Below are 55,314 nucleotides of genomic sequence, written 5' to 3' on the forward strand. Positions count from 1 at the left end.
TGCCAGGGTATTCTGCGCCGACAGGACGATGACGGGCAATTCAGGGCGTCCGGCGAGCACCGCGCCAAGCGCTTCCAGCCCGTTGCCGTCCGGCAGCACGACGTCGGTGACGAGCACATCGGGCGTCTCGGCGTTCAGCCGGTCGTGCAGTTCGGCCAGGCTCTGCGCCAACACGACGCGGTGGCCGTCCCGTTTCAGCGCGGCCGCTACAACCGTCCGGACGGCGGCGTCATCATCGACGACCAGAACCGTCGCCATCATGCTGCCCGCGGCAGCAGCAGGCGGAACACCGTCATCGCGGGTTCCCGCTCGCTGGAATATTGCACGATACCCCCCATGTCCCGGGCCAGCTTGTCGACCAGGGGGAGCCCCAGCCCTTTGCCTTCCGGCTTGCTCGTCACGAACGGCTCAAACAGATGATCGATGATATCCTCCGGGGCGCCGGGGCCATTGTCCATCACCAGCAACTCGATGGGAAGCGGCTGGCGCGGACGTCCTGCGCCATTGCTCACCGACATGCCGTGGCGATAGGCGGTAGCAAGGATGATGCGCGGTTCGTCCACGCCCGCAAGCGCTTCGGAGGCGTTCTTCATCAGGTTCAGCAACACCTGAAGCAGCGCATCAGGATCGACCATCGCGGAAGGGAGCGACGGGTCGAAGCGTTCTTCAATTAATATGTCACGGGCGAAGCCCGCGGTCGCCACTCGCCGGGCATGATCCAGCAAGGGATAGATGTTGGTTGGCGCCAGCGCCAGGGGACGCGTGTCGGTGAAATCCTGCATGCGGTCGATCAGCGCGGCGATGCGGTCCACCTCGGTCGTGATCAGCGCGGTGAGCCCCGCATCCTCCTCCCCGGATTGGAGCAACTGCGCCGCTCCGCGGATGCCAGACAACGGGTTCTTGATCTCGTGCCCCAGCATGGCCGCGGCCCCGATCGCCGCCCGCGCGCCGGCCGCTCGATCCGCCCCCTGCGTCATGCGTCGCGACTGGGCCGCATGGTGCAGCGTCACGATCCGCCAGCCGCCATGCTCGCTTAGCGGCGCTTCCAGCCAATCGACGCGTACGCGCACGCCGCGGTTCGTTTCTACTTCAACGTCGAAGACAGCGAAGCCGTGGCCATCCTTGCGTTCGCTATAATCGTCAGGAGGCAGCAGCACGGCGGCGTAAGGCTGCCCTACCATGGCGGTTTCGCTTTGGTTCAGCAGCAACTCGCAGGCGGCATTGGCATGCGCAATCCGCCCTTCGGCATCCAGCACCAGTACCGCGACGGGGAGCGCCGCGAACAGGTCGGCATAGCTTGGTTCCGCAACAGCGGGAGGCGCAGGCGCGTGGCTCAAGCTGCTGCGAGGGCGCGCCATGGCGCGTAGAACTCGTCCAACATCTCCAGCACGCGCTTGGGATCGGACACCTGATTCACCTTGTTCCGGAACTCCGCCGAGCCGTGGATGCCTTTAGTGTACCAGCCGATATGCTTGCGCATCATGTTCACGCCGACTTCGTCGCCATAGTGCGCGAGCGTGTCGACATAATGCTCAACGATGACGCGGTACTGCTCTTCCAGGCTGGGCTCTGCCCGTTCGCCCTTGCCTGTAAGACCGTCCATGACTTGGCGCAGGACCCATGGCTTGCCATAGGCTCCTCGGCCGATCATCACCCCGTCGGCGCCCGATTGGCGGAGCGCCTCGCGGGCATCCTCAAGCGTGAGGATGTCGCCGTTGGCGATCACCGGAAGCGTCACCGCCTCCTTGACTTTGCGGATGAAAGCCCAGTCGGCCGAGCCCTTGTACATCTGGTTGCGCGTGCGCCCGTGGATGGTGATCAGCTGCGCACCCAGATCTTGCGCGATGCGGGCAAGCTCGGGCGCGTTGAGGCTGTCATGGTCCCAGCCCATCCGCATTTTGACTGTGACCGGAACCTTCACTGCCTTCACGCACGCCTCGATCAGCGCGCCGGCGAGCTTCAGGTCGCGCATCAATGCCGAGCCGGCCTCGCCGTTGGTCACCTTGCGCACCGGGCAGCCCATGTTGATGTCGATGATCGCCGCGCCGCGATCCTCGTTCAGCCTGGCGGCTTCGCCCATCTCATAGGGCGTGCAGCCGACCAGCTGCATCGACACGGGTTCCTCGATCGGGTCCCATGCCGCCTTCTGAATCGACTGCCGGGTCTCGCGGATCGCCGCCTGGCTGGCGATCATCTCGGTGACGTTCAAGCCGGAGCCATAGCGGCGCACCGCGCGGCGGAACGGCAAGTCCGTCACGCCGGTCATCGGCGCCAGCAGCACGGGCGCTTCGATCCGCACGGGACCGATCTGGATGGGGGCAAGTTCGCGCATCATCTGCCTGAAAACTAAGCACTGGCCGCTACGCGGACAAGGCGCGATTGGCAAGCGCCGCGTCCCGGGCTAGGCGGCGGCGCCATGGGGCATCCACATACCGTCGCGCTGATCGTCGCCGCTGGGCAAGGCACTCGCACCAGGGCTGCGTTGCCCAAGCAGTTCGCGTTGCTGGGTGGCAGGGCGGTTCTTGCGCATAGCTATGATGCGCTTGCTTCCCATCCGCAGATCGACCGGGTCGTGGTGGTGATCGGTGCGGGGCAGCAGGACTTGCTTGGCTCGGCATTGGGCGATGTCGAGTTCGTTGTGGGTGGCGCTACGCGGCGGGAGTCGGTTCTTCGGGGATTGAAATATCTGGAGAATGACGGAGTTTCGCGGGTTCTGGTGCATGATGCTGCGCGGCCTTTGCTGCCGCATTCGGTCGTGGATCGGTTGCTGGTTGCGCTGGAAAGCGATGTGGCTGCGCTGCCGGTTTTGGGGGTGGTGGACACTATCTTGTCCACGCGGAAAACACTGGCTGGGGAGGTGGTGCCTCGGGAAACGCTGGCGCGGGTGCAGACGCCGCAGGCCTTTGCTTTCACTACGTTATTAGCGGCGCACAAGGCGTGGCCGGCCGACCGTGAGGCGACGGACGACGCACAGATGGTTCGGGCCATGGGCGGCGAGGTTCGTCTGGTTCAAGGAGATCCGATGCTGGAAAAGATCACGGTTGCCAATGACTTCGCGGCAGCGGAGCAGCGGCTGGGCGGCGCGATGCAGGTCCGCAGCGCGCAAGGGTTCGACGTCCATCGCTTCGAAACGGGTCAGGAATTGTGGCTTGGCGGCATCCTGATCCCGCATGACAAGGGCCTTTCGGGGCATAGCGACGCCGATGTGGCGCTTCATGCGATCACCGACGCGCTGCTCGGCACGATCGCCGCGGGCGATATCGGCATGCATTTTCCGCCCAGCGATCCGAAGTGGCGCGGTGCCGCCTCGGCCCAGTTCCTGCGCCACGCGCTGAGCCTGCTTACCGAGCAGGGCGGCGTGCTCGACTTCGTCGACGTGACGGTGATGTGCGAGGCGCCGAAAATCGGGCCGCATCGCGACGCGATCCGCGCCAGCATTGCCGAGATCCTTGCGCTCCCCATCGCCTGCGTCAGCGTCAAGGCCACCACCACTGAGCGGCTGGGCTTCACCGGCCGCGGCGAAGGCATGGCCGCGCAGGCGATCGCGACCGTGCGCGTGCCGGTCAGCTGGCGGTAACCACCATGACTCGCCTCCCGCCGCGTAAGGTGGCAGAGGCGAGCGCCTGATGGACACGATTCTTCCCGCCGAACTCGTCGAATCCGCCCGCAAGGTGCTGGAGGCCAACCGCGCGCTGGGCCGCAAGATTGCGGTGGCGGAAAGCTGCACCGGCGGGTTGGTGTCGGCCGCGCTGACCGAACTGCCCGGATCTTCCGACGTATTCGAAGTCGGCTTCGTAACCTATTCCAACGAAGCCAAGACCGAGGCGCTGAAGGTCAGCACCGACGTGCTGGAAACCTTTGGCGCCGTCTCCATCGCGGTCGCCTGGAGCATGGCGCAGGGTGCGCTCAAGCGCTCCAACGCGGATGTCGCGGTGGCGATCACCGGGATCGCCGGCCCTGATGGCGGATCGGAAAAGAAGCCAGTGGGTACCGTGGTGTTCGCGCAGGCCGAACGCGGCGCCGACCCGCAGCATATCGTCGCCGACGCCCGCCATTTCGAGAATAGCGGGCGTGGCGGCATCCGCCTTCAGGCGGCGCTGTGTGCGCTGGAACTGCTGATGCCGGGAGCGCCAGGCGCCGACGCGTCGCCATAGAGGCGCGCGGCGCGTTCCTCGAACGCGTTGATCATTTTCCGCAGGGCACGGTCGAACACCTGGCCGGCGAGCATTTCGAACACGCGGCTCTTGAAAGCAAAGTCGACGCAGAAATCGACATGGCACCCGCCCTGCCCGTCCGACCGAAATTTCCAGTCGTTGTTCAGGTACTTTAGCGGCCCTTCGAGATAGTCGACGCGGATGTGGTCCGGACGCTGCTTCTCGACCTTGGACGTGAAGCTTTCGCGCAGCCCCTTGAACCCGACGATCAGGTCGGCGACCATCTGCGTGTCGCTGTTGGAGCGCACGCGTACCGCCGACACCCAGGGCAGGAACTCGCCATAGCGGCCGACATCCGCGACCAGATCGAACATCTGCTGCGGCGTGTAAGGCAGCGAGCGGGTTTCGGAATGCTTAGGCACGTGCGAGCTTGGCCTCTCGCGCGGCGCGCATCTTCGCGAAATCGTCGCCGGCATGGTAGCTCGAACGCGTCAGCGGGCTCGACGCGACCAGCAGGAAGCCCTTTGCCCGGGCGATCGCGCCATAGGAATTGAATGCCTGCGGCGTCACGAAGTCGATCACCTTGGCATGCTTGGGCGTGGGCTGAAGATACTGGCCCATGGTCAGGAAATCGATGTCGGCGCTGCGCATGTCGTCCATGACCTGGTGCACTTCCAGCCGCTCTTCGCCGAGACCGAGCATGATACCCGACTTGGTGAAGATCGACGGATCGAGCTTCTTCACCGTCTCCAGCAGGCGGATCGAGGCGTAATAGCGCGCACCCGGGCGGATCGTGGGGTAGAGGCGCGGGACGGTTTCGAGATTGTGGTTGTACACGTCGGGCCGCGCGGCGACGATCATCTCGACCGCCTGCTCATGCTTGTTGCGGAAGTCCGGCGTCAGGATCTCGATGGTGGTTACGGGATTGGATTTGCGGATCGCCTCGATCACCTTGACGAACTGCTTGGCGCCGCCGTCCGGCAGATCGTCGCGGTCGACCGAGGTGATGACGATGTGCTCCAGGCCCATCTGCGCGGCGGCATCCGCCACGTTGTTGGGCTCCATCGGATCGACGGCGCGCGGCATGCCGGTCTTGACGTTGCAGAAGGCGCAGGCGCGGGTGCAGGTGTCGCCCAGGATCATCACGGTGGCGTGCTTTTTCGACCAGCATTCCCCGATATTGGGGCACGCCGCCTCTTCGCAGACCGTCGTCAAACTCTTCGAGCGCATCAGCGCGCGGGTCTGGGCGAAGCCGGCGGAGGTCGGCGCCTTGACGCGGATCCAGTCCGGCTTGCGGACACGCTCGGGACGGGGAAGCGGCGACATCTCGTTCATGGAGGCGCAAATAGCGATCCGCCCGCCCGGGCACAACCAAGCGCTGTGCATCCTTGATTGCAGTGCACCGAAGTGGGTTCGCAAGCGTTTGGCGAGCCATTATGGAGGCACCATGACCTATTACACCGACCTGCTCGACGGCTATCAGCGCTTCCGCACCAGCGATTATCGGCGCCAGCGCGAGCGTTGGGCCGAATTATCGCAGGGGCAGGACCCCAAGGTGATGGTGATCGCCTGTTCCGACAGCCGAGTCGATCCGGCGCAGATCTTCGACACGCTGCCCGGCGAGATCTTCGTGGTGCGCAACGTCGCCAACCTGGTGCCGCCATTCGAAACCGGCGGCGGGCGCCACGGTGTGTCGGCCGCGCTCGAGTTCGCCGTGACGCAGCTGGAAGTGCCCGAGATCGTGGTGATGGGGCATGGCGCGTGCGGCGGCGTGCATGCCGCGCTGACCAAGCGCTTCGCCGATGCCGAGCCCGGTGCCGGTGGGTTCATCGCGCACTGGGTCGACATGCTGGACGAGGCGCGCGACCGGATCGTGGCGGAGCATGGCGAGGGACCTGAAGCAGTGCGGGCGCTGGAGCTGGAGACAGTGCGCGTGTCGATCGCCAATCTGCGCACCTTCCCCTGGGTTGCGGAGCGCGAGGCGGCCGGCAAGCTGACCATCCACGGCGCCTATTTCGCAATCGCCGACGGGGTGCTGCACGTGCTGGGCGAGGATGGCCGTTTCAACCCGGCCTAGCGCCTTCCCTCCCGCCCGCTTTGCGCCCAGGGTCCCGCTGCGTTCTCCGGAAAGAAGTAGAAGCGGGATCCCGGCTCAAGGCCGGGATGACGGGAGTGTTTTGGGCCGATAGCTGAGTGGCCGATCTTCGCCGAGAAGACAGGAAAGCCGGCCAACAGGTCTGGTGGGCGCGGGCCCGGCGGCGGCATGCGTCGGGAGACATAGCCGCAGCCGGACGCTATGCGCGCGGGATGGCCCGGCTGCTCCTGTTCAACAAACCCTTTGGGGTCTTGTCGCAATTCACGGATCGTGGATCGCCGACGGTTCGCTCGACCTTGTCGGACTTCATCGCGGTGAAGGGCGTCTATCCGGCCGGAAGACTCGATCGGGACAGCGAGGGCCTGTTGCTGCTCTGCGATGATGGGCGGCTGCAGGCGCGGATTGCCGATCCGCGCTTCAAGATGCCCAAGACCTATCTTGTGCAGGTCGAGGGCGATCCGCAGAAACCGGAACTGGCGCGCTTGCGGCAGGGCGTCATGCTCAAGGATGGCATGACCCTGCCGGCCGATGTTGCTCGTATCGACGCGCCGGACCTGTGGATGCGCGATCCGCCGATACGCCAGCGCAAGCACATCCCCGACAGCTGGCTGAAAATCACGATCCGCGAAGGGCGCAACCGGCAGGTGCGCCGCATGACGGCGACGGTCGGGTTGCCCACCCTGAGGCTGGTCCGCTGGTCGATCGGCGACTGGTGTGTCGCCGGGATCGCGCCGGGCCAGTTCGAGGAGGTGTCTGGCTCGGGCGAAAGGACCAGCGGCACGTCCAAGGTGCCGGTTGCCGCCGGCCGTAAAAGCTGATTTGAGGCTTCGCGCAGAGGGGCTTCGACGCCTTCCGCCCCGCGTACGCGCTCGGGATGAGTTGCTTCGGTCGTCTCGCGATCCGCTTTCTCTTGTAATTGCGTATCAAGGTACATCGGCAGGGTTCTGGAATTCAATGAATTATCGCCATTCCTTCCATGCCGGCAACAGCGCCGATGTCGTGAAGCACAGCCTGCTGATCGCGCTCGTCCGGGCCTTGCAGCAAAAGCCGGGCGCGTTGACCCTGGTCGACACCCATGCCGGCTGCGGGCTCTATGACCTTGGCGGCGAGCAGGCCCAGCGCACCGGCGAAGCCGCGCAAGGCGTGCTGCGGGCCTTTGCCGATGCGAACCCCTTGCTGGACGACTATCGCGCCGCCGTACGGGCGGTGAATGTCGGGGCAGAGCCGCACCTCTATCCCGGCTCGCCGCAGTTCCTGGCGCAGCTCCTGCGCCCGCAGGACCTGCTGATCCTCAATGAAAAGCATCCAGAGGACGCCCGTGCCCTGCGCGGGGCGATGCGCGGTACGTCTGCCGCCGTGCACGAGCGCGATGCCTATGAGCTTTGGCTGGCGATGGTGCCGACCCGAACGGCGCGCGGCGTCGTGGTGGTCGATCCGCCGTACGAGCAGACCGACGAACGCGCCCGCATCACCGCCACGCTCGCCGCGGCGCACCGCAAATGGGCGCATGGCGTGACGGTGATCTGGTATCCGCTGAAAGACCGCACGACGCATCTGCAGTGGAAGAACAAGTTGCGTGCGCTCGGCATCCCGAAATTCATGGTCGTGGAGCATTGGTTGTATGATGCCGACCAGCCCGGCATCTATAACGGCGCGGGCCTTTTCATCGTCAATCCGCCCTATGCCTTCACCCAGGCGCTGGCACCGCTGCTGGAAGCGCTCCGCGCCGCGCTGGCGCCGGAGGGGCATAGGGGCGAGATCACCGCGGGTTGGTTGGAGAATTGAGACTGTGAGCGACCGCCACTTAGACGCGGTCGTTCTGTTTATCCGAGCATGCAGTGGCGAGATCGAGGGGGCCCAGGGCTTGCTCGGCGACGCGGGCGACTTCGGGATCGAGCAGCGGGGGTGTCATCGGCACCTGTTGTTCCAGCGCATCGGCAATGGCCTTGAGCGCGGCGATGCGGGCAGCCTTCTTGTCGTTGCCGTCGATGACGATCCAGGGTGCGGCTTCGGTGTTCGTTTCACGGAACATGTCGTGCATGGCGTCGAGATAGTCGGCGCGGCGGGCGCGGTTGCGGAAGTCGTCCAGCCCGGTCTTCCAGCGTTTCCAGGGATGCTCGATACGGTCCTTTAGCCGCGCATCCTGGGTATCCTGCGTGGCGTGGACGAAGATCTTGATCAGCGTGGTGCCGTCGGCGACCTGCTGGGCTTCAAAGGCGTTGATCTCGCCATAGCTTGCGCGCCACTCTTCCTCGCTGGCATAGCCCTCGACCCGCTCGACCAGCACGCGGCCGTACCAGCTGCGGTCGAAGATCGCGATGTTGTGGTCGGATGGGAGCCGACGCCAGAAGCGCCAGAGGAAGTGGCGCGCCTTTTCCTCGGGCGTGGGCGCGGCGATCGGCCACACTTCGAAATAGCGCGGGTCCCACTTGGCGGTGAGGCGCTGGATGATGCCGCCCTTCCCTGCTGCGTCCCATCCTTCGAACAGGATGATCGCGCGGCGTTTGTGGACGATATGGGCGTAGTGGATGCGGCTCAGCCGGTCCTGGAGCTTTTTGAGCTTTTTCTTGTAGTGGCCGTCATAGGGTTTGCCGGCTTCATAATCGCTGAGATCGATGGTCATGCCCGGCCCAACGTGCGGGCGCGGCGAAACGCTGCATCAGCAGGCGACGACGTTGACCGCGAGGCCGCCTTGAGCGGTTTCCTTGTACTTGGAGCGCATGTCTTCGCCGGTCTGGCGCATCGTCTCAATCACGGCATCCAGGCTGACGATGTGGCTGCCATCGCCGTGGAGCGCGAGATAGGCGGCGTTGATCGCCTTGATCGCGCCCATCGTGTTGCGCTCGATGCAGGGGATCTGGACCAGACCGCCGATCGGATCGCAGGTGAGGCCGAGATTATGCTCCATGCCGATCTCGGCGGCATTCTCGATCTGGGCATTGGTGGCGCCGAGCGCGGCGGCGAGGCCGGCGGCAGCCATCGAGCAGGCGACGCCTACCTCGCCCTGGCAGCCCATCTCTGCTGCCGAGATCGAGGCACGCTTCTTGTAGAGGAAGCCGATCGCGGCGGCGGTCAGCAGGAAGGTGCGCGCGCCTGCCGGCGTGGGCGCGGCGCAGAAGGTCTCGTAATAGCGCAGCACTGCCGGGATGACGCCGGCGGCGCCGTTGGTCGGCGCGGTGACGACGCGGCCGCCTGCGGCATTCTCTTCGTTGACAGCAAGCGCCCAGAGGCTGACCCAGTCGAACACGAGCGAGGGGTCGCTGCGCGGGCCGCGGGCGATCAGGCGCTGGTGGAGGTCGCGGGCGCGGCGCTTTACCTTGAGCCCGCCGGGAAGCTCGCCCTCGCCGCGGCAGCCGCGGTCGATGCAGGCGGACATGGCGGCGCGCAGGCTGTCGATGAAGGCGTCGGTCTCGGCATCGTCGCGCCAGGCGGCTTCGTTGGCGCGGACGATGTCGGCGATGGAGACGCCCTGCGCTTCGCCCACTGCGAGCAGTTCGGCGCCTGAGGTGAAGGCGAAGGGGAGCTTGACGTTGGTCTGGGGCGGTTCGCAGCCACCCTCCACGATGGCGCCGCCGCCGATCGAGTAGACAAAGCTCTCATAGGGTTCTGCGTCGGCGTAATGCGCGACGAAGCGCATGCCGTTGGGGTGCGCGGGGAGGAAGCGGTCTTCGCGGAAGACGAGATGCTGGCCTTCCACGAAGGGTACTGCGACATGGCCGCCGAGGACGAGCTGCTGTTCGGCGCGGATGGTGGCGACGATGGTCGCCGCCGCGTCCGGGTCGACCATTTCGGGGCGGTGGCCGGCGAGGCCGAGCAAGACGGCGGTGTCGGTGGCGTGGCCGCGGCCAGTGAGGGCAAGCGAGCCGAACAGCTCGCAGGAGACGCTAGTCGGGGCGCCGCGATCGAGCGCGGCCTCGGCAAAGGCGGCGGCGGCGCGCATCGGGCCGACCGTGTGGGAGCTGGATGGGCCGATGCCGATGGTGAACAGATCGGCCAGGCCGATGGTCGCTTCCGCCTGGGTGCGGGCGCGGGGGTTTGCCTGGTCCAACATGCTCTCTCCTGCGCGGCTTCGTTACTGGACCATATAGGCGCGCGGAGGCGCCCCGGCGAGGGCCGGAGCGCCATGCGCGATCAGCCGGCTGCCGGATCTACGATGCCGTCGGTGCCCTTCTTGGCGAGGTCGGCCGCAACCTGCGGCGAGAGGCGGATGCTGAGTTCCTTCAGCTGCTTCTCGCTGACGAACGACGGTGCGCCCATCATCAGATCCTCGGCCTTTTGGGTCATCGGGAAGGTGATGACTTCGCGGATGTTGGGTTCGTCGGCGAGCAGCATGACGATGCGGTCGACGCCCGGTGCCGAGCCGCCGTGCGGGGGTGCGCCGAACTTGAAGGCGTTGATCATGCCGGCGAAGTTCGCGTCAACGTCGGCCTGGCTGTAGCCGGCGATCTCGAACGCCTTGTACATGATTTCCGGACGGTGGTTCCGGATCGCGCCCGAGCTGAGCTCGATGCCGTTGCAGACGATGTCGTACTGATAGGCGAGGATGTCGAGCGGGTCCTTGGTCTCCAGCGCCTCCAGCTCGCCCTGGGGCATGGAGAAGGGATTGTGGCTGAAGTCGACCTTCTTGGCGTCCTCGTCATACTCGAACATCGGGAAATCCACGATCCAGCAGAATTCGAAGCGCTTCTTGTCGATGAGGTCGAGCTGCTCGGCAGCGCGAGTGCGCGCCAAACCGGCGAGCTTGGCGGCCTGGGCTTCCTTGCCCGCGGCGAAGAAGATGCCGTCGTTCGGACCGAGGCCCATGGCTTCGGCGATCGCCTTCATGCCGTCCTGGCCGTGGTTGTTGGCGATGGGGCCGCCGAACACGCCGTCCTTCTGGGTGGCGTAGCCGAGGCCCGGGAAGCCTTCGCTTTGTGCCCAGCTGTTCATGTCGTCGAAGAACTTGCGGCTCTTCTCATGGGTGCCGGGGGCCGGGATCGCGCGGACGACGTCGCCGCCCTCGACGATCGAGGCGAAGCGGCCGAAGCCCGAGCCCTTGAAGAAGTCGGACACGTCGGTGATGACCAGCGGGTTGCGCAGGTCGGGCTTATCATTGCCGTACTTCAGCATCGATTCGCGGTACGGGATGCGCTTGAAGGGGAGCGCCGAGACGCTGCGGCCCTTGCCTTCCCAATCGGCGAATTCTTCAAACACGCCATGAAGAACGGGTTCGATCGCTGCAAAAACATCGTCTTGCGTGACGTAGCTCATTTCGAAATCGAGCTGGTAGAATTCACCTGGGCTGCGGTCGGCGCGGGCGTCCTCATCGCGGAAGCAAGGGGCGATCTGGAAATAACGGTCGAAGCCGGCGACCATCAGCAGCTGCTTGAACATCTGCGGCGCCTGGGGAAGCGCGTAGAACTTGCCCGGGTGGACGCGGCTGGGGACGAGATAGTCGCGGGCGCCTTCAGGGCTGGACGCGGTCAGGATCGGGGTCTGGAATTCGGTGAAGCCCTGATCGATCATGCGGCGGCGCAGCGACGAGATGACGTTGGAGCGCAGCAGAATGTTCTTGTGCACCTTGTCGCGGCGCAGATCGAGGAAGCGGTAGCGCAGGCGGATATCCTCGGGATATGCGGCGTCGCCGAACACCGGGAGCGGCAGTTCCTGTGCCTGGGACTGCACGGTGACCTGTGCGGCGCGGACCTCGATCTCGCCGGTCGGCAGGTTGGGGTTCACCACGCTGGCGTCGCGAGCGATCACCGTGCCGGTGACCGTCACCACCGATTCGCTGCGCAGCGACTCGATGGCGGCAAAGGCGGGGCCGCTGACGTCCGTGACGATCTGGGTGATGCCATAATGGTCGCGCAGGTCGATGAAGACGAGATCGCCATGGTCACGCTTGCGATGCACCCAGCCGGAGACGCGGACTTCCTGTCCGACATGATCGGCGCGCAGCTGAGCGCAGGTATGGGTGCGATACGGGTGCATGGTCATTCTCTCGATGATCGTCGCCTTCGCGGCGGCGCAGGCATGGTAAGCGTGGCCGCGCATTCCTGTCACACCCCACTTTTGTCAACCCGAAGACCCGTATATGGCGATGCTGATGCACATACATGGTCTGATCGAGGACACCGCCACCCTCGCCGCTCTTTGCTCTCGCCTTGCGAAGTCCGACTTCATCACGGTCGACACCGAGTTCATGCGCGAGAACAGCTATTGGCCCGAGCTTTGCCTGATCCAGGTGGCGAACACGGAAGAAGCCGCGGCGATCGATCCGATGGCGCCTGGGCTCGACCTGAAGCCGTTGCTCGATCTGATGACCGAGAATGACGAGGTTCTGAAAGTCTTCCATGCCGGCGGACAGGATCTCGAGATCGTTTATAACCTAACCGGCAAGACCCCCTTCCCCCTGTTCGACACGCAGGTGGCGGCGATGGCGCTCGGCCAGGGCGAGCAGATCGGCTACTCCAATCTGGTCGATACCTATCTGGGCATCGTCGTCGACAAGGGCGCGCGCTTCACCGACTGGGCGCGCCGGCCGCTGGACGCGCGGCAGATCGAATATGCGATCGGCGACGTTACGCACCTTTCCAAGATCTTTCCCAAGATGCTGGAAAAGCTGCGCAAGAGCGGGCGCGGCGTGTGGCTGAACCAGGAAATGGAGCGGCTGGGCGACCCGGAGAATTACCGCAACGATCCCGACGCCGCCTGGGAGCGGGTGCGCATTTCCAGCCGCAAGCCCGAAGTGCTGGGACGGCTGAAGGCGTTGGCGCGGTGGCGCGAACTGGAAGCGCAGGGCAAGAACCTGCCGCGCGGCCGCATCGTCAAGGACGAGACGCTGGCCGACCTGGCGAGCAATCCGCCGCGCAAGCAGGCCGACCTGACGCGCGTGCGCGGGCTGTCGGCCGCATGGGCGAACAACGATATCGGCGGGCGGCTGATGGCGGCGATCGAAGGATCGAGGCCGATGTCGGCGGCCGAAATGCCGTCGCGCGACGAGCGCAAGCCGGCGCTGGGCAAGGACGGGGCGCTGGTTGCTGACCTGCTCAAGCTGCTGCTTAAGATCCGCGCCAAGGAGATCAACGTGGCGGCGCGGCTGCTGGCACGGTCGGAAGATCTGGAAGCGCTGGCTTCAGGCGTGCGCGTGGACCTGCCGATCCTGGAGGGGTGGCGTTACGAGCAGTTCGGGCGCGACGCGCTGGCGCTGGTCGAGGGTCAGCTTGGGTTCACGGTCAAGGGCGGAAAGCTCAAGATGACCCGTACCGAGGAGCCCGCCGCATGATCCGTTCGCTGCTGCCCATCGCCGCACTGGCCTGTGCCGCCTGCACGCCGCAGGCGCGGCCCCGGGCCCCGGCACAGGAGCATCCCCAGGTGACCGAAATAGCGCCCCCTGCCGTGCCCGTGGGCACGTGCGGCAGCGAGCGGCTTGCGACGCTGGTGGGTAAGACCCGTAGCGAAGCAGTCGCGGCCGAGGCGCTGCGGCTTTCCGGCGCGCGGACTCTGCGCTGGATCGAGCCGGGCATGGCGGTGACGATGGATTATCGCCAGGACCGGCTGAACCTGTACGTCGACGCGCAAGGCAAGGTCGAGCGGCTCAGCTGCAGCTGAGCCGCGGCTAAGGCTGTATCGACATTGGCGCTCGGTTCTCCCCTCCTCCCAAGGGAGGGGCTTATGCGCTGCTCGGAATTCCTAACCCACCCCTGGCCCCTCCCTTACAGGGAGGGGAATTCGACATCGAAGGGGTCTAGACTTCCAGCACCGGCTGGCAGCCGAAGGCAGCGGCGAGCGCCTTGTGCCGGCGGGCGACGGTGTCGCCGTAGAGCGCCTCATCCTCGGGCGGCAGGCACAGCGCGAGTGTTCCGTCCGAAAGCGTGAGACGCGAGCGCTGCAACGGCGCCGCGACTCCGCCGCTCAGCCGCTGGCCCAGCCGCATGGCGAGGCCCCATAGCTTGGCGCGGCGCAGGGCCTCTGGCCCGGAAAGCCGGCCAAGCGGCTCGGGGCTGTTCATCTTGCCGCCGAGCGATGCGTAGAGCGCCTGCGCGATCAGTGCGCGGCCCCTGGCATCCACGCCGACCCAATTGCCGTGCAGCCCGATTTCCATGCCGCGTTCGTCGCGGAATTCGGGGTTGGCGCGCCAGCCGACATCGGCGAGCAGGCAGGCGGCATGACGCAACCGGGCAATGTCGGCAGGCTCATCGGCGAAGAGGGGCGCGATCCAGCGATCGAGCAAGTCGCCATGTTCGGGGAAGCGGCCGAGCCGGCGCCCTTCGTCGCGCGCGGCGACGATCAGCGGGTCCTGCTGGCGCTCCTCGCGCGAGAGGCGCTGGAACAACAGCCCTTCGCGCAGGCCATAGGCCGATACCACCGTGCCGCTGCTGCCCAGATGCTTGAGGACGCTGCCGAGGAGCACGGTGGCGTTGTCCAGCGTAGGCAGGCGCGCGCTCGAGAGATCAGGAACCGCCTTGAGCTCGGCCTTGGACAAGTCGGCGAGCGCCCGGGTGAGTTCGCCGATGCGATCGAGCGACAGGGTGTATTGATGCAGCACGGGCAGCGGGTAGGCGGTCAGGTGCATGTCGAGCTTGGCGAGCGAACGCCACGAGCCGCCGACCAGGTAGAATGGCAGCCCCTTCCCCCTGCCCGTCCAGCCGGTCTCGGCGATCAGCCGGGCGACGGTGCGGTCGAGCACGCCCTTGCCCTGGGCACGGATGGCGCCGAGGCGGAGCACGCCCAGTGGGAACGAAACGCGGTCGGTGACGGTGCCCGCCACGACGCGGACCAGCTCCAGGCTGCCGCCGCCGAGATCACCGACAACGCCGTCCGCTTCGGGGATGCCGGACAGCACGCCAAAGCCGGAAGCCATTGCCTCCTCTTCGCCGGCAAGCAGCTCGACTTCGAGCCCGTAGCGGCGGGCGGCGGCGATGAGTTCGTGGCCGTTAGACGCATCGCGTACCGCCGCGGTGGCGACGGTGCGCAATTCGTTCACCTGCATCTCACGCGCCAGCCTGGCGAAGCGTTGCAACGCCGAGCAGGCCAGCTTCAGACTGGCGGGTTCGATCGCGCCGGTTTCGCTGAGCGAGCGGCCGAGCCCGGCCATGACCTTCTCGTTGAACAGGATCGCGGGCAGACGGACCGGCCCCTGATACACGACCAGGCGGACCGAGTTGGAGCCGATGTCGATGATGGCGAGGCGGGGCTCATCGGCTACCTCCGCCTGACGCGGCTTGGCCGACAGCAGATTGGCCAAGCTCACGCGCCCTTGGCCGCGCGGCGGCGCTTCAGCGAAAGCTTCGGCACGGGCTTACGCGTTTCCAGCGCAGCGCCGCGGCCTGACAGTGACGGGTTGGTCATGAAATAACGGTGCAGGTTGAATGCCCCTTCGCTGGTGTCGGCGCGGACATAGCTGCCATCGGGCTTCAGCCACCAGCTCTGTTCGTTGTCGAGCAGATTGGCCACCATCACCTGATCCAGCACCTGGTCATGCACCGTCTTGTTGAGGATCGGTAACATGAACTCCACGCGGCGGTCGAAGTTGCGCTGCATCCAGTCCGCCGAGGAGATGAACAGCTTTGCCTCGTCATTGGGCAGCGCGTTGCCGTTGCCGAACGCCCAGATGCGGCTGTGTTCCAGGAAGCGGCCGACGATCGATTTGACGCGAATATTCTCCGACATGCCGGGCACGCCCGGGCGCAGGCAGCAGATGCCGCGGATGACGAGGTCGATCTCCACGCCGGCGCTGCTCGCCTCGTACAGCTTCTCGATGGTGGCGGGATCGACCAGCGAGTTCATCTTGGCCCAGATCGCACCGGGCCTGCCGGCACGAGCATGGGCGATTTCGCTCTCGATCAGATCGCGAAGCCGGTCGCGCAGGTCGCGCGGGCTGATCGCCATGAGCTTGAGCTTCTTGGGCTCGACATAGCCGGTGACGTAATTGAAGATTTGTGCCGCGTCGGTGCCGATGCGCGGATCGGCGGTGAAGAAACTGAGATCGGTGTAGATGCGCGCGGTCACCGGGTGATAATTGCCGGTGCCGAGGTGGCAATAGGTGCGGAAGCCATTGCCCTCGCGCCGGACCACCATCGAGATCTTGGCGTGGGTCTTCCAGTCGATAAAGCCATAGACCACCTGGACGCCGGCACGCTCCAGCGCGGTTGCCCAGAGGAGATTCTGTTCCTCGTCGAAGCGGGCCTTGAGCTCCACCACGGCAGTGACGGACTTGCCGGCTTCGGCCGCAGCGATCAGCGCGCTGATGACGCCGGCCTGCTTGCCGGCGCGGTAGAGCGTCTGCTTGATGGCGACGACGTCTGGGTCCTGCGCGGCTTGCGTCAGGAAGGCGATCACTACGTCGAAGGTTTCGTAGGGATGGTGAACGACGATGTCCTTGGCGCGAATCGCCGCGAAGCAGTCGCCGCCATATTCCCGGATGCGCTCGGGGAAGCGCGGGGTGTAGAGCGAGAATTTGAGCTCGGGGCGGTCCTCGTCGACCAGCTTGGCGAGATCGCCGACGCCCAGGAAACCGCCGGTTTCGGTGAGCAGCGCCTCGCTGCCGCCCAGTTCCTCCTTGAGCACGGCTTCGAGCGAGGGGGGCGTCGAGTCCTCCATCTCCAGGCGGATTACCCGGCCGCGGCGGCGCCGCTTGATCGCGCTGCGGAAGGTGAGGACGAGGTCTTCGGCTTCTTCCTCGATCTCCAGGTCGCTGTCGCGCAGGACGCGGAACACTGCCGAGCCGCGGACGGTGTAGCCGGGGAACAGCAGGTGCCAGAAATGCTTCACCACCGTCTCGATCGCGACATAGCGCGCAGGTTCGCCGGGCAGGCGCAGGAAGCGCGGCATGGTGGTGGGGAGCAAAACGAGTTCGCGGATCGGCTCCTGGTCCTTGTCACGCACCAAGTCGAAGATGACGCTGAGCCCCTGATTGGGGATGAAGGGAAACGGGTGCGCGGGATCGAGCGCCTGGGGGGTCAGGATCGGGAAGATTTGCTCGCCGAAATGCCCCTCCAGCCAGTCCTGGGTCGCCCCTTCGATGCCGTCGGCTTCCAGCACCTCAATGCCGGCCTCCGCCAGCTGGCCGCGGATCAGATTCCAGACGCTTTGCTGGTTGTCAGCGAGGATCTTCGCCTCGGCGGAAATGGCGGCGAGCTGCTGCCCCGGGGTGAGGCCGTCGGCGGAGCGCGCTTCCACCTGCTGAAGCTCCTGGCCGAGCAGGCCGGCGACGCGGACCATGAAGAATTCGTCGAAGTTCGACCCCGAGATCGACAGGAAGCGCAGCCGCTCAAGGAGGGGATGCGCAGGGTTGCAGGCCTCGTCCATCACCCGGCGGTTGAAGGCGAGCCAGCTCATCTCGCGGTTGAAATAGCGGTCGCCAGCCATGCCCGTTTCTGGCTCCGGAATCGCTTGCGGCCGCACTTTGGTCATGGTTCCTCGTCTTCTTGCCACTTGCTCAGCAGCCCGGCGTTCCCGAGCACCTGGCGCACCATGGGAATGGTCAAGCGCTGCTCGGCCTCGGTCTCCAGCACATCGGCAACGCGCAGGATCGCGATATGGCTGCGCTCGATCCGGCGCGAGAGCCAGGCGACGACGTCAGGCTTGGCGTGGAGAAGGTGGCGCTCGAACGCGCGCTCGATGAGCTGGGGGATCAGCGCGTCATCGGGCGGGCCGATCTCCAGCAGCGGCGAGGCGGCAAGGCGCGAGCGCAGGTCGGGGAGCTTGACCTCCCAGACAGGTGGCGCGGCTTCGGCCACCATCAGCAACGGGCGGCGTTCCTGCTGTGCCTGGTTCCAGGCGTGGAAGACGTCGGTCTCCGCCGCACGATCGGCATCGTCGAAGATGTGGCCGCCGCTCTTGGCTGCGAAGATGCGGGCCAGCAGGCTGCGGCCGGATTTACGCGGGCCGACCAGCAACGCGGCCATCACCGGCCAGGTCGCCCAGCGCTCCAGCTGCTGCACGGCGTGCACGTTGGAGTCGCTGACCAGGAATTCCGTCTCACGCGCTTCGGGCAGGCCGAGCGGCAGGCGCAGCTGCGTCATTCGCCGGTTGCGGCGCTCGGGTTCGCGGGCGCGGAAGGCGGTGCCGCGCCCGGGGCGGGGCCTGCTGCCCGGCGGATGCGGAGCACGCCGACGCCTTCCTGAACTTGCCACCCCCGCGCCTCCAAAGCCGCCCGCAGGCCGGCGATAGAGCCATCATACGACACGCGCATGACGGAGACGCCGCCCAGCGCCAGGCTGGTAGTGGCCGCCGAGCGAACGCCGGGCACGCCGCGCACCGCCGATTCGGAAGCGTTGAGCGCGGCGACATTGGGCGTGTCGACCTGCACGGTATAGCTGGCCGTGGACACGCTGCTGGGCAGCGGCGTGGGAGTTTCGGACGGCGCCGCGGCGGCGGCGGCCGCTTCTGCCGCTGCCTCGGCTTCGGCCTTCTTCTCGGCCTCACTCTTCACGCGCGGGGGCCGGGTGGCGAGCAGCGCGTCGGTGCGGAGCAATCCGCCGGCCAGCGCCTGCTGGTACGCCTTGTCGATCCGCTGGATGCCCGCGTCGAGCAGTGTGTCGAGCGCGTCGCCATTGTCGACGCGCAGCGCAAAGCTGGCGATCGGCTTGCGGTCGGGCCCGTGATTGGCGGCGAAGATGCCGACCACCGGACCGCCGGGATATTCGCGGCGCAGCTGCACTTCGGCGACCAGCACGTCGGAAGCGCCATATTGGTCGAGCACGGTGCGCCACCAGTTACGCCCGCGGCGCAGCGTCTGGCCGGCGTTGATCAACAGCGCGTCGGGGCCGGTGCCGCCGAGGCGGACATAATCGATGGTGCTGCCGCCGCTGCGGAAACGGTTCCATGCGCGCATCCAGGCGGTTTCCCGCTCGAACACGCGCCCTACCCCGCCGGAAAACTCCAGCGGAATGAGCAGCATCGGCGCGGAGCGCGTCACCTGAGTCGACACGCCCAGGATAGCGCCGGCACGGGCACGGTCGAACAGCACGCCCAGACTGGCGATATAGCGGTTCGGGCCGATCTGTTCACGCTCGACCACGATGCCAGCGGAAAGCGAATCCAGCGTGCTGTCGGGCAGGCTCGACTTCTTGCCGGTCAGGCGCTGCGACAGCATCTCCCAACCCTTGCGCTGGGCCAGGCGCCAGCCACCCTGGCGCGCGGCGTCGGCGTCCTTGGCCGATACGTCGACCCGAACGCCCGATACTTCGAAGCTGCCCGAGGCGTCGACCGCGACTCCTGCGGCAGCGCCGCCGCCGCCCTGCGCCATCACCATGCCGCCCACGCCGGCCAGAGCGAGCGCGCCAGCGATGCCGACAATGGTGGAGGAACGCGAAACCTGCATGCGGGCGCTCTTTTGGCGGAGGCGTGCGTCGAAGCCAAGCGCGTAATGATCAACAAGAGGGAGTTCCGATTTCCCTCAACCGGCGCTAAGCGCGTCCGCCATGAGCGACGAGCAAGCCTATACCTACGCCCAGGCCGGCGTTTCCATCGCAGCGGGCAATGCCCTGGTCCGGGCCATCGCCCCGCTTGCCCGATCGACGCGGCGCCCGGGCGCCGACGCCGACCTGGGTGGCTTTGGTGGCCTGTTCGACCTGAAGGCCGCCGGGTTCGAGGATCCTCTGCTGGTCGCGGCCAATGACGGCGTCGGCACCAAGCTGAAGCTGGCCATCGAGCATGACGCGCATGACGGCGTCGGGGTCGACCTGGTCGCGATGTGCGCCAACGACTTGATCGTGCAGGGTGCCGAGCCTTTGTTCTTCCTGGACTATTATGCCAGCGGCAAGCTGGACGCGGGCGTTGCCGAGCGCGTGATCGCCAGTATTGCCGACGGGTGCCGCCAGGCGGGCTGCGCGCTGATCGGCGGCGAGACCGCCGAGATGCCGGGCATGTATGCCGATGGCGATTACGACCTGGCCGGCTTCTGTGTCGGCGCGGTGGAGCGCAAGAACCTGCTCGACGGCAGCAAGATCCGTCCCGGCGACGTGCTGCTGGGCCTCGCCTCGACGGGCGTGCATTCCAATGGATTCTCGCTGGTACGCCGGCTGGCTGCCGACAAGGGGTGGAAGCTCAACCGGCCTTCGGTGTTCGACCAGGAACGGCTGCTGATCGACACGCTGATGGCGCCGACGCGTATCTATGTCGCCAGCCTGTTGCCGCAGCTGCGCAAGGGCACGATCCACGGTCTGGCGCACATCACCGGCGGCGGACTGCTGGAGAATGTGCCGCGCGTGCTGCCGCAGGATTGCCATGCCCGGATCGATGCCGGCGCGTGGGCGCTGCCGCGGCTGATGGCGTTCCTGCAGGCGCAGGGGAATATCGAGCCCGAGGAGATGGCGCGAACCTTCAACTGCGGCGTCGGCATGGTGGCGGCAGTTGCGGCCAACCAGGCAGAGGGCGTGGCACGCGAGCTTACCGAGGCCGGCGAAACCGTGTTCACCATCGGCACGGTGGAAGAAGGCCCGCGCGGCTGCACCGTATTCGGCGCCGAGGAAATCTGGAGCGCCCGCCAGCCTTGGTCCGCCACGCATAATGGCTAAGCGCCGGCTGGGCATCCTGATCTCGGGACGCGGCTCCAACATGGCGTCGCTGGTGGAAGCATCGCGCGCGGCCGACTGCCCCTATGAAGTTGTGCTGGTCGCCAGCGACAAGCCGGCCGCGGCGGGGCTCGGCTGGGCCGCCGAACAGGGCATCGCCACCTTTGCGCAGAGCCCCAAGGGGATGCCCAAGGCCGAGTATGAAGCGGCGATCGACGCCGCGCTGCGGGACGCTGGAGTCGAGGCGATCGCGCTTGCCGGCTATATGCGGCTGCTGTCCGACGACTTCGTTGCGCGGTGGCGTGGGCGGATCGTCAACATCCATCCCTCGCTGCTGCCCAAGTACAAGGGGCTCGACACGCATGCGCGCGCCCTTGCCGCGGGCGATGCGACAGCGGGTTGTTCGGTGCATATCGTGACCGAAGAACTCGACGGCGGCGCGTTGCTGGGCCAGGCCCAAGTGCCCGTGCTGCCCGGCGACACCGCCGACAGCCTGGCCGCGCGCGTTCTGGAACAGGAGCATCGGCTATACCCGCAAACCGTCGCCGCATGGCTGCGCGGTGCTGAGACCGCCGCACATTCTTCCTAACATCGGATATTTTCGTAACGCGCTGAGTTGATGGCCAATAGCTCAAACGAGCAGGTCATCAGGAACGAGAGAGGCGCGTTGATGCCCCATCCCCATCTGTCCAACACGCCGGAAAAGGCCGGCGGCACCGCCACTGCGGAGCAGGGTCAGGTCATGCTCGACGGACCGGACGGCGTCGCTGTCGCAATGACGCCGGAAGCCGCGCTCCTGACCGCGCAGAGCCTGACCGCCGCGGCCGAAGAAGCGACCGACCAGCAGAGTGCCGAGGGGCATCCGAGCTGACCCCCTTGCCTATCCGTATCTCAGCGCCCGATAAGAGGCGCGCATGATCAAGGTCGCCAGTTATAACATGCGCAAGTCGATCGGCACCGATCGGCGGCGGCGCCCCGAGCGGACGCTGCAGGTGCTGTGCGAAATCGACGCCGACATTGTCGCCTTGCAGGAGGCCGACCGCCGCTTTGGCGCGCGGGAGGCGGTGCTGACTCCGCACCTGCTAGCCGAGCATGGCGACTGGAAGCCGGTGATGTTCGGCATGCGGGCGCGCTCGATGGGTTGGCACGGCAACGCGCTGCTGGTGCGGCGCGATGCCGAGGTTCTGGATTGCGAGGCGATCCATTTGCCGGCGCTGGAGCCGCGCGGCGCAGTGATGGCGGACATTCGGCTGAAGGGCCAGGTGATCCGAGTCGTCGGCATGCATCTCGACCTGTCGGGCCTGTGGCGGCGGCGGCAGGCGCATGCGGTGATCGCGCATCTTAACGCCAGCGCGCAAAGCTATCCCACCGTGCTGATGGGCGACCTGAACGACTGGAGCGCGCAAGGCGGGTGCCTGCGTGATTTCGGCCAGCATTTCACCTTTGCCGCAACCGGCAAGAGTTTCCATGCGCGGCGGCCGATGGCGCGGCTCGACCGGATCATGGTCACGCCTGATTTGGCGATCGGGGAGTGCGGCGTGCACGAAAGCCTGCATGCCCGCACCGCATCCGACCATCTTCCGATCTGGGCCGAGCTCCAGCCCGCTTGATGGTGCAACCCCGCGACAAGGAATTGCGGCTCGCGCTGGTCTGCTATGGCGGGATCAGCCTGGCCGTCTACATGCACGGCATCACCAAGGAGATATGGCGGCTGGCGCGTGCCAGCTGTTCGGCGCAGGCGGGCGAGGACGGCAACGGCATCTATCGCGAGCTGCTCGAGGAAATCCGCGCAACATCGGGCGTCAACCTGCGGGTGCTGGTGGACATATTGTCCGGGGCGAGCGCGGGCGGGATCAACGCGATCTTCCTGGCACAGGCGATCAACAGCGGCCAATCCCTGGAACCGCTGACCGAGCTGTGGCTGAAGCATGCCGATGTAGAGGCTCTGATAGAGCCCCGGCAGGCGCCGTCGCACCGGTTCGCCAAGATATGGGCCGCGCCGATCGCCTGGATCGTCGCCAATCGCAGCAAAACCATCGACGCCACGGTCGACGCTGAAGCCCGCGACGAAGTGCGGATGAAGCTGGAACGGTTCGTCCGCTCGCGCTGGTTCGAGCCGCCCTTTGGGGGCACGCGGCTGCTCACCATGCTACTCGACGCATTCCAGGCGATGCAGGACGGCCCGACCGCGCACCGGTTGCTGCCCGAGGGGCAGCCGCTCGACCTGTTCGTCACCGTCACCGATTTTCGCGGGCATCCTGAGACGATCCGGCTCAATTCGCCCGAGCAGGTGCTGGAGACCGAGCATCGGCTGGTGTTTCCCTTCTCGGCCCGGGGCACCGAGGCCGGGGCGCTCGCCCATTCCGCTGAGTTGGCGTTCGCGGCGCGGGCGACGTCGAGCTTCCCCGGCGCCTTTCCACCCTTCGGCGTGGAGGAGATCGACACCGTGCTCGCCGAGCGTGGCGACAGCTGGGAGAGCCGCGATGCGTTCCTGGCCCGGACGCTGCCGCAGCAATGGGAGGACAACCGCGCCGAGAAGGCAGTGCTGATCGACGGATCGGTGCTCGCCAACGCGCCCTTTCGCCCCGCAATCGAAGCGCTGCGCGAGCGGCCGTCGCGCCGGCAGGTGGACCGGCGCTTCGTGTTCATCGATCCGTTTCCCGATTTCCGCTTCGACTTCTACGGCGATCAGGCCGCCAAGCCGGGCTTTTTCCAGACGATCATCGGATCGCTGTCCGAGCTGCCGCGCGCGCAGCCGATCCGCGACAATCTGGAGGCGATCTCTGCGCGGTCGGATAAGATCGAGCGGATGGTGGCGATCACCGCCGAGATCCGCGCCGAAGTGGAGGCGCAGGTAGAGGCGCTGTTCGGCTATACGCTGTGGCTCGATTACCCGACGCCCAAGCGGATCGCGGCATGGCGGCGGCGCGCGCAGGTCGCGGCGGCGGCGAAGGCGGGCTATGGCCACACGGCGTATGGGCTGCTGAAGGTCGAGGGTACGATCGACCGGCTCGCGCGGCTGATCTACACGATCGGCGACCGGCACGAGCCCGACCGCCTGCGCGAGATTCGCACCGCGATTGCGGGAGCGGTGCGCGAGCGCGGTGCCGACCGGTTCGGCGCGATGATCTCCAACGGCGCCAATCCCCAGACGCTCGATTTTCTGCGCAGTCACGATCTGGGCTTCCGCATCCGGCGGCTGCGGTTGCTGGCGCGGCGCCTAAGCGAAGTCGATGCGCCCGACGCAGGCACCGAGCTGTTGCCGATGCGGACCGCCATTTACGAATCGCTGGCGGGCTACGTGGAATGCAAACGCTCCGAGCCGTTTGCCGATCTGCGCGACGCGGTACGTGACGTGACGCAGGATCCCTGGCCGGTGCTGGACCTGATCGGCGAGCGCATGGCGCTGCGCGCGCTCGACACCGCGAGCGATGCGCGGCTTTCGGATGGGTTCAGTGCCCTGTCCAAGGAGTTGCGGCGGCCGATGCTGCTGGCGCATCTGGGCTTTCCCTTCTTCGACATCGCCACGCTGCCGCTGCTCCAGGGCGAGGGTATGGACGAGTTCGACCCCATCCGCGTCGACCGCATCTCGCCGGACGACGCAGTGGCGATCCGCCAGGGCGGGGCGCAGGCGACGCTGAAGGGCATCCAGTTCAACAATTTCGGCGCGTTCTTCAGCCGCGCCTATCGCGAGAACGACTATCTGTGGGGGCGGCTGCATGGTGCCGACCGGCTGATCGACATCGTGCTGTCCACATTGGCGGCGGAGGACCGACTTGCCGGCGAGCGCGTGTCGGCGATCAAGCGGCGCGCGTTTCACGCGATCCTGGATGAAGAGGAAGCGCGGCTCACTGCGGTGCCCGGGCTGTTCCGGCAGCTGCGCGAGGAGATCGGGCCGCGCTGACTGGCAATGCGCGCTGCGCGGCCCTAAGGTTGCAGGCGTTACGATTTGAACGGAGGCGGAATGCGGTTTCTGAAGGTGCTGTTCTGGCTGTTGCTGGGCGGCCTCGTCGCAGCATTCGTGATCTACAATGGCGATGAGACGGTTACGCTCCGCCTGTCGTCCACCCTTGTCGCGGATTTCAGCCTGCCGCTCCTGCTGATCCTTGTGTTCCTGCTGGGCCTGCTGCCGTCGATGGTCGCGTATCAGGCGATGCGCTGGCGCGCGCGGCAGCGCATTGCGGGGCTGGAACGTGCATTGACCGATTTGCGGGCAGTGACCGCGCCGCCTGCCGAGCCGGTGGTGGAGCTGCCGGCTCCGGAGCCCCGCGCATGACGTCGCCGGTTTACGTCGCGCTGGACACGCCCGATCTCGAGCGGGCGCGCGCCATTGCCAGCCGCGTGCGCACCCATGTGGGCGGGATCAAGCTGGGCCTGGAATTCTTCATGGCGAACGGCAGCCGCGGCGTGCAGGCGCTGGCCGAGATCGGCCTGCCGATCTTCCTTGACCTGAAGTTCCACGACATCCCCAATACCGTCGCCAAGGCGATCGAGGCGCTGGGCGGGATCAAACCCGCGATCCTGACCGTGCATGCCGCGGGCGGGCGGGCGATGCTGGAGGCTGCCAAGGCTGCGGCACCGGCAGGCACCAAGGTGGTGGCGGTGACCATGCTCACCAGCCTGGACGACCAGGACCTTGCCTCCATCGGCGTCGCGCCCGACCCGCATGCGCAGGTTATGCGCCTAGCAGAGCTTGCTCGCGCATCGGGCGTAGACGGCATCGTCTGTTCGGGTGAGGAAGTCGCCGCTGCCAAGGCCGCCTGGTCCGAGGGGTTCTTCGTCGTGCCGGGGGTGCGCCCCGCCAGTGGGTCGGCGGGTGACCAGAAGCGCGTGGTCACGCCGCGCGCCGCGCTGGATTCGGGCGCATCGATCCTGGTGATCGGCCGGCCGATCACCCAGGCAGAGGACCCGGATCATGCCGCCCGGGACATCGCCGCCACGCTGTAAGGTGACAGGGCCGGCCCGATCGGCGTAGAGGCGGCGCATGCCTATCCTCGCCAAGATCTGCGGCCTGTCCACGCCCGACACGCTCGACGCCGCCGTGCGCGACGGTGCGGCGCAGGTCGGGTTCGTGTTCTTTCCGCCCTCCCCGCGCCATCTCGGCTTCGAGCAGGCGGCGGCCCTGGCCGGCCGCGTGCCGGGCCAGGTGCAGAAGCTGGGCGTATTCGTCGATCCCGACGATGCGTTGCTCGACGCGGCCGTCGCCGCTGGACGGCTGGACGCGTTGCAGCTGCACAAGACCAGCCCCCAGCGCAGTGCGGCGATCCGCGCGCGCACACGCCTGCCGGTCTGGGCGGCCGTGCCGGTCAAGACCGCCGCGGACCTGACGAGCGCCGCGGCCCTTGCCGGGGCGGCCGACCGCATCCTGTATGACGCCAAGACGCCCGAAGGTGCAGCGCTGCCCGGCGGCCTGGGGATGCGGTTCGACTGGCGGCTGCTTCAAGGTCACCGCCACCCGATGCCATGGAGCCTGTCGGGCGGGCTCGACCCCGACAATGTAGCCGAAGCGATCGGCACCACCGGCGCCACCTCGGTCGATGTTTCCTCGGGCGTGGAAAGCGCGCCCGGCATCAAGGATGTGGACAAGGTCGCCGCGTTCCTTAAAGCCGTCCGCTCGCTATGAGCACACCAAACTCCTTCCGCGCCCAGCCCGACGATCGCGGGCATTTCGGCCAGTTCGGCGGCCGCTTCGTCGCCGAAACCCTGATGCCGCTGGTCCTCGACCTGGAGCGCGAATATCGCGCGGCGCAGGCCGACCCCGCCTTCCAGGCGCAGTTCGACGACCTGCTGGAGCATTATGTCGGGCGACCCAGCCCGCTTTACTATGCCGAGCGGCTGACCGACGCGCTGCGCGAATCCGCGCCTGAGGGTATGGGCGCCGAGGTCTGGTTCAAGCGCGACGAGCTGAACCATACCGGCGCGCACAAGATCAACAATTGCATCGGCCAGATCCTGCTGGCGATGCGCATGGGCAAGACCCGCATCATCGCCGAGACCGGGGCCGGCCAGCATGGCGTGGCGACGGCGACGGTCTGCGCGCGCTTCGGCCTGCCCTGCGTCATCTATATGGGCGCGACGGACGTGGCGCGGCAGCAGCCCAATGTGTTCCGCATGAAGCTGCTCGGCGCCGAGGTGGTGCCGGTGACCTCCGGCGCGGCGACGCTCAAGGACGCGATGAACGAGGGGCTTCGCGACTGGGTCGCGAACGTCCACGACACCTTCTACATCATCGGCACCGCTGCGGGCCCCCACCCCTATCCCGAGCTGGTCCGCGATTTCCAGTCGGTGATCGGCAAGGAAGCGCGTGCACAGATGCTGGCGCGCACCGGCAAGCTGCCCGACCTGCTGGTCGCGGCGATCGGCGGCGGTTCCAATGCGATCGGGCTGTTCCACCCGTTCTTGGACGATGCCGATGTGGCGATGCTGGGCGTAGAAGCCGCGGGCGAAGGGCTCGACAAGCGCCATGCTGCCAGTCTGGCCGGCGGCGAGCCGGGCATCCTGCACGGCAACCGAACCTATCTGCTTCAGGACGAAGATGGGCAGATCACCGAAGCGCACTCGATTTCGGCTGGGCTCGATTATCCCGGTATCGGCCCGGAACATGCCTGGCTGCGCGATATCGGCCGCGTCGAATATACCAGCGTCACCGACACCGAGGCGCTGGACGCGTTCCAGCTTCTGTGCCGCACCGAGGGTATCATCCCCGCGCTCGAGCCGAGCCATGCCATCGCTGCGGTTGCCAAGGCTGCGCGCGCCATGCCGCACGACAAGGTAATCCTGGCCAACCTGTGCGGCCGTGGTGACAAGGACATCTTCACCGTCGCCAGTGCGCTTGGGTTCGACCTGTGACGAGGATTTCCGCCGCATTTGCCGCTGCACGTTCGCAGGGCCGCGCTGCCCTGGTGACCTTCGTCACGGCGGGCGACCCGACGCCGGCTGCCACCAACGCCGTGCTCGACGCACTGGTCGAGGGTGGAGCCGACGTAATCGAACTGGGCATGCCGTTCACTGATCCAATGGCGGACGGCCCCGCGATCCAGGCGGCCAACCTGCGCAGCTTGGGTGCGGGCACGCGCACCGCGGATGTGCTGGCGATCGTCCGGGCCTTTCGCGCCAAGCACGCGCACGTTCCGCTGGTGCTGATGGGCTATGCCAACACGATGACGCGGCCCGATCCCGCGCGCTTCGCCGCGATGGCGGCGGAGGCCGGTGCGGATGGCATCATCTGTGTCGATATTCCGCCTGAAGAAGCCGACACGCTTGCGCCGTTGGCGGCGCAGGGCGTGGACGTGATCCGGCTGGCCACACCTACCACCGACGCCAGGCGGCTGCCGGCGGTGCTAAACGGCGCGTCGGGCTTCGTCTATTATGTCTCGGTGGCCGGCATCACCGGACTGCAGCAGGCCGCGCAGGCGTCGATCGACACCGCGGTGGCGCAGCTCAAGGCTGCTACCGATCTGCCCATCGTCGTCGGGTTCGGCGTGCGCACGCCTGAACAGGCCGCCGCGATCGGCCGCGTCGCCGACGGCGTGGTGGTCGGATCGGCAATCGTCGACCTGGTCGGCCAGCATGGCGCCGCTGCGCCTAAGCCGGTCAGAACCTATATCCAATCGCTATCGGCGGCATTGGCTGCCGCACCCAAGGAAGTCGCATGAGCTGGATCAGCCGCGTCCGCAACGCCCTCGCCTACGTCACCACGCGTACCGACGAGACCCCCGACAATCTCTGGCACAAGTGCAAGGGATGCGGGACGATGGTGTTCACCAAGGAGCTGGAGCAGAACCAATATGTCTGCCCGCATTGCGATCACCATGAACGGATCGGGCCGGCGCGGCGTTTCGACTATCTGTTCGACGCGGACAGCTACACGGTGCTGCCCAGCCCTAAAGTGGCCGAGGATCCGCTTAAGTTCCGGGATCAAAAGCCTTATCCGGCGCGGCTGAAGGCGGCGCGGACGGCCACGGGCGAGCAGGACGCGTTTTTGAACGCTTCCGGAACGATCCATGGTCGCAAGGCAGTGATTGGCGTGCAGGACTTCGCCTTTATGGGCGGATCGATGGGTCAGGCCGTGGGCGAAGCATTCATCGCCGGCGTGGAAGCGGCGATCGCGGCGCATGCGCCGTATATCGTCTTCACCGCCTCGGGCGGCGCGCGCATGCAGGAAGGCATTCTGAGCCTGATGCAGATGCCGCGCACCACTGTGGCGATCGAGATGCTGCATGACGCCGGCCTGCCCTATATCGTCGTGCTGACCGACCCGACCTCGGGCGGCGTGATGGCGGCCTATGCGATGCTGGGCGACGTGCAGATCGCCGAGCCGCGCGCGACTTTGGCCTTTACCGGCCGCCGCGTGATCGAGAACACGATCCGCGAAAAGCTGCCCGACGATTTCCAGACCTCCGAATATTATCGCGAGCATGGGCTGATCGACATGGTCACCCACCGCAAGGAGTTGCGCGATACGCTCGGGCAGCTGATTGGGCTGTTGTGCGCGGACAAGGCTGCGGCTGCGTGATGCAGTTCCCGCTCCCTCACCCTCTTCCCTAAGGGAGAGGGAGCACGTGCCCGACTTCGCCATCTCCACTGACCCTGCGGTGCAGCGGCAGCTAGACCGGCTGACGGCGCTGTCGCCGGGTGCCGACATTCTGGGGCTCGGCCGGATCACGCGGCTGCTGGAGCGCGTTGGCAATCCGCAGCTGCGGCTGCCGCCGGTGCTCCATGTCGCGGGGACCAACGGCAAGGGATCGACGTGCGCGTTCCTGCGCGCCGCGATCGAGGCGGCGGGTATGCGCGCGCATGTCTATTCGAGCCCGCATTTGGTGCGTTTCAATGAGCGCATCCGGCTGGCGGGCAGTCTGATCGATGACGCGCAACTTGCGCCGCTGCTGGAGGAAGTGCTCGACCAGGGGGGGGACATCGGGGCCAGCTTCTTCGAAGTGACCACCGCTGCCGCGCTGCTCGCCTTTGCCCGCACGCCCGCCGACGCGTGCATCGTCGAGGTGGGCCTCGGCGGACGTTTGGACGCGACCAACGTCATTCCCCAGCCAGCGGTGACCGGCATCGCGCAGCTTGGTATCGATCACCAGGCATTCCTGGGCGACACGCTGGCCGCGATCGCCGCGGAAAAGGCGGGGATCGTCAAACAGGGCGTGCCGCTGGTGACCATGGACTACCCCGACGACATTGCGGCGGTCGTGCGCGAGGCGGCGCGGGCCGCGGGGGCGGCGGTGTTCGTGCAGGGCGAGGCCTGGGACTTCGAGGCTGGCGACGGGGTGCTTCGATACCGCGACGCAGCGGGCGAGGTGGTGACGCCCCTCCCCGTCCTCGCCGGTACGCATCAGCCCGCCAACCTGGCGCTGTCGATCGCCATGCTGCGCCACCAGCAATCGCTGCGCGTGCCGGACGCCGCACTGGCGATAGCGGCGGGGTCCGCGCGCTGGCCGGCGCGAATGCAGCGGCTGCGGCCGGGCCCGCTGACGGCGCTGCTTCCGGAGGGTTCGGAGGTTTGGCTGGATGGCGGGCACAACGCCAACGCCGCCGATGCGGTGAGCGCGGCGATGCACGACGTGGCGAAGGGCCGCCCGCTCCAGCTGGTGCTGGGCATGCTGGCGAACAAGGATGCCGCGACGATGCTCGATCGGTTCGCCCCGCTGGCTGAGGCGCTAGTCGCGGTGCCGGTGCCGGGGCATGAGCACCATGCCCCCGCCAAACTGGCTGAGGCTGCACGGGTGCGCGGGCTGACGGCCATGGAAGCGGACGACCTGCCGCATGCATTGCGCTTGATCGCAGAGCGGCCTGCGGGTTCGCCGCTCGTGCTGATCCTGGGCTCGCTGTACCTGGCGGGCGTCGCATTGGCGCAGAACGACGAGCTGCCCGACTGAGACGGCCTGTTGCGATTGACTTGCAATAGCGGATTGGCGATTACGCTTCGGGTCACCGATGCAGGAGTCGTTTATGTCCGCTGCCCAGACCTTGGCCGCCACGCTGCCCGCGCTTCAACCCGAAGATGCAGGCGCCCGCCTGTTGCTGTTCGGGGTGCGGCAGATGGGGACCAACGGCATCCATGACGCCTCGGTCGCGCACGCCTTTGTCACGGCGTTCGGGCTGGGTTTCCAGCGGCCGCTGGTGCTGCTGCGCGCGCTGATGGCGGAGATTTCCAGCGCCGCCAGCGGGCCGATCCAGATCGCGCCGTGGTGCTGCCCTCGCATGACCGGATCGGAGGCGGTGCTGCTGGATGTTTTGGGCCGGGTCGGGCGCAATCCGCAGGGCGCACATACGCTGCTGGCCGACCTGCTCGGCACGCGCGATGCTTATGGCGTGCTGTCGACGGCGCATGCCCTCTCGGAGGCATTCGCCGATATGGCACTGCCGCTCTAGCGGTTTGGCGCCGGGCTAGTCGGCGTTGTCGAACTTCCGCACCTCGACAGCCTGCTCGTCAAAGCCGTCGAGCAGGCGGGCATTGATGCCCATCTTGCCGAAATCCTCGCCCAGGGTCTCCCAGTGGGTACCGCAGCCACAGACCGGGCAATGGTGGATGCCGATCATGCGGTCGCCCCAGATATAGGCCGTCGTCTCGCCTGAAATGGTGACCTGTTCGGGCGGGTAATAGGCGACGCGCCAGGCGAGCCGCCGACACAGCGAGCAGTTACAGTCCGCCACCCATTCCGGCTGGGTTGGCAGCTCTATCCGCACCTTACCACAGTGGCAGCTTCCACGAACGCGCATACTGCCTGCTACCGCAGTCTGGAGGTGTTCGCCATCGGGCGTCAGGCGGGGACGCGCTGGCCGCCTGCGGCGCGGCGCTCGACCATTGCGGAGCGCCACCATTCGGCGAGCACCAGCACCACCGCCACCCCGCCCAGCCCTGCGGTCAGGAAGAAGATGTCGGCATAGCCGTAGCGCTCGATCGCCTCGCCCGTAGCGGCACGGCCGAGCGCGCCGACCAGGAAGGTCATCGAGGAGAGCAGCGCATATTGCACCGCGCTGTATTCGCGTGCGGTGATCGAGGAGATGTAGGCAACGAACGCAGTGCCCGCGAGGCCGCCGGCGATGTTCTCGCCCGAGATCGCCACCATCAGCCGCAGCATCCGCAGATCGACACCGAGCCGATCGAGGAAGAACAGCTGGGAAAAGGCGTCGATGTTCGCCCCGCCCAGCGCGAGATCGGCATAAAGCAGGTTGGACAGCGCTGCGACGATGCCTCCGACGAGCAGCGTCGGCATGCGGCCAAGCGTCGCCAGCAACAGGCCGCCCACTGCGACGCCCAGGATGGTCATGACGACGCCGAACAGCTTGGAGGCGAAGGCGACCTCGTCATTCGTGTACTGGAGTTCGCCCAGATAGAAGGGGAAGGCGAACGGCGCCCAGATGGAATCCGCGATGCGATAGAGCAGGATCACCGCCAGCACGAGCAGCGCCCCCCAGCGCAGCCGGCCGACAATCTCGGCGAGCGGCAGGATCAGCGCGCGGTAGCTGTGGTTGGCGAACGCCTGGGCGCCGCGCGGCGGGGCTTCGGCGGCGCCTTCATGGTGCGGCAGGCGGTTGGTCCACCCGGCGATCAGCGCCGGCACGATCACCGTCGCGACGATGATCCAGGGGCCCCAGGTCTGGGTAAAGGCGCCGGAGGACGGCGCGGTCGCACCGGGGGCCACCGGGCGCAGCGCCTCGACCATGAAGCTGCCCAGCAGCAGGATCGCCCAGGCCCAGCAGAGCGCGACGACGGCGAGCGCAATGCTGCGCTTGGCCGGAACCGGGACGGCGTGGCCGGCAAGCGGCGAGACGCGTTCGGCGGGATCGCTCGGCGCCTCTGGCGTGAACAGCGTCATCGCCACCGCCGCGAGCATCACGAAGCCGAAGCCGACATACACGGTGGGCCAGCTGAGGCGCGCCGCCAGCACCAGCGCCAACGCGCCACCGGCGAGCGCGGCGAAACGGTTGCCCAGTTGATAGATCGCCGACAGCAGCTCCACCGTCGCCGCCTCGTCGGCCACTTCGATGCGCCAGGCGTCGATCACCACGTCCTGTGTCGCCGAGAGGAAGGCGGCGATCACCGCCAGCACCGCAAAGCTGCCGATCGCGGTCAGCGGGTCGGTAGCGGCGAGCAGCCAGAGCAGCACCGCGAGCGCTCCCTGGCACAGCACCAGCCACGACCGCCGCCGACCCAGCCGGTCGAGCAGCGGCAGCCGCACGCGGTCCACCACCGGCGACCACAGGAACTTGAAGGCATAAGCGAGGCCAATCCACGACAGCACACCAATGGTGGCAAGGCTGACCTTCAGTTCGCCCAGCCACGCGTTCAGCGTGCCGATCAGCAGCACGAAGGGGAGGCCCGAGGCGAAGCCCAGCACGAGCATGGCCGTCGTCTTCCGATTGCGCATCGCCGCGCGGACCAGCGCCCAGCCCTTCAGTTTCTCGCTCAACCCTGCACCCTCGTTCGCTGCTGGGCGGGACACTAGCGTGGTGGGCGCAGAAGACTAGTCCGGCTCGGGTGCTTCCCTTCCGTCCTCCTTCGTCACCCCGGCCTTGAGCCGGGGTCCCGCTTCTGTTTGGGCGGCCGAAGAAGAAGAAGCGGGATCCCGGCTCAAGGCCGGGATGACGGTAGGGACCGTGGGCGGGTGTCGCAACACTCGCCGCGTGCCGGTGCCGCTATGGTTTCCCATTCCTGCACGCGCCCTCCGGGCAAACCCGCACGCGTGGCCGACCGGATCCCGCAGCGGCGGGGCGCACGCTATCTGAAGGCTCTAGCCAGCCGAGGATTACTCCCATGCCCTTGTTGCCCCCCGAATTTGCCGAGCACACGGAAGAACGGATTCATCCGGCGCTGACCCTGCTGCTCGTGCTCGCCGCGTCGGGCTTGGGCTGGGCGATGATCTTTGCGCTGCTGTTCCTGCGGGAGCTTTAAGCCGCGGATTTGAACAGGCTGAAGCTTTGGGGCAGGCGCTTGGGCTCCTGTCCTTCGAGTACCGCCTCGATCGCCTTGATCGCCGCCAACAGGTCGCGCTGCGGATAGGGCTTGGCCAGGCAGCCGACCGCAAGCGAGCGCGCTTCGCCCGGGCAGCTCCCGGTCACGAACAGCACCTGGATGCCGCGCTGGATCGCCGCGCGGGCCACTTCCACCCCGCTGCCATCGGACAGGCTGATATCGACCAGGATCAGGTCGAGCGTCTCGGCCTCGCCCACGGCGACCAGCGCATCGGCGACCGAATCGACCGTGCCGACAATCTCGAACCCTTCGCCCGTCAGGAAATGCTCGGTGTCGAACGCGACCAGCGGCTCGTCCTCCACGACCAGCACCCGCTCGATCAGCCGTTTCTTCTTCCCGAACAACATCGCACCGCCCCACACGCGGCGAGGTTTAGCACCCCACCTGGATCTCGAACGCGCGAAAGCCGTTTCCGCGCCGCGATAATTTTTGCTCCCCGCCGCATAATCGCTATATCGCGCCGGTGCCCCCGTCCAATCCCAAAGAAACGCAGCGCATCGCCAAGCTGCTAGCCCGTGCCGGAATCGCGTCGCGCCGCGAGATCGAACGCATGATCGCCGAAGGGCGGATCGCGCTGAACGGTGTCACCATCGACACGCCCGCGACGCTGCTCACCTCCCTGGCAGGGGTGACCGTAGACGGCGACCGGGTGGAAGCGCCCGCGCCCGCACGGCTGTTCCGCTATCACAAGACCGCCGGGCTGCTGACCGCCGAGTTCGATCCGGCGGGGCGCCCGACCATCTATGACCGCCTGCCCGACGGGTTGCCGCGGGTGATGCCGGTCGGCCGGCTCGACTTGAATACCGAAGGCTTGCTGCTGCTTACCAACGATGGCGAGCTGAAGCGAGAGCTGGAACTGCCCGCGACCGGAGTCGAGCGCAGCTACCGCGCGCGCGCTTATGGCCAAGTGACGCAGGCGCAGCTCGAGGAACTGATGCTGGGCATCGAGATCGAGGGCATCCGCTATGGATCGATCAACGCCAATATCGAGCGGCGGACCGGCGCCAATCTGTGGATCGAAATGACGCTGACCGAAGGCAAGAACCGGGAGGTCCGGCGGGTGCTGGAGCATCTGGGGCTGCAGGTCAGCCGGCTGATCCGGACGCGCTATGGCCCCTTCTATCTGGGCGACCTGCCCGGAGGCGATGTGGACGAAATCCGCCCGGCCGACCTCCAGACCTTCCGCACGGTGCTGTCCAAGCCCGGGGGCGGCAAGGCGGCGTCGAACCTGCAATTCGCAGTGCGTGCGCGCGTCGAAGCGGCGCCCCGGCCCGAGCCGATCGAGCCCCCTGCCCGGCCGCGGCGCGGCGCAGTGGAGCCCGAGCGGCCGAGCACGCGCTTTACCCCTCGAGTGACTCCGCCAGCGGCGCGTCCGGTGCGCAACCCCGAGCGGAGCGAGCGTCCGGTGCGTGACGGGGACCGCCCCACGCGCGGGCGGCGCGACGACGCTGCTACGCCGCGTGGCGGCGTGCAGCGGCCCGAGCGTCCGGCTCCTAGTGCACGCCCAGGCGAGCGCGTTGCACCACGTGGTGCCGTGCAGCGGCCTGAGCGCCCGGGTCCTGGCACGCGTCGGCGCGATGGGGATGCCGAGCAGCCCCGCGCTCGCGAGGGGCGCTTCACGCCACGCGCCACGCCACCCCGCAACGACCGGCCAGAGCGGGAGGAACCGCGCGGCGTCGCCAAGCCCGCCCGCGCCGCACGCGCACGGGCGCATCGCGACACGCTGGAGCCGCGCCGTGGCGACGTCACCGCCAGGCCGCAGGCTGGCCGGCCGACAAAGGGTCCGTCCGGCGGACGCGGAAAGCCTTCGGTGAAGCCGGGCGGCAAGCCTGGCCGTCCGCCGCGGGGGCAGAAATAATGCGCGTGATCGCCGGCACCTGGCGCGGACGTCCACTCGGCGCGCCCAAGGGGCAGACGACTCGCCCCACCGCCGATCGCACCCGCGAGGCGCTGTTTTCGATGCTCACCAGCCGGCTTGGGAGTTTCGAGGAGCTGGCGGTAGCCGACCTGTTCGCAGGTTCTGGGGCGCTGGGGATCGAGGCGCTGTCGCGCGGCGCGAAATCGTGCCTGTTCGTGGAGCAGGACAAGCCGGCGCTCGATGCACTCAAGGCCAACATCGCCAAGCTGGGCGCCACCGGCGCGCAGGTCCGGGCTGGGTCAGTCATGGCGCTGGGGCCCGCGCCGCAGCCGCTGGACCTGATCCTGATGGACCCGCCCTATGGCACCGGCGCCGGGTCGGTCGCGCTCGACAAGCTGGGGCGGCTCGGCTGGGCGGGACCCGCGACCTGGATCAGCATCGAGACGGCCAAGGACGAGCAGATCGACGTGAGCGGCTTCACCGTCGATGTGTCGCGCGTCCACGGCAAGGCGCGGCTCACGCTGCTGCGCGCCGCCTGATCAGCACCAGCCCGGCGAAGCTGAGCAACGCCGCGGCCGACAGATAGCCGCCGACCCAGAGCAGCCCGCCGCGCTTTACCAGTGTTTCGGCGATCAGTGGGGTGAGCCCACCGCCGATGATCCCGCCGATGTTGAAGGTAACCGACACGCCGGTATAGCGCACGCGCGCCGGGAACAGGCTGGGCAGCCAGGCGCCGAGCGGGCCATAGACCAGCCCCATCACGAACAGCGCCATCGCGAGCCAGGCGAACAGCAGCGGCAGCGCGTCGGCCGCCACCATCCACGCCATCGCGAGCGCGACGGGCACGGTCAGCAGGCAGCCGCGCATCAGAACCGTCGTCGCGCCGGTGCGGTCGGCCCATATGCCCGCGGTCAGGATACCCGCGGCCATGAACAAAATCGCCGCCATCTCAACGCCCAGGAACGCCTCGCGGTCATAGCCCAGATCCTTGGTGCCGTAGCCGATGATGAACACGGTCGCGATGTAGAACAGCGCGAAACAGGCGACGGTGCCGATGGTACCGGCGAGCGTCGGCAGCAGCTGGGTTCGCAGCAATTCACCGATCGGCACGCGCGGCGGCGGGGCTGCTTCGGCGGCTTTCACGAAGGCAGGTGTCTCGGTGAGGCGCAGCCGCACCCACAGGCCAAGACCCACCAGCAAGCCGCTGGCGAGGAACGGCAACCGCCACCCCCATTCGCGGAACTGATCGTCGGTCATCACCGCGCCGAGCACCAGAAAGAAGCCGTTGGCGAAGATGAAGCCGACCGGCGCGCCGAGCGGCGGGAAGCTGCCATAGCGGTTGGCCCAGCCCGGCGGCGCATTCTCCACCGCGAGCAGGCTCGCCCCGCCCCACTCGCCGCCCAACCCCAATCCCTGGCCGAAGCGCATCAGGCAGAGCAGCGCTGGGGCGAGCCAGCCGATCATGGCATAGGTCGGCAGAAAGGCGATCAGCAGGGTCGACACGCCCATCAACATCAGCGAGGCGACCAGCGTCGACTTACGGCCCAGCCGGTCACCGAAATGCCCGAACACCAGCCCGCCCAGCGGCCGCGCGAAAAACGCGACGCTGAAGCTGGCATAGGACAGAAGCTGGCGGACCGTCGGGTCCTCGGCCGGGAAGAACAGCGCCGGGAACACCAGCGCCGCGGCGGTCGCGTAGATATAGAAGTCGTAGAATTCGACGGAGGTGCCCACCAAACTGGCGAACAGGATGCGCCGGTGCGACGGCGGGTGAGCCACGGGTGTGTTCATCCCGCCAGCTTCGCGGACGAAGCAAGAGCGGTCAACGCCTGTGGCCGCCGCGGGCTGGGCATGGCGCCTGCGAGCACCGCGGCAGTGCATCCATGGCATCGTGATTGCGGTGACCGCAGCATCTTTTTAGGGAGTGGGTCCGCTTGGCCGGGCGGCGTGTTTCACCAGCGGCCCCTGCCAGCACGACAAGAGGAAGCACCGCGATGACCACCATCCCGTACCAGCCTGAAGCGGGCGCCGAGACGCCCGCGCAGCGGCCCTGGTACCGGCACCTCTACATCCAGGTGCTGATCGCCATCGCAGCCGGCGTGCTCATCGGCCATTTCGCGCCCGCCACGGGCGAAGCGCTCAAGCCACTGGGCGACGCCTTCATCAAGCTGGTAAAAATGATCATCGCCCCGGTGATCTTCCTCACCATCGTCACCGGGATCGCGGGCATGCGCGACCTCGCCTCGGTCGGCCGGGTGGCGGGCAAGGCGTTTGGCTATTTCTTCTTCTTCTCCACGCTGGCGCTGATCGTCGGCCTGATCGTCGCCAATGTCATTCGGCCCGGCGCGGGGCTCAACATCGATCCCGCCACGCTCGACACGTCCAAGGTCGCGGTGTTCGCGGCCAAGGCGCATGAGTCCACGCTTACCGGCTTCCTGATGGGCATCATTCCCGACAGCTTCCTGTCGGGGCTGACCGAAGGCAACATCCTCCAGACGCTGTTCATCGCCATCCTGTTTGGCATCGGCCTGGCGCTGATCGGCGATCGCGGCAACCGGATCACCGACGCGCTGGAGGACCTGTCGCTCGCCGTGTTCAAGGTGGTGGCGATCCTGATGAAGGTCGCCCCGATCGGCGCGTTCGGCGCGATGGCCTTCACCATTGGCGCGTACGGCGTCGGGACGCTTGCCAATCTCGCCATGCTGGTAGGCACCTTTTACCTGACCTCGTTGATCTTCGTCATCGTGGTGCTGGGCGCCGTGTCCCGGTTGGCGGGCTTCTCAATCTTCCGGCTGATCGGCTATCTGAAGGCAGAGCTGCTGCTGGTGCTCGGCACGTCGAGCTCGGAAAGCGCCTTGCCCAGCCTGATGGAGAAGATGGAGCGTGCCGGCTGCGCAAAGTCGGTCGTTGGGTTGGTCGTGCCGACCGGTTACTCGTTCAACCTGGACGGGACCAACATCTACATGACGCTGGCGGCCTTGTTCATTGCCCAGGCCTGCAATGTCGACCTGACGCTCGGGCAACAGCTGCTGCTCCTGAGCGTCGCGATGCTGTCGTCCAAGGGTGCGGCGGGCGTTACCGGCGCCGGGTTCATCACCCTGGCCGCCACCTTGTCGATCGTCCCGAGCGTGCCGGTGGCCGGCATGGCGCTGATCCTGGGCGTCGACCGCTTCATGTCCGAATGCCGCAGCCTGACCAACTTCATCGGCAACGCCGTCGCTACGGTGGTCGTGTCGCGCTGGGAAGGACGCCTCGACGAAACGCAGTTCAACCTCGCACTGACCGGAAAGAGTCCGCGCGTCGATCAGATGGATGTCGACGCGGTGCCCGCGGCGTGAGGACAATGATATGCCATTGCGCCCTTCCTATGGCCGTGGCCGTCTCCATGGATCTGCTGCGCGACCGCGCCAAGGCGACACTCGGCACGCGCTAGGACTTCCGCGCCTCCAACCGCGCGACGATGCTGGGCAGCAGTCGTGGAGCGGCACGTCGCGGACGGCTGTGGGTGAGGTCATGGGCGGCGCAACCGCATTTTCGCGCTCCTGGCCCGCCAGCAATTGAGCCGGCCGCCACTTTGCTCTACCCCTTGTCCCGATGCAGTTGAGCGAAGCACCCAAGGGCGCATGACCGCCACGATCGCACTGGTCGATGACGACCGGAACATCCTGACGTCGGTCTCGATCGCCCTTCAGACCGAGGGCTTCTTGACCCGCGTCTATTCTGAAGGCGAAAGCGCGCTTAAGGCTCTGATCGACAACCCGCCGGATCTGGCGGTTCTGGATATCAAGATGCCCCGCATGGACGGGCTCGAGCTGCTCCGCCGCCTGCGCGAGAAGAGCCAGATCCCGGTCATCTTCCTGACGTCAAAGGACGATGAACTGGACGAAGCGCTCGGCCTCGCCATGGGAGCGGACGATTACATCGCCAAACCGTTCAGCCAGCGCCTGCTGATCGCCCGCATCCGCGCCATCCTGCGCCGCACCGAAACCGCGCTGCCCACGGCCGAGGGGGGTCAGCCCCAGCCGGCCGAGGCGCTGGTGCGCGGGCGGCTAGCCATGGACCCGGCCCGGCACAAGGTCACCTGGGACGGGGCGAACGTGACGCTTACCGTCACCGAATTCCTGATCCTGGAAACGCTGGCGCAGCGCCCCGGCATCGTGAAGACGCGCAACCAGCTGATGGACGCGGCGTATCAGGATGACATCTATGTCGATGACCGCACCATCGACAGCCACATCAAGCGCGTCCGGCGCAAATTTCGCCAGGTAGATCCGCAGTTCGACGCCATCGAGACGCTGTATGGCGCCGGCTATCGCTTCTCGGACGAATAACGAGCGCGATCTCGCGCTCACCTGGTCGACCCGGATCAGTCTCACCGCCCGTATCCTCGCGGTGAACATCTTTGCGCTCGCCTTGCTGGGCAGTGGCTTCTTCTATCTCGATTCCTTCCGCAGCCGCATGGTCGACAGCCGCGTCGCCCAGGCCAAGCGGGAGGTGCGGCTTATTGCCCAGGCGCTTGCCTCCGCCACCAACGAGCGGCGCAATCTGTTGGTGCTCAGCCTTGCGCGTGACACGGGCAACCGCATTCGCCTGTTCGACGAAGATGGGCGGATGCTGGCCGACAGTCAGGAGCTTGGCTTGCGCAACGTCGTCCTGCGCGATCCGGACAAAGATCCCTGGAACCAGTCCACCGCCCGCTTCCTCGACGCCGTCATCGACACGGTCGCGGGCGCCGATCGCGCGCCGCTGTTTCGCGAGCAGCCGCGCGACGAAGGCATGGACTGGCCGGACGTGCGCACCGCACGCGAGACGCTCGGTACCCCGGCCACTGTCTGGCGGGCGCCCGACCGCACGCCGGTGATCACCGCCGGCGCGCCGATCACCCAGCTTGGCGTGGTGATGACCACCACCAATGCGCGCGACATCACCCGCACGGTCCGTACCGAGCGCTGGCGGCTCAGCATGGTGTTGGGCATCGTGGCGCTTCTGTCGATCTTCCTGTCGCTGTTCCTGGCACGTACGATCGTCCGCCCGTTGCAGCTCCTTGCCCGCGCGGCGATCCGCGTCCGTCTGGGCCGTGCCCGCGAAGTAGTGGTCCCCCGCCTGCCTGAGCGCCGCGACGAGATCGGCCTTCTCGCGCGCGCGGTGTCGGACATGACGCAGGCGCTGCGTGCCCGGATCGACGCGACCGAAGCGTTCGCGGCCGATGTCACCCACGAACTGAAGAACCCGCTGGCTTCGCTGCGCTCGGCGGTGGACGGCCTCGCCCGCGTGAAGGATCCGGAGCTCCAGGCGCGGCTGCTGGCCATCGTCCAGGACGATGTGCATCGCCTTGATCGGCTGATCACCGACATTTCCGAAGCCTCACGCCTCGACGCGCAGCTCAGCCGCGCGACGTTCGAGCCCGTCGACATCGGCAGGATGATCGCAGCGCTGATCGCCCAGCGCGAATCGCGCGGCCTGCCCGATGGCATTCGCATCCACTTCGACCAGCACGCCGACGCGCCGCTCATCGTCCTGGGCGAAGGCGCACGCCTTGAGCGTGTCTTCGAGAACCTGATCGAGAACGCCCTCTCCTTCTCGCCCCCCGGCGGTCTGATCACGCTCACCGCCTCGAGCGAGGCCGATACACTGATCGTCACGGTGGAGGACCAGGGCCCCGGCGTACCTGAAGAAGCGCGCGAAGCGATCTTCCGCCGCTTCCACTCCGTCCGGCCCGATGCGGAGGCTTTCGGGCTTCACTCCGGGCTCGGCCTTGCCATCGCCCGCACGATTGTCGAAGGCCATCAGGGGAGCATTTCAGTGGAAACGCGGGAGGAGCGCGTGAGCGGAGCGATGTTCATTGTGCGATTGCCGCGGGCGGAACAGGGTTGATGGTGGAACCTCGCTATCCTTCGGTCTCGTCCGAGACGCTGGCAGCCGCCTGCGTCGCGCTGAACGGCCGCGCGGTGCTGATCGAATCCCGCGACACGCAGGCGCGCTCGGAACTGGCGCTGCGCCTGGTGGATCGGGGCGGAAGCCTGATTGCCGGCGAGCATAGCATCTGCCAGCGCCAGGACGGCCACTTGATCGCCTGCGCTCCGGTGCACGACCGCGGCCGGATCGAAGTCGCCGGGTTGGGCATTGTCGAGCTGCCCTTTCAGGAACGTGCCCCGGTGGACTTGCTGATCGTCATCCTCGACAAACCCACGCTTTTTCCAGAAGAAACGACACGCCGCGTGGCCGGCATTCCTGTTCGCGTGGTGACGCTTGCCGCGCTGGACCCCGCCGCACCCGCCAAGATCGCCGTAGCCCTGGGACAATTGCACCGATGAGCCACCCCAAGCACATTCTGCTCGTCACCGGCATGTCGGGCGCCGGCAAGTCCACCGTGCTGCGTACGCTGGAGGATCTTGGCTGGGAAACCGTCGACAATCTCCCGCTGCTCCTGCTGGACCGCCTGCTCGACACGGCGCCGGCGGCTGGCACGAACAGCGACGACGACCGCCCGCTTGCGATCGGCATCGGCAGCCAGACGCGCGGCTTCGATGCCGAAAGCATCGTCCGGCGCATCAAGAAGCTTCAGGAGGATCACGACCTCCATGTCGGCACGCTCTATCTGGAATGCTCCGGCTCAGAACTCGAGCGGCGCTACGACGAGACGCGCCGACGCCACCCCCTTGCCCAGGATCGCCCGGCAAGCGACGGGATCGCGCGCGAACGCGAGCTCCTGATCCCGCTCCGCCGCTGGTCCAACCGGCTGATCGACACCACCAACCTGTCTTCCAACGAACTCGCGCACCAGATCCGCACCACCTTTTCAGGCGACGGGTTGGGCAAGACCGTGCTGACGATCGCCTCGTTCGGCTTCGCCCGCGGCCTGCCGCGCGACGCCGATCTGGTGTTCGACATGCGCTTCCTGCGCAATCCGCACTGGGTGCCGTCGCTCCGCCCGGGCACCGGCAAGGATGCCGACGTCTCGGCTTACATCGTCGAGGACGCCGCCTACGCGCCGGCCATGGCCCAGATCGAGGCGCTGCTGCTCCTGCTGCTCCCGCGCTATGAGGCGGAAGGCAAATCCTATGTTACCGTCGCGTTCGGCTGTACCGGCGGGAGACATCGCTCGGTTCATGTCGCCGAACGCATGGCGCGCCGGTTGCGCGAGGAAGGATTTTCGCCCACGGTGAAACACCGCGATTTGCAGACCGCACCGCAGGACTCGCTGGAAGGAGCCCCGGTCACGACATCAGGGGGCGGAGTTTGAAATGATTGGTTTGGTACTCGTGACACACGGACATCTCGCAGAGGAGTTCGTCGTCGCGATGGAGCATGTGGTGGGCCAGCAGGAACGGATCGCTCCGATCTGCATCGGCCCCGAAGACGACATGGAGAGCCGCCGCGCCGACATTGCCGAGGCGATCGGCCGCGTCGATGAAGGTCAAGGCGTGATCGTGCTGAGCGATCTGTTCGGCGGCACCCCATCGAACCTGGCCATCTCGCTGATGGAGGCCGGCCGCATCGAAGTGATCGCCGGCATCAACCTGCCGATGCTCATCCGTCTCGGCAGCGCCCGCAAGACGATGAAGGTCACTGAGGCTGTCGCCGCCGCGCGCGACGCAGGCCGCAAATACATTACCATCGCCTCAGAGGTGCTGGGGGAAGCTGCCGCGTGAGCCGCTGCACCCGCACTGTTGCGATTTCGAACCGCCGCGGGCTGCACGCCCGGGCGAGCATGGCATTCGTCACCCTCGCCTCCAGCCAGCCTGTCGAACTGACCGTGGAAAAGGACGGCAACAGCGCGTCTGGCACTTCGATCCTCGACCTGATGATGTTGGGCGCAGCCAAGGGTGATTCGATCATTATCAGCGCGGAGGGCGATGGCGCCGAAGCGGCTGTGCAGGCGCTGTCCGAGCTGGTCGAGGCGCGCTTCGGCGAGGAATGAGTGCCGCCCCGCCGCTTGCGGGACGACTTCGGGAAGGGCATGGAGCGCGCATGCCTCGCGAAATCACTGCCTATTCCAACCCGCTGATCAAACGCGTTCGCCAGCTGCGTGAAAAGCGCCATCGCCGCGAGGAAGGCCTGTTCCTCGCCGAAGGTCTGCGCATCCTGACCGAGGCGCGCGAGGCTGGGCGCCTGCCCGAGTTCCTGTTCTTCGCCCGCGACAATGCCAATCACCCGCTCGTCCGCGCGCTGGTGGCGGACACCGAGGCCGCCGGTGGCGAGGCCATCGAGACCAACGCCGACATTCTGTCCAAACTGTCGGGGAAGGACAATCCCGGCGCCGTCGTGGGCGTTTATCCTGAGTTCGGCGTGGCGCTTGAGGATCTGGACCGCAGCGCCGCCTGGATCTGGTTGGTGGCCGAGCGGCTGCGCGATCCCGGCAATCTCGGCACCATTCTGCGCACCGGCGATGCTATCGGTGCAGGCGGACTGATCCTGATCGACGACTGCGTCGATCCGTTTTCGGTCGAGGCGGTCCGCGCGAGCATGGGCGCGTTGTTCACGGTGCCGGTCGTCCGGACCAGCTGGGCGGCGTTCCAGCCCTGGCTGCGCGCGGGACCGGGTCAGCTTGTGGGGCTTAGCCTGGACACCGAGCACGACTATCAGTCGCCGCGCTATGCCGCGCCCACTTTCCTCCTCACCGGCAACGAGGCCCAGGGCATGCCCGACTTCATGGCCGCCGAATGTGACCTGCTGGTCAAGATCCCGATGCTCGGCAAGGCCGACAGCCTCAACGCCGCAGTCGCCACCGCCGTGATGGCCTATGAAGTGCTCAACCAGCAACGCGGCGGCTGATCACTTCTGCCATCACCGGTTCAGCAAGGTGCCTGCAAGCTAGCATCGGAAGGAGTTATCCCATGCGCCTGGCTGCTGCCCTCACCCTATGCCTCACCGCCCCACTCCCCGCGCAGGCACAGCCGCAGCCCTACCGCGCGCTGGGCACGGAGCCTTTCTGGTCCTTGACCATCGACCAGGACAAGATGCGCTATCAACCCGCGGACGACCGGGCAATCGCAGTCGCCACCCCGCGCGTACGCACCATCGCCGGCGGGAAGCGCTACCTGACGCGCACCATGACGGTGTCGATCACCCACGCTCCGTGCAGCGACGGCATGAGCGACCGCATCTATCCCGACACAGTGACGCTCCGGATCGGCAAGCTCGTCCGCAAAGGCTGTGGCGGCAGGCAGCCCGCGGCAGCTACCGCCACGCTGCTCGAAGGTGACTGGAACATCGAAGCGATCGATGGACGTCCATCATTGAAGGAGCACCCGCACATCGCGTTTCGCGGCGGGCGCCTACAGGGCAGCACCGGTTGCAACAGCTTCAGCGGCAGCTTCGCCTTCGCACGCGGCTATCTGCAAGCCGGCCCGCTCGCAACCACCCGCCGCGGCTGCATCGGCAACGGCATTGCCGAGCAGGAACGGCGGCTGCTCGCCCTGCTCTCCCACAAGCTCAGCGTCAGCCGCAACCCGGCGGGCAAACTGGTCCTGACCGATCCCTATCGCGGCAAACTGGTGCTGAAACCCCGCTGACCCGCGTCGAGACGCTGAAGCCAGCAGCAACGCTACTCCGCCGCCCGAACCACGACCGCCTCGGCATCTCCATCGGGCGCCGGCAGCAACTCCACGGCAGGCGCCTTGGCGACCACGTCCACCGTATCGATCGCGGTCAGCTCCGAATTGCCGGTATCCACGTTGAGGGCCTGAAAGCGGCGCGCCGACACCATCACCCGGCCCTCGAAGCTCGACACGAACTTGTTGTAATTCTCGACCGCGCTGTTGAGCCCGCCGCCCACGCGCTTCAAATGCCCCGCGGCAGTCGCCAGCCGCTCGTACATTTCCTTGCCCAGCTTGCCGACCTCGCGTGCGTCCTCAGTCAGCTTCTGCTGGCGCCACATCGCCGCCACGGTCCGCGCCAGCGGCAGGAAGGCGGAAGGCCCCGCGATGATCACCCGGTTGCGGGCCGCCCGCTCCCACAGCTCCATGTCGATTTCCAGCGCGCTCGACAGGAAATTGTCGCCAGGGATGTACATGATGACGAAGTCGGGCGCCTTGTCGAACTGCGCCCAATAGGCCTTGCGCGACAGGGCATCGGCATGGTTGCGCACTGCCCGCGCATGCGCCGCCAGCGCAGCCTGCCGGTCCTCGGCCGAAGTCGCTTCCGCTGCCTGAAGATACGCGTCGAGCACGCACTTCACATCGACGATCAGCTGCTGATCGCCCGGCAGGCGGATGATGAAGTCGGGCCGGAGCATGCCGTCCTCGGTCGTCACCGATACCTCGGCGGCGAAGTCGACATGCCCGTCCAGCCCGGCAAGCTCGATCAGGTTGCGGAACTGCTGCTCACCCCAGCGCCCACGCGTCTTGGGTGCCGCCCGCAATGCATTGACGAGCTTGGCCGTTTCGGTCCGCGTCTCGCCCAGACTCGCCTGCACTGCGGAAATCGTTTCCTTCAGCGCGCCATAGCTGTCGTGCCGATCCTTTTCCACTCGCTGCAGCCCTTCCTCATAGCGCTTCAGCGTCGATTCGACGGGCTGCAGCAGCGCCTTGAGCTTGGCCTCGTTCTTCTCGCCGGCCTGGTTGAAGCGTGCATCGGCACGCTCCAGGAAATTCTTCTGCGCCTCGCCCAGCATCGTCGCGGCCGTCTCGCGGAACTGCCCGGCCATCACTTCGCGCGCATTGACGAACTCGGCCAGCCGCTCCTCGAACGATCCCGCCTTCGCCTTCAGTTCGGCATGTTCCAGGCGGGCCATGTCGCGCTCGTCGCGGATACGCGAAAGCTCGGCGCGCAGCCCCGGCACTTCGCCGCCGCGCTCTTCCGCCGCTGCCAGGTCCATGATCGCCGCCTTGAAGTCCGCTTCGCGCCGACCGCGCTCGCTACGCAGCTGCGCAGCGCCACGCCCACCCAGCAGCCAGCCGACAACGATGCCAGCCAGCAACGCCACCACGATCAATACCAGCGCCAAGAGTTCCAACATACGCCTCCAAGAACAGAAGGCGAACCTACCCGCAGCGCCTCAGCGAGGCAAGCGCAAGCTGCGCGGCCTCAGGCGGCGCGGCGCAGCTTGGTCAGCTTCTTCATGATCATGTCGCGCTTTAACTTCGACAGATGGTCGAGGAACACGATGCCCTCCAGATGATCCATCTCATGCTGGATGCAGGTGGCGAGCAGGCCGTCGAACACGGCGTCCTGCGCCTCGCCCTTCTCGTCCAACCACTTCACGCGGCAGCGCGCGGGGCGTTCGATGTCGGCGAACTGTTCGGGGATCGACAGGCAACCCTCGGTATAGACCGACATCTCTTCCGAAGGCTCGGAAATCGCGGGATTGATGAAGACGCGCGGGTGCCGGATCGGCTTGCCCTCTTCGTCCTCTTCCTCCTGAAGGTCCATCACCACCACGCGCTTCGCCACGCCGACCTGGATCGCGGCAAGCCCGATGCCCGGCGCGTCGTACATCGTGTCGAACATGTCGGTGATCAGCTGGCGCAGATCGTCATCCACCTCCCCAACGGGTTCGGAGACGAGGCGCAAGCGCGGATCGGGTACTTCAACGATAGGGAGAATGGCCATGGCGCCGAAATAGTCGCGGTCCCGGCCCGCTGCAAGCGGCTGCGTGCGTCAGGCGACCGGACGCCTAGCCCGCAGCGCCTGGGCGAGCGTCCCCTCGTCCAGATAGTCCAGCTCACCGCCCACCGGCAGCCCATGCGCCAGCTGCGTGATCCGCACCGGATAGGTCTCCAGCCGCTCGGCCACATAGTGCGCCGTGGTCTGCCCATCCAAGGTGGCGTTCATCGCCAGCACCACTTCATCGACTCCGCCATCGGCCACGCGGCGCACCAGGCTGTCGATACGAAGATCTTCGGGCCGCACCCCCTCCAGCGCCGACAGCCGGCCACCAAGCACGTGGAACTTGCCCGGGAACAGCCGCGCCCGATCCAGCGCCCAAAGATCAGCGACTTCCTCCACTACGCACAATGCCCGCGCATCCCGCCGGGGATCGGCGCAGATCGCACACGGATCCGACGTGTCGACATTCCCGCAGATCGCGCAGGTGCTCAGCCGCTGGCTCACCGCGCCCAGCGCCGAGAGCAGCGGCTCCAGCGCGGTTTCCCGCTTCTTAAGCAGATGCAGCACCGCGCGCCGCGCAGAGCGGGGGCCGAGCCCAGGCAGCCGCGACAGCGCCTGGGTCAGTGCCTCGATTTCGGGAGAAGCCATGAACACGGACATAGGGGCTTGCGCCCGGCCCTGCCAAGCGGTTGAGGGGAGGCTATGCGGATCATCTTCATGGGAACCCCCGAATTCGCCGTTCCGGTGCTCGACGCGCTGGTCGAGGCCGGGCACGAAATCGTGGCGGCATACAGCCAGCCGCCGCGCCGGGCCGGGCGTGGCAAGCAGCTGACGCCCACGCCGGTGCATGCGCGCGCGGAAGCGCTTGGCATCGAAGTCCGCACGCCCGTCACGCTGCGCGACGCCGATGCGCAGGCGGACTTCGCAGCGCTCGCCGCCGACGTTGCGGTGGTCGCCGCCTATGGCCTCATCCTCCCCCGCCCCGTGCTCGACGCGCCGCGGCTGGGCTGCCTCAACGTTCACGCCTCGCTGCTGCCGCGCTGGCGCGGCGCCGCGCCGATCCAGCGCGCGATTTTGGCAGGCGACGCGGAGACCGGCGTCGGCATCATGCAAATGGAGGCGGGGCTCGATACCGGACCTGTCCGGCTGGAGGGCCGCACGCCCGTCGCCGACAAGACTGCTGGCGACCTCACCCGCGAACTCAGCACCATGGGTGCCCGGCTGATGGTGCAGGTCCTGCGCGATCCCAACGCTTACCCGCCTGCCCCCCAGGCCGAGCATGGCGTCACCCACGCGCCCAAGATCGACAAGGCCGAAGCGCGGCTCGACTTCGCCCAGGATGCCGACGCCGTCGAGCGCCAGGTCCGCGCGTTCAACCCGGCACCGGGCGCGTTCTTCGAATTTAACGGCGAACGCATCCGCGTCCACGCGGCGCGGGTGCTAGCCGGCGAAAGCACTCCCGGCACCGTGCTAGACTCCGCGCTCACCATCGCCTGTGGCAGCGGTGCGATCCAGCCAACCGCAGTGCAGCGCGCCGGCCGCGGCGTCATGTCCACCGCCGAACTGTTGCGCGGCTTCGCCATCCCCCCGGGCACCCAGCTTTGACGCGCTTTGCGCTTACCGTGGAGTTCGACGGCCGGCCCTTCATGGGCTGGCAGCGCCAGGACCATGGCCCCAGCGTGCAGCAGGCGATCGAGGATGCCGCCCATCTCGTCACCGGCGAGCGGGTGATCGTCCACGCCGCCGGGCGCACCGACGCAGGCGTCCATGGCCTGGGCATGCGCGCGCATCTCGACATCACGCGGGAGATCACGCCCTTCCGCCTTATGGAGGCGCTCAACGCGCGGGTGCGTCCGCACCCCGTCGCCATCCTCGATTGCGTCGAGGTGCCGGACGACTGGCACGCCCGCTTTTCCTGCCGCGCGCGCCATTACGAATATCGCATCGTCAACCGCCGCGCCCCGCTCACCTGGGAAAAGGGGCTGGCCTGGCGCCTGGCCAATCCCCTCGACGCAGCGGCGATGCACGAAGCAGCGCAGATCCTGGTGGGCCGCCACGACTTCACCACCTTCCGCTCGGTGCATTGCCAGTCGGATAGCCCGCTCAAAAGCATCGACCGGCTCGACGTGTTGCGCGAAGGCGACCGCCTGCTCGTCCGCGCCTCGGCCCGGTCGTTCCTCCACCATCAGGTCCGCTCCATGGTCGGCTGCCTCGCGCTGGTGGGCCAGGGCAAGTGGAGCGCCGACGATCTGCGCGACGCGCTCGAGGCGCGCGACCGTACGCGATTGGGCCTAAACGCCCCGCCCGATGGTCTGTTCTTCGTGCGGGCTGATTACCCTACCGACTAAACCGCGCCGCCAGCTCGACATGCGTCGACCAGCGGAACTGCCCCACCGGCTGCACCCAGTCGAGCCGATACCCACCTTTACACAGGGTCTCCGCGTCGCGCGCGAAGGTGTTGGGATTGCAAGAAACATAGGCGACCACCGGCACCGTAGATGCCGCGATCTCCGCTGCCTGCTCGCGCGCCCCGGCACGGGGCGGGTCGAGCACCACGGCATCGAAGTTGTTCAGGTCTTTCGGCTGGAGCGGTCGGCGGAACAGGTCGCGATGATCGGCAAACACGGTGCGCTGCGCTCGCGCGGCGGCGGCCTTCAGCGCCAGGATAGGGTCGCGCGCCGCCTCGCCGGCGTAGACCCGCGCATGCGGCAGCGCGAAGGTAAAGGTGCCGAGCCCGGCGAACAGATCGGCCACCGCGCGCGCATCGCCGACGATGTCCCGCACCACCGCGACCAGCGCGGCCTCTCCCTCCGGCGTCGCCTGGAGGAAGTTGCCCGGCGGGAACGGCACTGCAACGCCGCCAAGCGTGACTGTAACCGGCTCCGGCTCCCAGCGCGCGGTCGGCCCAAAGCCCTCGTCCATCGACAAGCGCGCGAGCTGGTGGCGGTGCGCAAAGGCCGTAATCGCCTCGGCAGCGGCAAGTCCCTCGGCCTCCAGCCCGTCGATCAGCACGTCGCGGCCCTGGTCGGTCTGCGCCAGATGCACGTTGATCCGCCGGTTGCCCGGGATCAGCGCCGCCAGCAGCCCGCGTAGCGGCGCAACCAGCTGGAACAGCTCGGGCGCAAGGATCCAGCACTCCTCGATATCGATCAGGGTATGGCTGTTCTGCTCGGTAAAGCCCATCCGGACCTGGCGCCCGCGACGCTCGGCATGCAGCGTCGCCCGGCGTCGGGTATTCGGCGGCGAGAGCAAGGGTGTGCGGATCTCCGTCTCCAGCCCCTGTGCGGCCAGCGCGCCGCCTACCCGATCCCGGATGAACCCGCTCCAGGCATGGTCGTCCAGATGCTGGAGTTGGCACCCACCGCATTCAGGGAAGTGCTTGCACGGGGGCTTCTGGTGGTGCGGCCCGTGCGTCAGGCTGCCATCGGCGTTCAGCACATCGCCCGGGGCGGCGAAACGGACATGCCGGCCATCCTGGGTGACTCCATCACCGCGCCCGGCGATCCGGACGATTTCATCGATATTCAAAGACATTCACTAACTGCTTGAGGAACATGGTGGATCAGCTGATCGGCGAAGAAGGCCGGGCCGGCAAGCTGCGCCGCACGGCCATGCAGCCACACCGCCGCTTCCGCCGCCTGCACGCCCTTAAGCCCATGCGCAACCTGCGCCGCGAGCAGCCCGGCGAGCACGTCGCCCGTTCCTGCGGTCGACAGCCAGGGCGACGCGCCCGCGAGCACGCGCACCGCACCCTTGGGGGAGGCGATCACCGTGTCCGCGCCCTTGTGCACGACCGTCGCACCGGTCGCGCGTGCCGCGGCGAGCGTGCGGTCGATCTTGCTGCCGTCAAAGCCGAACATCCGGTCGAACTCGCCCGAATGCGGCGTGATCCAGGTCGGCGCGCTACGCGTCTGCAACCAGGCGGCCGCGTTGGTGCCGAGCAAGCTAAGCGCGTCGCCGTCGAGCACCAGCGGCTTTTCCGCGGCAAAAGCGGCGCGCAGATACGCGTCCGCAGTACCGTCACGGCCAAGGCCGGGGCCGAGCACCACTGCGTCGATCCGATCCCATTGCAGGAACTCGGCCAGATCTTCGCTTTGGGCAAAGGCGCGGCGTACCAGCGCATCGGGACCACCATGCCAGGGCCGCTCCCCCGCAAGCACGACATAGCCGGCGCCCGACGCCATCGCCGCACCCGCCGAGAGCCGCGCCGCACCGGGCATCGCGCCCTCGATCACCACCACCAGCCCGCGGGTATATTTGTGGCTGAGCGCGTGCGGGGTCGCCAGCCGGGGCCGCGCGGCCGTGCGCCAGCCAGTGTCGCTTTCCACGCCGATATCGGCGAGCATCACCGTGCCACAGCGTTCCAGCCCGGCATCGAGCAGATGCGCAGGCTTGAGCGCGCCGAGCGCCAGGGTGAGGTCGACGCCCTTCGGCACGCCCAGGTCTGCGCCAGTATCGGTTTCCAATCCCGAGGGTAGATCGATGGCGAGCGTGAACTCGGCCTGCGCGCACAGTTCGCCGAATATCGCGGCCAGCCCACGCTCAAGCGGGCGAGTCAGCCCAGTTCCGAACAGCCCGTCGACGAGCACCGGCCGCGGGCGCGCCGCGTACATCGAACTCGTAACCCCCTGCCACAGATGGTGCATCCGCTCGGCTGCACCCGGCTTGGGCGTGCCGGTCGCGGCGACGGTCACGTCCAACCCTCCGCGCTGCAAAAGTCGTGCCGCAACATAGGCATCGCCGCCATTGTTGCCGGGACCTGCCAGCACCAGAATCGGCCGGCCCATGGCAAAGCGCGCGGTCTCGCGCGCGACCGCCTCGCCGGCGCGCTCCATCAACTCGGCCTGCGAAACGCCGGACGCGAACACCGCCTGCTCGGCGGCGATCATCCCCTCGGCGGTGAGAATTGGCGCATCGCTCGGGATCATGGCGTCGCCTCGGGTGCGCGCACGGTCGCCGGCAATCGGTAGCGCGCGCCGCCCAGCGCCACTTCGATCATGTCGGGGGCGAGCACTGTCACAAGCGCCTGCTCGGCGCCGTCCGCCGCCTCCACGCCGCGCCCATCGGTGGTGACACGCAGCCGGTGAAAGCCACCCTCGGGCTGGCGTAGCGTGAGGAACAGCCCGTCCTGCGACTGCACCCGGTCGACCGTACAACTGGGAGTGAAGCTCTCAGCGCCGGCTGGCGCACAGGCGATCTTGCCCTCTGCTTGCGCATAGGCGGTCTTTGCCGCCTCGCGCTTCGCCTCAGCAGGTTTGTCGGGAAGCGCCGGCTTGCAGCCGGCCAGCAGCACCAGGGCAATCAAGGCCCCGCCACGCACCCGCGCGGCGGGGACAGTACAGGCATCAGATATCGGCGTAGACATGGCGTTCGGCGCTGGCTCCCGGGTGGGTCACCGCGCCCTTATAGGCGGGGCCGACCGTTCGGGAATAGCGCCACAGCGCGCCGGACTGATAGTCGTTGACGCGCGGCTGCCAGCGGGCGCGTCGGTCCGCCATCTCCTCGTCCGAAATGACCAGGTCGATGGTGCCCGCCTCGGCATCGATGCGGATGGTGTCGCCATCCTCGACCAGCGCGATCGGGCCGCCTTCGGCCGCCTCTGGACCGACATGGCCTATGCAGAAACCCCGCGTACCACCCGAGAAGCGGCCATCGGTGATCAGCGCCACCTTCTCGCCCATGCCCAAGCCATATAGCGCGGCGGTGGTCGACAGCATCTCGCGCATGCCGGGCCCACCCTTGGGCCCTTCATAACGGATGACGATCACCTCGCCTTCGCGGATCGCACGCTGCTCCACTGCGGCAAACGCCTCTTCTTCGCAATCGAAGCACCGCGCCGGCCCTTCGAACTGGAGCCGGTGCATGCCGGCGACCTTCACGATCGCCCCGTCGGGCGCGAGGCTCCCGCGCAGGCCGACCACCCCGCCGGTGGGGGTGAGTGGCGTCGTGACGTCATAGATCACCTTCTGGTCGGGGTTCCAGGTGACCTCGTCGATGTTCTCAGCGAGGGTCCGGCCGCTCACCGTCATGCACTCGCCATGCAGGAAGCCGCCAGCAAGCAGCGTCTTCATCAGCATGTACACGCCGCCTGCCTCATACATGTCCTTGGCGACATAGCGTCCGCCGGGCTTGAGGTCCGCGATATAGGGAGTCGTCTTGAAGATCTCGGCCACGTCGAACAGGTCGAACTCGATGCCCGCTTCGCTCGCCATCGCCGGCAAATGGAGCGCGGCGTTGGTCGATCCGCCGGTCGCCGCCACCACGCGCGCCGCGTTCTCGAACGCTTCGCGGGTACACAGGTCGCGCGGACGCAGGTTGCGGGCGATCAGCTCCATCACCTGCACGCCGGCGGCATGCGCCACCTGCTCACGGCTGGTATACGGTGCCGGCGCCATGTTGCTGTTCGGCAAAGACAATCCGATCGCCTCGGCGACGCAGGCCATGGTGTTGGCGGTGAACTGTCCGCCACACGCGCCGGCGCCAGGACAGGCGACCTTTTCCAGGTCATGCACTTCGGTGAGGGGACAGGCGCCAGCGGCGTAGCGGCCGACCGCTTCGAACACGTCGACCACCGTCACGTCCTTGTTGTGGAAGCGGCCTGGCAGGATCGACCCGCCGTAGACGAAGATCGACGGCACGTTCAGCCGCAGCATCGCCATCATCATGCCCGGCAGCGACTTGTCGCATCCGGCAAAGCCGACCAGCGCGTCATAGCAATGCCCGCGCACGCTGAGCTCGACGGAGTCCGCAATCACCTCACGGCTGACCAGCGACGACTTCATGCCCTGGTGCCCCATGGCGATGCCGTCGGTGACCGTGATGGTGTTGAAACGCCGCGGCATGCCGCCACCGGCGATTACGCCCCGACGCGCGACTTCGGCCTGCGCGTCCAGAGTGATGTTGCACGGCGCGCTGTCGTTCCCGGCAGAGGCGACACCGACGAACGGCTTGGCGATATCCTCCTCAGGGATCCCCATGGCGTAGTAGTAGCTGCGGTGCGGCGCGCGCTCCGGGCCGACAGACACGTGGCGGCTGGGAAGCTTCGATTTTTCGTACTGGTTGGTCATAGCGCGACAGGCTATTGCGCAGCAGAACTCCCCGACGCAAGACTATTGCGCAAAGTTTTTGCGAGTGCGGCAAGGATCTCGGTCCAGCGCCCCACACCAGCATCATCGCGGATCAAGTCGTTACGCACCTCGATCGACAGCGAAGGGATGCCATTCGCCTCGGCATGCCGGTTCAGCGTCGCGTTAAGCAACCGGCCCGAATAGGGTTCGTTGTCACCCGTCACCAATTCCTCCCCTTCGAAGAAGCGGATCGCCGGAGTCGCCGCGCGCGCGTCGCGATTGTAGAGCACGCCGACCTCCCATGGCCGATCGCTTCCGCCATGTTCCAGCCGCGGCGTGAAGCTGTGGATCGCCAGGATCAGCTTCGGGCGACGGGCACGCACCTGCGCCGCCAGCACATGGTGATAGGGCCCGTGAAAGCGCGCGATCCGCTCGGCGCGATCGGCATGTTGGTTGCCCGGGATCCAGTGCCCGTCGGAACGGTGCGGGATCAGCCCGGCATGGTCGGGTTCCCGGTGCAGATCGATCACCAGCCGCGACACCGTGCCCAGCACCGCCGGCACGTCCAGCGCCGCGGCAAGGCTGCGGGTCAGCGGCCCTGCGCCGATGTCGACTCCGATGTGCAGGTCCAGCAACTCAGGCGCGATGCCCAGGTCTACGCCCTCCGGCACAGCGTTTGATGCATGGTCGCAGAGGAGCAGGGTATCCCCTTGCGAACCCTCGATGATTTCGGCCGGTGATGTCATTGGAAGCGCGGGCTCCTCTTGTGCTGGAATGCGGCCAGGCCTTCGGCGAACTCGTCCCCGCCAAACGCATCATCGAACTCCCGGTCCAACTCCGCGCCACCGCGCAGCGTCCGCTTGAGCAGCCGCACCGCTTGCGGCGCATTGTCGGTGATCGCGCTGGCTAGCGCATGCGCGGCCTGGATCGCGGAGGCGGCGCGCACTTCCACCAAGCCCGCCCGCTCGGCAGCATCGGCATCGAGCCGCTGGGCACTGAACAACATCGCCGCCGCCCTACCGCGGCCCACCTGCGCCACCAGCCGCGCCACATCCTCCTGTGGGTAGCCGATCCCCAGCCGCGCAGGAGTCACCGCGAACACCGCGTCGT

At 67.2% G+C, this 55,314-nt stretch carries 59 protein-coding genes (2 of these 59 running past the window's edge); 34 read left to right on the plus strand and 25 right to left on the minus strand.

All coding sequences use genetic code 11. The features are described from left to right. The 3 genes in view from ntrC to dusB are tightly spaced (each overlapping or abutting the next) and all read right to left on the minus strand, a layout consistent with a single transcriptional unit that may run on beyond the window. Positions 1–258, minus strand: partial view of a nitrogen regulation protein NR(I) gene (gene ntrC, locus LQ953_RS12700; protein ID WP_443026578.1) — the start only. It extends 1,179 nt beyond the left edge of the window; only the first 258 of its 1,437 coding nucleotides appear in the window; its start codon is at positions 256–258; the stop codon falls past the left edge of the window. Beyond that, the gene (locus LQ953_RS12705) at positions 258–1,358 is read right to left on the minus strand and encodes a two-component system sensor histidine kinase NtrB (protein ID WP_231031276.1); all 1,101 of its coding nucleotides are present in this window, start codon (positions 1,356–1,358) and stop codon (positions 258–260) included. The genes ntrC and LQ953_RS12705 overlap by 1 nt, the downstream gene beginning before the upstream one ends. Then, positions 1,334–2,332, minus strand: a complete 999-nt coding sequence (gene dusB, locus LQ953_RS12710) for a tRNA dihydrouridine synthase DusB (RefSeq protein WP_231031277.1) — start codon at positions 2,330–2,332, stop codon at positions 1,334–1,336. Before dusB ends, LQ953_RS12705 begins: the two co-directional genes overlap by 25 nt. A gap of 84 nt (positions 2,333–2,416) precedes the next feature. On the opposite strand from dusB, the gene LQ953_RS12715 reads away from it, so the two are divergent. Then, entirely contained in the window at positions 2,417–3,577 is a 1,161-nt protein-coding gene (locus LQ953_RS12715) for a bifunctional 2-C-methyl-D-erythritol 4-phosphate cytidylyltransferase/2-C-methyl-D-erythritol 2,4-cyclodiphosphate synthase (RefSeq protein WP_231031278.1), read from the plus strand. Between the two features lie 49 nt (positions 3,578–3,626). Continuing rightward, entirely contained in the window at positions 3,627–4,154 is a 528-nt protein-coding gene (locus tag LQ953_RS12720; RefSeq protein ID WP_231031279.1) for a CinA family protein, read from the plus strand. On the opposite strand, the gene LQ953_RS12725 is transcribed toward LQ953_RS12720, so the two are convergent. Together LQ953_RS12725 and lipA are read right to left on the minus strand one after the other, a co-directional pair. After that, positions 4,088–4,576: a type II toxin-antitoxin system RatA family toxin gene (locus LQ953_RS12725; RefSeq protein ID WP_231031280.1), complete on the minus strand. Its 489-nt coding sequence runs from the start codon at positions 4,574–4,576 to the stop codon at positions 4,088–4,090. The genes LQ953_RS12720 and LQ953_RS12725 overlap by 67 nt on opposite strands. Continuing rightward, positions 4,569–5,489, minus strand: coding sequence for a lipoyl synthase (lipA, locus tag LQ953_RS12730; protein WP_184083757.1), 921 nt, complete (start codon positions 5,487–5,489; stop codon positions 4,569–4,571). Before lipA ends, LQ953_RS12725 begins: the two co-directional genes overlap by 8 nt. A 112-nt stretch (positions 5,490–5,601) precedes the next feature. Between lipA and LQ953_RS12735 the strand changes: the two genes are divergently transcribed. The 3 genes from LQ953_RS12735 to LQ953_RS12745 all read left to right on the plus strand — a co-directional run bounded on the left by LQ953_RS12735 (position 5,602) and on the right by LQ953_RS12745 (position 8,034). After that, positions 5,602–6,231, plus strand: coding sequence for a carbonic anhydrase (locus tag LQ953_RS12735; RefSeq protein ID WP_231031281.1), 630 nt, complete (start codon positions 5,602–5,604; stop codon positions 6,229–6,231). A 230-nt stretch (positions 6,232–6,461) separates the two neighbouring features. Further along, positions 6,462–7,067, plus strand: coding sequence for a pseudouridine synthase (locus LQ953_RS12740; RefSeq protein ID WP_231031368.1), 606 nt, complete (start codon positions 6,462–6,464; stop codon positions 7,065–7,067). A gap of 136 nt (positions 7,068–7,203) precedes the next feature. After that, on the plus strand, positions 7,204–8,034 hold the full coding sequence (locus tag LQ953_RS12745; protein ID WP_231031282.1) for a 23S rRNA (adenine(2030)-N(6))-methyltransferase RlmJ: 831 nt from the start codon (positions 7,204–7,206) through the stop codon (positions 8,032–8,034). Between the two features lie 19 nt (positions 8,035–8,053). Here LQ953_RS12745 and LQ953_RS12750 read toward each other — a convergent pair whose 3' ends face one another. The 3 genes from LQ953_RS12750 to aspS form a co-directional block, all read right to left on the minus strand. After that, on the minus strand, positions 8,054–8,872 hold the full coding sequence (locus LQ953_RS12750) for a polyphosphate kinase 2 family protein (RefSeq protein WP_231031283.1): 819 nt from the start codon (positions 8,870–8,872) through the stop codon (positions 8,054–8,056). A gap of 36 nt (positions 8,873–8,908) precedes the next feature. Then, a complete protein-coding gene (locus LQ953_RS12755; protein WP_231031284.1) occupies positions 8,909–10,300 on the minus strand; it encodes an L-serine ammonia-lyase in 1,392 nt (463 codons plus the stop codon). Positions 10,301–10,380: 80 nt separating this feature from the next. Continuing rightward, entirely contained in the window at positions 10,381–12,219 is a 1,839-nt protein-coding gene (aspS, locus tag LQ953_RS12760; protein WP_231031369.1) for an aspartate--tRNA ligase, read from the minus strand. A 115-nt stretch (positions 12,220–12,334) separates the two neighbouring features. Between aspS and rnd the strand changes: the two genes are divergently transcribed. Together rnd and LQ953_RS12770 are read left to right on the plus strand one after the other, a co-directional pair. Further along, complete coding sequence (gene rnd, locus LQ953_RS12765) at positions 12,335–13,513, plus strand: ribonuclease D (RefSeq protein WP_231031370.1); 1,179 nt, start codon at positions 12,335–12,337, stop codon at positions 13,511–13,513. Next, positions 13,510–13,839, plus strand: a complete 330-nt coding sequence (locus LQ953_RS12770; protein ID WP_231031285.1) for an I78 family peptidase inhibitor — start codon at positions 13,510–13,512, stop codon at positions 13,837–13,839. The genes rnd and LQ953_RS12770 overlap by 4 nt, the downstream gene beginning before the upstream one ends. 136 nt (positions 13,840–13,975) lie before the next feature. Here LQ953_RS12770 and LQ953_RS12775 read toward each other — a convergent pair whose 3' ends face one another. From LQ953_RS12775 to LQ953_RS12790, 4 genes are read right to left on the minus strand one after another with little or no spacing between them, the layout of a single operon-like run. After that, positions 13,976–15,475: a Ppx/GppA family phosphatase gene (locus tag LQ953_RS12775; protein ID WP_231031286.1), complete on the minus strand. Its 1,500-nt coding sequence runs from the start codon at positions 15,473–15,475 to the stop codon at positions 13,976–13,978. Between the two features lie 2 nt (positions 15,476–15,477). Next, positions 15,478–17,643, minus strand: coding sequence for an RNA degradosome polyphosphate kinase (locus LQ953_RS12780; RefSeq protein ID WP_231031287.1), 2,166 nt, complete (start codon positions 17,641–17,643; stop codon positions 15,478–15,480). Beyond that, positions 17,640–18,254, minus strand: a complete 615-nt coding sequence (locus tag LQ953_RS12785; protein WP_231031288.1) for a chromosomal replication initiator DnaA — start codon at positions 18,252–18,254, stop codon at positions 17,640–17,642. The genes LQ953_RS12780 and LQ953_RS12785 overlap by 4 nt, the downstream gene beginning before the upstream one ends. Continuing rightward, positions 18,251–19,555, minus strand: a complete 1,305-nt coding sequence (locus LQ953_RS12790; RefSeq protein WP_231031289.1) for a heavy-metal-associated domain-containing protein — start codon at positions 19,553–19,555, stop codon at positions 18,251–18,253. The genes LQ953_RS12785 and LQ953_RS12790 overlap by 4 nt, the downstream gene beginning before the upstream one ends. A gap of 100 nt (positions 19,556–19,655) precedes the next feature. Between LQ953_RS12790 and purM the strand changes: the two genes are divergently transcribed. From purM to LQ953_RS12855, 13 genes are all read left to right on the plus strand, one after another. Next, positions 19,656–20,750, plus strand: coding sequence for a phosphoribosylformylglycinamidine cyclo-ligase (gene purM / locus LQ953_RS12795; RefSeq protein WP_231031290.1), 1,095 nt, complete (start codon positions 19,656–19,658; stop codon positions 20,748–20,750). After that, positions 20,743–21,336: a phosphoribosylglycinamide formyltransferase gene (gene purN / locus LQ953_RS12800; protein ID WP_231031291.1), complete on the plus strand. Its 594-nt coding sequence runs from the start codon at positions 20,743–20,745 to the stop codon at positions 21,334–21,336. The genes purM and purN overlap by 8 nt, the downstream gene beginning before the upstream one ends. A gap of 81 nt (positions 21,337–21,417) precedes the next feature. Further along, positions 21,418–21,618, plus strand: a complete 201-nt coding sequence (locus LQ953_RS12805; protein ID WP_231031292.1) for a hypothetical protein — start codon at positions 21,418–21,420, stop codon at positions 21,616–21,618. Between the two features lie 43 nt (positions 21,619–21,661). Continuing rightward, the gene (locus LQ953_RS12810) at positions 21,662–22,357 is read left to right on the plus strand and encodes an endonuclease/exonuclease/phosphatase family protein (RefSeq protein WP_231031293.1); all 696 of its coding nucleotides are present in this window, start codon (positions 21,662–21,664) and stop codon (positions 22,355–22,357) included. Beyond that, a complete protein-coding gene (locus LQ953_RS12815; protein ID WP_231031294.1) occupies positions 22,357–24,651 on the plus strand; it encodes a patatin-like protein in 2,295 nt (764 codons plus the stop codon). Before LQ953_RS12810 ends, LQ953_RS12815 begins: the two co-directional genes overlap by 1 nt. Before the next feature lie 60 nt (positions 24,652–24,711). Beyond that, positions 24,712–25,023, plus strand: a complete 312-nt coding sequence (locus LQ953_RS12820) for a lipopolysaccharide assembly protein LapA domain-containing protein (protein ID WP_231031295.1) — start codon at positions 24,712–24,714, stop codon at positions 25,021–25,023. Then, positions 25,020–25,694, plus strand: a complete 675-nt coding sequence (pyrF, locus tag LQ953_RS12825; RefSeq protein WP_231031296.1) for an orotidine-5'-phosphate decarboxylase — start codon at positions 25,020–25,022, stop codon at positions 25,692–25,694. Before LQ953_RS12820 ends, pyrF begins: the two co-directional genes overlap by 4 nt. A gap of 37 nt (positions 25,695–25,731) precedes the next feature. Continuing rightward, positions 25,732–26,370: a phosphoribosylanthranilate isomerase gene (locus LQ953_RS12830; protein ID WP_231031297.1), complete on the plus strand. Its 639-nt coding sequence runs from the start codon at positions 25,732–25,734 to the stop codon at positions 26,368–26,370. Continuing rightward, the gene (trpB, locus tag LQ953_RS12835; RefSeq protein ID WP_231031298.1) at positions 26,367–27,596 is read left to right on the plus strand and encodes a tryptophan synthase subunit beta; all 1,230 of its coding nucleotides are present in this window, start codon (positions 26,367–26,369) and stop codon (positions 27,594–27,596) included. Before LQ953_RS12830 ends, trpB begins: the two co-directional genes overlap by 4 nt. Next, positions 27,593–28,402, plus strand: a complete 810-nt coding sequence (trpA, locus tag LQ953_RS12840) for a tryptophan synthase subunit alpha (protein WP_231031299.1) — start codon at positions 27,593–27,595, stop codon at positions 28,400–28,402. The genes trpB and trpA overlap by 4 nt, the downstream gene beginning before the upstream one ends. Further along, positions 28,399–29,262 carry an acetyl-CoA carboxylase, carboxyltransferase subunit beta gene (gene accD, locus LQ953_RS12845; protein ID WP_231031300.1) on the plus strand — a complete coding sequence of 288 codons (864 nt, stop codon included), beginning with the start codon at positions 28,399–28,401 and terminating at the stop codon, positions 29,260–29,262. Before trpA ends, accD begins: the two co-directional genes overlap by 4 nt. Positions 29,263–29,308: 46 nt before the next feature. Then, positions 29,309–30,628, plus strand: a complete 1,320-nt coding sequence (locus LQ953_RS12850) for a bifunctional folylpolyglutamate synthase/dihydrofolate synthase (RefSeq protein WP_231031301.1) — start codon at positions 29,309–29,311, stop codon at positions 30,626–30,628. Between the two features lie 73 nt (positions 30,629–30,701). Next, on the plus strand, positions 30,702–31,124 hold the full coding sequence (locus tag LQ953_RS12855) for a DUF6628 family protein (protein WP_231031302.1): 423 nt from the start codon (positions 30,702–30,704) through the stop codon (positions 31,122–31,124). Between the two features lie 15 nt (positions 31,125–31,139). Here LQ953_RS12855 and LQ953_RS12860 read toward each other — a convergent pair whose 3' ends face one another. Together LQ953_RS12860 and LQ953_RS12865 are read right to left on the minus strand one after the other, a co-directional pair. Next, complete coding sequence (locus LQ953_RS12860; protein WP_269141481.1) at positions 31,140–31,472, minus strand: GFA family protein; 333 nt, start codon at positions 31,470–31,472, stop codon at positions 31,140–31,142. Between the two features lie 41 nt (positions 31,473–31,513). Next, on the minus strand, positions 31,514–33,166 hold the full coding sequence (locus tag LQ953_RS12865) for an AmpG family muropeptide MFS transporter (protein WP_330999426.1): 1,653 nt from the start codon (positions 33,164–33,166) through the stop codon (positions 31,514–31,516). Positions 33,167–33,510: 344 nt separating this feature from the next. Here LQ953_RS12865 and LQ953_RS12870 point away from each other — a divergent pair, with 344 nt between their 5' ends. Beyond that, complete coding sequence (locus LQ953_RS12870; protein ID WP_231031304.1) at positions 33,511–33,648, plus strand: hypothetical protein; 138 nt, start codon at positions 33,511–33,513, stop codon at positions 33,646–33,648. Here the strand turns inward: LQ953_RS12870 and LQ953_RS12875 are convergent. Next, positions 33,645–34,076 (minus strand): response regulator, encoded by a 432-nt coding sequence (locus LQ953_RS12875; protein ID WP_231031305.1) that lies wholly within the window; start codon positions 34,074–34,076, stop codon positions 33,645–33,647. The genes LQ953_RS12870 and LQ953_RS12875 overlap by 4 nt on opposite strands. A 203-nt stretch (positions 34,077–34,279) precedes the next feature. On the opposite strand from LQ953_RS12875, the gene LQ953_RS12880 reads away from it, so the two are divergent. After that, complete coding sequence (locus tag LQ953_RS12880) at positions 34,280–35,587, plus strand: pseudouridine synthase (RefSeq protein WP_231031372.1); 1,308 nt, start codon at positions 34,280–34,282, stop codon at positions 35,585–35,587. After that, on the plus strand, positions 35,587–36,126 hold the full coding sequence (gene rsmD / locus LQ953_RS12885; protein WP_231031306.1) for a 16S rRNA (guanine(966)-N(2))-methyltransferase RsmD: 540 nt from the start codon (positions 35,587–35,589) through the stop codon (positions 36,124–36,126). The genes LQ953_RS12880 and rsmD overlap by 1 nt, the downstream gene beginning before the upstream one ends. Here rsmD and LQ953_RS12890 read toward each other — a convergent pair. Further along, complete coding sequence (locus LQ953_RS12890) at positions 36,104–37,366, minus strand: MFS transporter (RefSeq protein ID WP_231031307.1); 1,263 nt, start codon at positions 37,364–37,366, stop codon at positions 36,104–36,106. The two genes, rsmD and LQ953_RS12890, sit on opposite strands and share 23 nt — an antisense overlap. A gap of 215 nt (positions 37,367–37,581) precedes the next feature. Here LQ953_RS12890 and LQ953_RS12895 point away from each other — a divergent pair, with 215 nt between their 5' ends. From LQ953_RS12895 to LQ953_RS12935, 9 genes are all read left to right on the plus strand, one after another. After that, entirely contained in the window at positions 37,582–38,925 is a 1,344-nt protein-coding gene (locus tag LQ953_RS12895; protein ID WP_231031308.1) for a dicarboxylate/amino acid:cation symporter, read from the plus strand. A gap of 285 nt (positions 38,926–39,210) precedes the next feature. Further along, on the plus strand, positions 39,211–39,918 hold the full coding sequence (locus LQ953_RS12900; protein WP_231031309.1) for a response regulator transcription factor: 708 nt from the start codon (positions 39,211–39,213) through the stop codon (positions 39,916–39,918). Beyond that, complete coding sequence (locus tag LQ953_RS12905; protein WP_231031310.1) at positions 39,887–41,461, plus strand: sensor histidine kinase; 1,575 nt, start codon at positions 39,887–39,889, stop codon at positions 41,459–41,461. Before LQ953_RS12900 ends, LQ953_RS12905 begins: the two co-directional genes overlap by 32 nt. Next, positions 41,461–41,901: an aldolase gene (locus LQ953_RS12910; protein ID WP_231031311.1), complete on the plus strand. Its 441-nt coding sequence runs from the start codon at positions 41,461–41,463 to the stop codon at positions 41,899–41,901. Before LQ953_RS12905 ends, LQ953_RS12910 begins: the two co-directional genes overlap by 1 nt. Continuing rightward, entirely contained in the window at positions 41,898–42,830 is a 933-nt protein-coding gene (gene rapZ / locus LQ953_RS12915; protein ID WP_231031312.1) for an RNase adapter RapZ, read from the plus strand. Before LQ953_RS12910 ends, rapZ begins: the two co-directional genes overlap by 4 nt. Before the next feature lies 1 nt (position 42,831). Next, complete coding sequence (locus tag LQ953_RS12920) at positions 42,832–43,239, plus strand: PTS sugar transporter subunit IIA (RefSeq protein ID WP_231031313.1); 408 nt, start codon at positions 42,832–42,834, stop codon at positions 43,237–43,239. After that, positions 43,236–43,508, plus strand: a complete 273-nt coding sequence (locus LQ953_RS12925) for an HPr family phosphocarrier protein (RefSeq protein WP_231031314.1) — start codon at positions 43,236–43,238, stop codon at positions 43,506–43,508. The genes LQ953_RS12920 and LQ953_RS12925 overlap by 4 nt, the downstream gene beginning before the upstream one ends. A 50-nt stretch (positions 43,509–43,558) precedes the next feature. Beyond that, complete coding sequence (locus LQ953_RS12930) at positions 43,559–44,362, plus strand: TrmH family RNA methyltransferase (protein WP_231031315.1); 804 nt, start codon at positions 43,559–43,561, stop codon at positions 44,360–44,362. 62 nt (positions 44,363–44,424) lie between these two features. After that, positions 44,425–45,102: an META domain-containing protein gene (locus LQ953_RS12935; RefSeq protein ID WP_231031316.1), complete on the plus strand. Its 678-nt coding sequence runs from the start codon at positions 44,425–44,427 to the stop codon at positions 45,100–45,102. Positions 45,103–45,134: 32 nt separating this feature from the next. On the opposite strand, the gene rmuC is transcribed toward LQ953_RS12935, so the two are convergent. From rmuC to recR, 3 genes are all read right to left on the minus strand, one after another. Beyond that, positions 45,135–46,544 carry a DNA recombination protein RmuC gene (rmuC, locus tag LQ953_RS12940; RefSeq protein ID WP_443026580.1) on the minus strand — a complete coding sequence of 470 codons (1,410 nt, stop codon included), beginning with the start codon at positions 46,542–46,544 and terminating at the stop codon, positions 45,135–45,137. 71 nt (positions 46,545–46,615) lie between these two features. Beyond that, positions 46,616–47,140: a peptide deformylase gene (gene def, locus LQ953_RS12945; RefSeq protein WP_231031318.1), complete on the minus strand. Its 525-nt coding sequence runs from the start codon at positions 47,138–47,140 to the stop codon at positions 46,616–46,618. Between the two features lie 48 nt (positions 47,141–47,188). After that, positions 47,189–47,785, minus strand: coding sequence for a recombination mediator RecR (gene recR / locus LQ953_RS12950; protein WP_231031373.1), 597 nt, complete (start codon positions 47,783–47,785; stop codon positions 47,189–47,191). Between the two features lie 54 nt (positions 47,786–47,839). Between recR and fmt the strand changes: the two genes are divergently transcribed. Together fmt and truA are read left to right on the plus strand one after the other, a co-directional pair. After that, positions 47,840–48,742: a methionyl-tRNA formyltransferase gene (fmt, locus tag LQ953_RS12955; RefSeq protein ID WP_231031319.1), complete on the plus strand. Its 903-nt coding sequence runs from the start codon at positions 47,840–47,842 to the stop codon at positions 48,740–48,742. Beyond that, entirely contained in the window at positions 48,739–49,485 is a 747-nt protein-coding gene (truA, locus tag LQ953_RS12960) for a tRNA pseudouridine(38-40) synthase TruA (RefSeq protein ID WP_231031320.1), read from the plus strand. Before fmt ends, truA begins: the two co-directional genes overlap by 4 nt. Here the strand turns inward: truA and LQ953_RS12965 are convergent. The 6 genes in view from LQ953_RS12965 to LQ953_RS12990 are tightly spaced (at most 40 nt apart) and all read right to left on the minus strand, a layout consistent with a single transcriptional unit that may run on beyond the window. Then, on the minus strand, positions 49,475–50,671 hold the full coding sequence (locus LQ953_RS12965) for a class I SAM-dependent RNA methyltransferase (protein ID WP_231031321.1): 1,197 nt from the start codon (positions 50,669–50,671) through the stop codon (positions 49,475–49,477). The genes truA and LQ953_RS12965 overlap by 11 nt on opposite strands. Beyond that, positions 50,662–52,065, minus strand: a complete 1,404-nt coding sequence (locus LQ953_RS12970; RefSeq protein WP_231031322.1) for an NAD(P)H-hydrate dehydratase — start codon at positions 52,063–52,065, stop codon at positions 50,662–50,664. The genes LQ953_RS12965 and LQ953_RS12970 overlap by 10 nt, the downstream gene beginning before the upstream one ends. Then, positions 52,062–52,442, minus strand: coding sequence for a hypothetical protein (locus tag LQ953_RS12975; protein ID WP_231031323.1), 381 nt, complete (start codon positions 52,440–52,442; stop codon positions 52,062–52,064). Before LQ953_RS12975 ends, LQ953_RS12970 begins: the two co-directional genes overlap by 4 nt. 40 nt (positions 52,443–52,482) lie before the next feature. Next, on the minus strand, positions 52,483–54,204 hold the full coding sequence (gene ilvD, locus LQ953_RS12980; RefSeq protein WP_231031324.1) for a dihydroxy-acid dehydratase: 1,722 nt from the start codon (positions 54,202–54,204) through the stop codon (positions 52,483–52,485). An 11-nt stretch (positions 54,205–54,215) separates the two neighbouring features. Next, on the minus strand, positions 54,216–54,950 hold the full coding sequence (locus LQ953_RS12985; protein ID WP_231031325.1) for an N-formylglutamate amidohydrolase: 735 nt from the start codon (positions 54,948–54,950) through the stop codon (positions 54,216–54,218). Beyond that, positions 54,947–55,314 carry the 3' portion of an enoyl-CoA hydratase/isomerase family protein gene (locus tag LQ953_RS12990; RefSeq protein WP_231031326.1) on the minus strand. It continues 361 nt past the right edge of the window, so 368 of the gene's 729 nt are visible here — the last part of the coding sequence; its start codon lies off the right edge, out of view — the gene reads right to left on this strand; its stop codon occupies positions 54,947–54,949. The genes LQ953_RS12985 and LQ953_RS12990 overlap by 4 nt, the downstream gene beginning before the upstream one ends.

The sequence above is a fragment of the Sphingomonas sp. IC-56 genome, from assembly GCF_021043375.1.
Lineage (GTDB): Bacteria > Pseudomonadota > Alphaproteobacteria > Sphingomonadales > Sphingomonadaceae > Sphingomonas.

Bases quoted from the DNA above. Each gene is read 5' to 3' on its own strand.
- LQ953_RS12815 (WP_231031294.1), top strand. From the start codon at position 22,357: ATGGTGCAACCCCGCGACAAGGAATTGCGGCTCGCGCTGGTCTGCTAT.
- lipA (WP_184083757.1), bottom strand. From the start codon at position 5,489: ATGAACGAGATGTCGCCGCTTCCCCGTCCCGAGCGTGTCCGCAAGCCG.
- LQ953_RS12900 (WP_231031309.1), top strand. From the start codon at position 39,211: ATGACCGCCACGATCGCACTGGTCGATGACGACCGGAACATCCTGACG.
- LQ953_RS12750 (WP_231031283.1), bottom strand. From the start codon at position 8,872: ATGACCATCGATCTCAGCGATTATGAAGCCGGCAAACCCTATGACGGC.
- LQ953_RS12745 (WP_231031282.1), top strand. From the start codon at position 7,204: ATGAATTATCGCCATTCCTTCCATGCCGGCAACAGCGCCGATGTCGTG.
- rnd (WP_231031370.1), top strand. From the start codon at position 12,335: ATGCACATACATGGTCTGATCGAGGACACCGCCACCCTCGCCGCTCTT.
- LQ953_RS12875 (WP_231031305.1), bottom strand. From the start codon at position 34,076: ATGTTGTTCGGGAAGAAGAAACGGCTGATCGAGCGGGTGCTGGTCGTG.
- purM (WP_231031290.1), top strand. From the start codon at position 19,656: ATGAGCGACGAGCAAGCCTATACCTACGCCCAGGCCGGCGTTTCCATC.
- LQ953_RS12785 (WP_231031288.1), bottom strand. From the start codon at position 18,254: ATGACGCAGCTGCGCCTGCCGCTCGGCCTGCCCGAAGCGCGTGAGACG.
- LQ953_RS12720 (WP_231031279.1), top strand. From the start codon at position 3,627: ATGGACACGATTCTTCCCGCCGAACTCGTCGAATCCGCCCGCAAGGTG.
- fmt (WP_231031319.1), top strand. From the start codon at position 47,840: ATGCGGATCATCTTCATGGGAACCCCCGAATTCGCCGTTCCGGTGCTC.
- trpB (WP_231031298.1), top strand. From the start codon at position 26,367: ATGAGCACACCAAACTCCTTCCGCGCCCAGCCCGACGATCGCGGGCAT.
- rsmD (WP_231031306.1), top strand. From the start codon at position 35,587: ATGCGCGTGATCGCCGGCACCTGGCGCGGACGTCCACTCGGCGCGCCC.
- LQ953_RS12780 (WP_231031287.1), bottom strand. From the start codon at position 17,643: ATGACCAAAGTGCGGCCGCAAGCGATTCCGGAGCCAGAAACGGGCATG.
- LQ953_RS12820 (WP_231031295.1), top strand. From the start codon at position 24,712: ATGCGGTTTCTGAAGGTGCTGTTCTGGCTGTTGCTGGGCGGCCTCGTC.
- LQ953_RS12810 (WP_231031293.1), top strand. From the start codon at position 21,662: ATGATCAAGGTCGCCAGTTATAACATGCGCAAGTCGATCGGCACCGAT.
- LQ953_RS12830 (WP_231031297.1), top strand. From the start codon at position 25,732: ATGCCTATCCTCGCCAAGATCTGCGGCCTGTCCACGCCCGACACGCTC.
- LQ953_RS12790 (WP_231031289.1), bottom strand. From the start codon at position 19,555: ATGCAGGTTTCGCGTTCCTCCACCATTGTCGGCATCGCTGGCGCGCTC.
- rapZ (WP_231031312.1), top strand. From the start codon at position 41,898: ATGAGCCACCCCAAGCACATTCTGCTCGTCACCGGCATGTCGGGCGCC.
- def (WP_231031318.1), bottom strand. From the start codon at position 47,140: ATGGCCATTCTCCCTATCGTTGAAGTACCCGATCCGCGCTTGCGCCTC.
- LQ953_RS12715 (WP_231031278.1), top strand. From the start codon at position 2,417: ATGGGGCATCCACATACCGTCGCGCTGATCGTCGCCGCTGGGCAAGGC.
- LQ953_RS12910 (WP_231031311.1), top strand. From the start codon at position 41,461: ATGGTGGAACCTCGCTATCCTTCGGTCTCGTCCGAGACGCTGGCAGCC.
- LQ953_RS12735 (WP_231031281.1), top strand. From the start codon at position 5,602: ATGACCTATTACACCGACCTGCTCGACGGCTATCAGCGCTTCCGCACC.
- LQ953_RS12965 (WP_231031321.1), bottom strand. From the start codon at position 50,671: ATGTCTTTGAATATCGATGAAATCGTCCGGATCGCCGGGCGCGGTGAT.
- LQ953_RS12880 (WP_231031372.1), top strand. From the start codon at position 34,280: ATGATCGCCGAAGGGCGGATCGCGCTGAACGGTGTCACCATCGACACG.
- accD (WP_231031300.1), top strand. From the start codon at position 28,399: ATGAGCTGGATCAGCCGCGTCCGCAACGCCCTCGCCTACGTCACCACG.
- LQ953_RS12740 (WP_231031368.1), top strand. From the start codon at position 6,462: ATGGCCCGGCTGCTCCTGTTCAACAAACCCTTTGGGGTCTTGTCGCAA.
- LQ953_RS12935 (WP_231031316.1), top strand. From the start codon at position 44,425: ATGCGCCTGGCTGCTGCCCTCACCCTATGCCTCACCGCCCCACTCCCC.
- LQ953_RS12920 (WP_231031313.1), top strand. From the start codon at position 42,832: ATGATTGGTTTGGTACTCGTGACACACGGACATCTCGCAGAGGAGTTC.
- recR (WP_231031373.1), bottom strand. From the start codon at position 47,785: ATGGCTTCTCCCGAAATCGAGGCACTGACCCAGGCGCTGTCGCGGCTG.
- ilvD (WP_231031324.1), bottom strand. From the start codon at position 54,204: ATGACCAACCAGTACGAAAAATCGAAGCTTCCCAGCCGCCACGTGTCT.
- pyrF (WP_231031296.1), top strand. From the start codon at position 25,020: ATGACGTCGCCGGTTTACGTCGCGCTGGACACGCCCGATCTCGAGCGG.
- LQ953_RS12860 (WP_269141481.1), bottom strand. From the start codon at position 31,472: ATGCGCGTTCGTGGAAGCTGCCACTGTGGTAAGGTGCGGATAGAGCTG.
- LQ953_RS12755 (WP_231031284.1), bottom strand. From the start codon at position 10,300: ATGTTGGACCAGGCAAACCCCCGCGCCCGCACCCAGGCGGAAGCGACC.
- LQ953_RS12970 (WP_231031322.1), bottom strand. From the start codon at position 52,065: ATGATCCCGAGCGATGCGCCAATTCTCACCGCCGAGGGGATGATCGCC.
- LQ953_RS12855 (WP_231031302.1), top strand. From the start codon at position 30,702: ATGTCCGCTGCCCAGACCTTGGCCGCCACGCTGCCCGCGCTTCAACCC.
- dusB (WP_231031277.1), bottom strand. From the start codon at position 2,332: ATGCGCGAACTTGCCCCCATCCAGATCGGTCCCGTGCGGATCGAAGCG.
- LQ953_RS12770 (WP_231031285.1), top strand. From the start codon at position 13,510: ATGATCCGTTCGCTGCTGCCCATCGCCGCACTGGCCTGTGCCGCCTGC.
- LQ953_RS12805 (WP_231031292.1), top strand. From the start codon at position 21,418: ATGCCCCATCCCCATCTGTCCAACACGCCGGAAAAGGCCGGCGGCACC.
- LQ953_RS12895 (WP_231031308.1), top strand. From the start codon at position 37,582: ATGACCACCATCCCGTACCAGCCTGAAGCGGGCGCCGAGACGCCCGCG.
- LQ953_RS12985 (WP_231031325.1), bottom strand. From the start codon at position 54,950: ATGACATCACCGGCCGAAATCATCGAGGGTTCGCAAGGGGATACCCTG.
- aspS (WP_231031369.1), bottom strand. From the start codon at position 12,219: ATGCACCCGTATCGCACCCATACCTGCGCTCAGCTGCGCGCCGATCAT.
- LQ953_RS12905 (WP_231031310.1), top strand. From the start codon at position 39,887: ATGGCGCCGGCTATCGCTTCTCGGACGAATAACGAGCGCGATCTCGCG.
- purN (WP_231031291.1), top strand. From the start codon at position 20,743: ATGGCTAAGCGCCGGCTGGGCATCCTGATCTCGGGACGCGGCTCCAAC.
- LQ953_RS12705 (WP_231031276.1), bottom strand. From the start codon at position 1,358: ATGGCGCGCCCTCGCAGCAGCTTGAGCCACGCGCCTGCGCCTCCCGCT.
- LQ953_RS12930 (WP_231031315.1), top strand. From the start codon at position 43,559: ATGCCTCGCGAAATCACTGCCTATTCCAACCCGCTGATCAAACGCGTT.
- LQ953_RS12870 (WP_231031304.1), top strand. From the start codon at position 33,511: ATGCCCTTGTTGCCCCCCGAATTTGCCGAGCACACGGAAGAACGGATT.